Source organism: Streptomyces sp. NBC_01431 (assembly GCF_036231355.1).
Classification (GTDB): Bacteria; Actinomycetota; Actinomycetes; order Streptomycetales; family Streptomycetaceae; genus Streptomyces.
The window spans coordinates 1548188-1603184 of the sequence record NZ_CP109496.1; the positions used below are offsets into that span (position 1 = coordinate 1548188).

The window sequence follows — 54997 nt, forward strand, 5'->3', positions numbered from 1 at the left end:
GACGGCGTGGGAGGCGATCCGGGCCAGGTGCAGCAGCCACACCGCGCTCACCGCGTCCAACGACTCGTCCCGGAAAGGGAGTTGAGCGACGTCGGCGCGTACGATCGTGGGCCCGACCCGGGAGGCCGCGATGCGCGCCATGCCGGACGAGGCGTCGGCCCCGTGGACGCGCAGGCCGGACCGGTTCAGACGCTGGGTGACCAGGCCGGTGCCACAGCCGATGTCGAGCAGGGTGCGGGCGGTCTCGGGGACGAGCCCGAGAACGGCCGCGGCGGCGGCGTCGGCTCGGGGCACGCCGCCGCGCGTGGCATCGTAGTGGGCCGCTTCCACGTCGTAGTCCGGCATGCGGCTCACCATACGAGCAAGGTCATCCGGCGCCGTGGCCGGGGGCGATCTCCTCTACGCGGTGGGCGAGTTGGAAGTCCCGCTCGGTGAGTGCGCCGCCCGCGGAATGGGTGTTCACGGACAGGGCGATCGTGTTGTAGCCGAGGGTGAGGTCGGAATGGTGGCCGAGCTCCTCCTGGATCTGGGCGACGTGGACGACCATGGCGGTCGCGGCGAAGTGGTCGGCCAGGCGGTAGGTGCGCGAGATCCGGTCGTGGTCGTCCGACAGCGACCAGCCGGGAAGCTCGCGCAGCCGGTCCTCGACGTCCTTCTGCGACAGCGGCTCAAGGGACATGTCCGAAGACTCCTTACGGGGCGGTGACATGACGGAGTGGAGTGGTGACCGGAAGACTCCACATGCGTAGCGTCTCCCCTATGCGTGTACTTGTCACGGGAGGCGCGGGCTTCATCGGCTCGCACATTGTCACAGCGCTGGCCGCACACGGCCACGAGCCGCTCGTCCTGGACCGGGCGGTCCGGGCCGGGGACGACGTCCGCGATCCGGAATCCGTCGCGCGGGCGCTGCGCGGGGTGGACGCGGTGTGCCACCAGGCCGCGATGGTGGGCCTCGGCACCGGGTTCGGCGACGCGCCCTCGTATGTGAGCTGCAACGACTTCGGCACGGCGGTGCTCCTCACGGCAATGGCCGACGCCGGGGTCCGGGAGCTGGTCCTCGCGGGGTCGATGGTGGTCTACGGGGAGGGCCGCTACGAGTGCGCCGAGCACGGTGTCGTACGCCCCGGCCCCCGGCCGGCCGAGTGGCTCGACGCGGGGCGCTTCGAACCCCAATGCCCGTACTGTGAGGCGGAGTTGAGCCCGGGTCTGGTCGCGGAGGACGCGCCCGTCGATCCGCGCAACGTGTACGCCACCACCAAGCTGGCGCAGGAGCACCTGGCCGCGGCCTGGGCGCGGGCGACCGGGGGGCGGGCGGTGTCGCTGCGCTACCACAACGTGTACGGGCCGGGGATGCCCCGCGACACGCCCTATGCGGGGGTGGCCTCCTTCTTCCGTTCGGCGCTGGCCCGGGGCGAGGCGCCACGGGTCTTCGAGGACGGCCGCCAGCGTCGCGACTTCGTGCACGTACGCGATGTGGCGGAGGCGAACGTGGTGGCCCTCGAAGCGCTGACGGGCCGCCCGCCCGGCGCACTCACCGCGTACAACACGGGCAGCGGGACCCCGCACACCGTGGGCGAGATGGCCTCGGCCCTGGCCCGCGCGCACGGCGGCCCGGCCCCGGTGGTGACGGGCGAGTACCGGCTCGGCGACGTACGGCACATCACCGCGGACTCGGCGCGGCTGCGGCGCGAGCTGGGGTGGAAGCCGGTGGTCGGATTCGAGGAGGGGATGGCGGAGTTCGCAGCGGCGGAAGCGTAAGGGGTGGGGAGCCCACCGAGGGCGGGGCCGGGGGGCGCGCCCCGGGCCCCGTCGGCGTCGGCGTCGGCGTCGGCTGCTGATGGCCCGGTGCTGCCGGGACGTCAGCTCGGGGCCGGAGCCGGGGCGCACGCCCGACCCCGGGCCCGTCGGGTACTGATGAGCCGGTGCCGCCAAGACGCCAGCTCAAAGACGAAGCCGGGCACACCCCGGCCCCGGCCCCGTCGCCGTCCGCTACTGATGGGCCGGTGCTGCCGGGAGGGTCAGTTCGAAGCGGCAGCCGCCTGCCACATTGCGTACCTCTGCGCGCCCGGCGTGCGCTTCCACGATGCCGCGGACGATCGCGAGGCCGAGGCCCGCGCCACCGGGCGGGGTGCGGGCCGCGGTGCCGCGCCAGCCGGTGTCGAAGACCCGGGGCAGGTCGTCCTCGGAGATGCCGCCGCAGCCGTCGGTGACGGAGAGGGTGACCGCGCTCCCCCGGTCCTCTGCCGCGACCGCGACGGTGCCGTCGGCCGGGGTGTGGCGGATGGCGTTGACCAGGAGGTTCGCGAGGACGCGGGTCATCTCCTTGCCGTCGACCTCGACCGGCACGACGTCGACGCGCTCTCCGACGAGGCGCACCCCGTGCTCGCGGGCCAGCGGGTCCGCGCCGGCCAGTGCGTCGCCGATCAGGTCGTGGACGGACATCCGGGCCGGGTTGAGCGAGAGCGCTCCGGCGTGGATGCGGGAGAGTTCGAAGAGGTCGCCGACCATCGAGTTGAGGCGTTCGACCTCGGTTCTGATCTGCCGGAAGTAGCGGTCCGGGTCCTTGGCCATACCGTCTTCGAGGGCCTCGGCCATGGCGCGGAGACCGGCGAGCGGCGTCCGCAGGTCGTGCGAGATCCAGGCGACGAGTTCGCGCCGCGAGGTTTCCAGGGCCCGCTCCCGTTCGCGTGACTCCGTCAGCTTCGCACTGGTCACCGCCAACTCCCGGCTGAGGGCGGCCAGTTCGGCGGTCGCCGGTCCGGCGGGGGCGTCGAACCGGCCGCCGTCGCCGAACGAGCGGGTGGCGAGCGCGAGGCGGCGGCTGCTCGCGACGACCCGACGCCCGAGGAGCAGCGCGGTGGCCAGGGACGCGACCGCGGCCATGGCGACGACCACGGTCACCACCGTCAGGTCGTGGGAGTTCAGAAGCATCGCCCAGGCGACGGCGAGCGTGCCGGCGAGCATCGCGAGGACGGCGACAGCGGCGACCACCGCCACGGACGCGGTGAGCGAGCGATGGCGCAGCAGCCGCAGGGCCAGCGCCCCGCCGAGCCCGGCGGCGGCCGCGCCGAGGAAGGCGTACAGGGCGATGAGCAGGACGTCACTCATGGCCGACCCCCTGGCGTACGGCAGCGTCCGCCCCGGCGCGGTCGGGCTCGGCCCGGCGCATACCGGGCGGAGCCACCCCGAGATCGTGCCGCGCGGCTGCGTGCGGGTCGACCATGTGGTCCGCAGACGTGTGCGGCTCGCCCCCGCGGGGCTCAACCATGTGGTCCGCAGGTACGTGCGGCTCAACCATGTGGTCCCCAGGTACGTGCGGCTCGACCATATGCGGCTCGACCATGTGGTCCACAGGTACGTGCGGCCCACCCGCGGGCGGCTCGACCATGTGCTCCGCCGACTCGTCCCCGCCCGCCGCGACTCCACTCTCACCGGGCTCCGCCTCGAAGCGGTACCCCACCCCCCACACCGTGCGGATCAGGGCGGGTTTTGCCGGGTCGGATTCGATCTTGCCGCGCAGGCGGCGGACGTGGACGGTCACTGTGGACAGGTCACCGAACTCCCAGCCCCACACCTCGTGCATCAGCCGCTCCCGGGAGATCGCCTCGCCGGGGCGGGCGAGGAGGTAGGCCAGGAGGTCGAACTCCCGCAGGGTCAGGGCCAGTTCGCGTCCGTTCTTGGACGCCGTGCGGGCGGCCGGGTCGAGCGCGATGCCGGAGCGGGACACGCGCGGGCCGGGACGGACGGTGGCGGTGCGGGCCCTGCGCAGTACGGATTCGACGCGGAGCACCAGCTCGCGCGGGCTGAAGGGCTTCGTCACGTAGTCGTCGGCGCCTATCTCCAGGCCGAGGATGCGGTCGTCCTCGTCGCCCCGCGCGGTCAGCATGATCACCGGCACCGGGGCGTCAGCGCGCAGCCTGCGGCAGACCTCCAGACCGTCCATGCCGGGCAGCATCAGGTCGAGCACCACCAGGTCGGGCCGGTGCTGGGCCGCCGCCTGGAGGGCGGCTGAGCCGTCGCAGGCGAGGACGACGGTGTGGCCGGCGCGTTCCAGGTACCCGGTGACGACCTCGGCGACGGTCGGGTCGTCGTCGACGACCAGGATGCGGCTCTCGGTGCTGTGCATGCCGCCCAGCCTCGCACCACTCGGCTGCGCCCGTCTGCGCCGGGCGGGCCCCAGGCGGGCGACGTCCGCGTTTCGTAAGAACCGGAAATCCGCTTTGCCCGGTTTGGATTCGTACGGTAAGGGCGTGACTGAATCCCCTTCCGCACAGTGTGCGGCGACCGTGGACGTCGTGTTGCCCTGCCTGGACGAGGCCGAGGCGCTGCCCTGGGTGCTCTCCCGGATCCCGGACGGCTGGCGGGCCGTCGTGGTCGACAACGGCTCGACGGACGGTTCGCCCGAGGTGGCGCGCGCGCTCGGCGCGCGGGTCGTGCACGAGCCGCGCCGGGGTTTCGGCGCGGCCTGCCACGCCGGGCTGCTCGCCGCCGAGGCCGAGTACGTCTGCTTCTGCGACTGCGACGCCTCCCTCGATCCCGCCGAGCTCGTCCCCTATGTGAGAGAGGTCGCGTCCGGCGACGCCGACCTGGTGCTCGGTCGGCGGCGGCCGCAGGGGCGCGGCGCCTGGCCACTGCACGCGCGGGCCGGGAACCTGGCGCTCGCACGGATGCTGCGACGGCGCACCGGGCTGCGGCTGCACGACCTCGGGCCGCTGCGGGCCGCGCGTCGCGAGGCGCTGCTCGGGCTCGGCCTCACCGACCGGCGCAGCGGCTATCCGCTCCAGATGGTGGTGCGCGCGGCGGACGCCGGGTGGCGGGTGAGCGAGCGCGAGGTGCCGTACCGGCCGCGCGCGGGGAAGTCGAAGGTCACGGGCACCTGGCGGGGTACGTGGCAGGCGGTGCACGACATGCGCCAAGTCCTTGCCGAGCCGCCTGTGATCGCCCGCGCGTCGGCAGGTGCCCGATGAGGGAGCCTGGTTGCCCGGCCGGGTCGGACACGACGCTGCTCGTCCTCGCGAAGGCGCCGGTACCGGGCCGGGTCAAGACGCGGCTCACTCCGCCGTACACCCCGCAGGAGGCGGCTCGGATCGCCGAGGCGTCGCTCGCCGACACGCTCGACGCGGTGCTCGCCGCTCCCGTACGCCGAAGGGTCCTGGTGCTCGACGGCGAGCCGGGGCCGTGGCTGCCGGAGGGCATCGAGGTGGTGCCGCAGTGTGCGGGCGGGCTTGACGAGCGGATCGCGGCGGCGTTCGCGGCGTGCACCGGACCCGCGCTGCTCATCGGCATGGACACCCCGCAGGTGAGCCCTGCCCTGCTCGCGCCGGCGCTGGCGGAGTCGGGGCCGCGCGACGCGTGGTTCGGGCCGGCCGAGGACGGCGGGTTCTGGGCCCTGGGCCTCACCGAGCCCGACCCTTCGTTGCTGCGCGGGGTTCCGATGTCGGTGTCCGAGACCGGGCGCGTGCAGCGGCAGCGGTTGGTGGAGGCGGGGCTCGTGGTGCGTGAGCTGGCGCTGCTGCGGGACGTGGACACCGCGCGGGACGCCCACCTGGTGGCGGCCGAGGCGCCGCACGGCCGCTTCGCCCGGTCGGTGCGGGGCGACGCGCCGTTCGCCGGTGAGGCGTTCTTCGCCGGGACGCTCCCAACGGCAGGTCGCCCTCCCGGGGCCGACGCGCCATCCGTGGCGAGGGCACTCCCAACGGCAAGCCGACCTCCCGGAGCCGACGCCCCACCCAACGCGAGGGTGCTCTCAACAGCGCCTCAATCCCGCACAGTTCGGACGCGCCCATGATGAGAGCGCTCACCGCCACCGCGCCCGTGGCCTGGCATGCCGACCCCTACACGGACGCGCTGCGCTCAGGACGCGGGCCGCTGTTTCTGCGCAGGCCCGACGGCTGGCTGCTTCCGCTTGAGGTCGAACGCTGGTGCGCGGAGCCGGACTTGGCGGACCGAACCGTGCTGCGTCGCTGCCGGGGCACGGTCCTGGACATCGGGTGCGGGCCGGGTCGGCTGGTCGCCGCGCTCGCCGCCGAGGGCGTCGCCGCACTCGGGGTCGATGTGAGCCCGGAGGCGGTCCGGCGCACCCGCGCCCTGGGTGGCAGCGCGCTGTGCCGTTCGGTCTTCGACCAGCTGCCCGGCGAGGGGCGGTGGGACACCGCTCTGCTCCTCGACGGCAATGTGGGCATCGGTGGCGACCCGGCCGCACTGCTGGGCCGGGCCGCCCAACTCCTGGCCCCCGGCGGGCTGTTGCTCGCCGAGGCGGCACCGTACGAGATCGACGAGCGCCTTCTGGTGCGGATCGCCGACGCGCGGGGTGCCATGGGTAGGGACTTCCCCTGGGCGCGGCTCGGCACGAACGCGCTGCTGGCCTGCGCCCGCCCCTTGGGGCTGCGTCCGGCCGGGCGGTGGACCGCTGCGGGCCGCCCCTTCGTGGCGCTGCGGCGCGGGTGAGCTCCCATGTGCCGGGGGAGGGCGGGACGGGGAACCTCCCCCGCCCCGCCCTCCCCCTGTTCGACCCTGCTCGGGTCAGCGGATCAGCTCACGTTGACCGCGGTGTCGTCGATGACGAACGACGTGGCCAGGCTGCTGTCCTCCACACCGTTGAACTTGATGGTCACCGTCTGCCCCGCGAACGAGGAGAGGTCGAAGGACTTCTGGGCGAAGCCGGTGTTCTTGTTGAGGTTGGAGTAGCTCGCCAGGTTGGTCGAACCGGCCGTCACCGTCAGCTTGTCGTAGGCGGTGGAGCCGGTCGTCTCCTGGGTGTCGATGTGCAGGTAGTAGGTGAGGGTGGCGTGGCAGCCGGCCGGGATGGTCACCGACTGGGAGAGCGTGTCGGTGTGGCTGGTGCCGTAGCCGTCGAGCCAGGCCTTCCAGGAGCCGGAGTGCGCAGCCTCACCACTGGAGTTGTCGATGACGCCCGCGGTCGCCGACCAGGGTGCGGCACTGCCGGTCTCGAAGCCGGGGTTGCCGAGCAGCTGGGTCGCGGTGCAGCCGCCGCCCGCGGTGGTGACGTTCCAGGTGAAGGACGTCGAGCCACTGGCGTTGGTGGAGTCCTTGGCGGTGACCGTGACGTTGGAGGATCCGGCGGTGGTCGGGGTGCCGGAGATCAGACCGGTCGAGGCGTTGATGGACAGTCCGGCCGGAAGCCCGGTGGCGCTGTAGGTCAGCGACTGGCTGCTGTCGGAGTCGGTGGCCTTCATCTGGAGCGAGGCCGCGGTGTTGACCTGCGTCGACTGGTTGCCGGGGTTGGCCACCGAGACGGTGTTACCGGTGCTGGTGCCGCCGGTGAAGGCCGCGGTGCCGTTCGGGGTGCCGAGGCCGGTCGGTCCGTCGTAGCCCGCGCCCGCCGTGCACAGGTAGGCGGGGCTGCAACTGCCGTTGGCGCCGGAGGTGACGTCGTTCAGCGAACCGGGGTGGGCGTAGGGGTAGGACGCCGGGGCGGTACCCGCGGCCGGGGTGCCGGCCAGGGCGTACACGCTCGCGATGATCGGCGAGGAGGCGCTGGTGCCGCCGTACACGTTCCAGCCGGAGGCCTGGTAACTGTCGTACACGGCAAGGCCGGTGGCGGGGTCGGCGACCGCGGAGACGTCGGCGACGGCGCGCTTGGCGCAGCCGGTGTCCTTCTGCCAGGACGGCTTGGGGTCGTAGGCCGAGCAGCCCGAGCCCGCGCCCTGGCCGCCGGAGCTGGTGCCCCAGACCGACTCGGACCAGCCGCGTGAGTTGCTGGCGCGGCTGAGCGACGTACCGCCGACCGCGGTGACGTACTGGGAGGCGGCCGGGTATTCGACGCCGTAGCCGCTGTCACCGGAGGAGACGGTGATGGCGACGCCCGGGTGGTTGAAGTAGGAGGAGTCCGACGTCGGGTCGGTGGAGTCCTCGCTGCCGCCGTAGCTGTTGGAGACGTACTTGGCGCCCATGGTGACGGCGCGGTTCACGGCGGTGCCGAGGTCGTCCATGGTCGCGGACGTCGCCTCGACGAGCAGGATGTGGCACTGCGGGCAGACGGCGCTGACCATGTCGACGTCGAGGGAGATCTCACCGGCCCAGCCCGAGTCGGCGGTCGGGTAGCTGGTGCCGCCGTTCTGGTCGACCTTCTTGAAGCAGCCGTTGGCGGTGGTGCAGGCGGGCAGTCCGTACTGCGAGCGGTAGGTGGCCAGGTCCGACTCGGCGTTGGGGTCGTCCTGGGCGTCGACGATCGCCACGGTCGCGCCGGATCCCGCGCTCGCCGACAGGGCATAGGCGCTCTGCAGGTCGGTGGGGCCGTAGCCGGAGGGGGCGGCGGCCGGGGATATGCCGAGGTGGTGCTGGACATCCGTGCGGGCCAGGGCCAGGCAGGACATCATGCCGGCCTTGGCGGGCTGGGCGCACAGCCGCTGGGTGTGGGCGGGCTGGCTGCCGGAGTCGGTGGCGGCTGCGACGGACGGGGCCACGGCGATGAGTCCGCCGGTGACGAGGGCCGCGGCGGACAGGGCGGCGGTGGTGGCGCGTCCGGTCAGCCTGGGGAGGCCGAAGGGTCTCTTCAAGTTCAAGGAACTGCCCTCCATGGGGGGTTGGTTCGCCGGATCGGAGCATGCGGAACTGCCGGGTTCTGTGGGTGTCGGTGGGACGGATCCGGCGCGTGCGGCAGTACGTGTGATGCGATCAGCGGTGCGTGCGGTCCGATCGCCGGTGGGTGCGATGCGTTGCGATCGGCGGTGCGTTGCGGTGCGATCAGCGGTGCGTTGCGGTGCGATCAGCGGTGCGGGTGCGCCGCGAACGGCGGTGCGTGTGCGGTGGCGCTTGATCAGCACGTGCGGCTCTGCATGATCTGTGCATGACAGGCACATCGCGAGAATGCCACCCGGTTCAGTGGTGGCAAGTTTGAAGGTAGCGACGGCTGTCGGGGCCGACAACAGCCCTTTGGCAAGCCGCAGGCAAAGCCTTTCCCTCGAAAGGGGATGGATCACCTGGCGAATGGACCGGGAAGTCAAAAGGATCTAGGAGGTACTCGGGGCCGGGTGTACGTGTATACCGTGGCGGCACCGAGCCGAGGAGGATGTGCATGGAGGCTGACGAGGGGTCGGTCAACGACCTGGTGGAGCTGGGCCTTTCGCGCTACGAGGCGCGGGTCTACGTCGCCCTGGTCAGACGCGACTCGTACACCGCGGCGCAGGTGGCCCGGGAGGCCGAGGTGCCCCGGCAGCGCATCTACGACGTCCTCGACGGGCTGGTCCGCGCCCAGTTGGCGGTGGCCCACCGGGGCCGCGTCGCCACGTTCACCGCGGTCGCCCCGGAGCTCGCACTGACGCGTCTGATGCACCGTCAGCGAGAGTCGCTGGAACGGATGGAGAAGCTTTCGGCGGGGTTGACCTCACTGCTGTTGCCACTGTGGGCGGACGGCCGGGCCCATACCGATCCGCTCGACTACATCGAGGTGCTGCGCGACCAGCGGCAGATCGCCGAGCGCTTCGCGGACATCCAGGAGCAGGCCGGCTCCGAACTCCTCACCTTCTGCATGCCCCCGTTCGTGGCGCCCGCCGCGAACACCTCGGGCATCAAGGCGACCCGGCGGCTGCGCCGCGCCAAGGGCACGGTGCGCGCCGTGTACACGCACGACGCGCTGGACGACGAGGAGGTTCTGGAGAACGTGCGGCGTTTCGCCGAGGCCGGGGAGGAGGCCCGCTTCACGGAGCGCCTCCCGCTCAAACTGGTCATCGCAGACGCCTCGTTGGTGCTGTGCGACATGCCGGATCCGGTGGCCGGAACCGGCTCCACCACCGCCCTGTACATCGAGCATCCGGCGCTCGCCGCCTGTCTCCGGCTGGCGTTCCAGAGCGTGTGGGAGGCGGCGGCGCCGATGCGAGTGGCTTCGCGGAGCGCGGGCTGAGGGGAACTGCCCCCTCAGCGCCGGCCATCGCGCGGTCCGCGCGCCGCCCGCCGCTCCTTGGTCCAGCGCGCCACCCCGAGCAGCACCGCGACAGCCGCCACCACCGCGAGCGAGACCAGCAGGCCGCTTACGTAATCCAGCGGCAGGACAGTGGAGTTGGCGGTCGGAAGCGGCCGGAGCAGGACCGGCAGGGCGACCAGGATGAGGCAGCCCGCGGTCATCAGGGCGCCGCGGACCAGACCGCGGATCCGCGGGTCGCGGTTCGCCGGGTCGTAGTTCGTCAGACCGGGGATCCCTGGCTCTCGGTTCGCCGGGTCGTGGTTCGTCGGGTCGAGGACCCGGCCGCGGCGCTTCAGACCGCGGATCCGCAGCTCGTCGTTCGCCGGGTCGTCGCGGTTCGCCGGGTCGAGGGCCGGGCCGCGGCGCCTCGGAACGCCGAGCAGCAGTCCCGCCCCGAGGACGAGCGGGGCGATCAGCGCGTCGTGCAGGGCGACCGCCCCGGCCAGCCAGACCAGGACGTCCCAGTGCGTCGTCTGCTCCCACACGAGCAGACCGCCCAGCGCCATCAGGCCAACTCCCGCCGCTCCCAGCACCGTGCGCATCACAGCACCTCCAGCCGGGTGACCCACTTGGTCTGGAGCACGCCGGGACGGTTCGGCGCGATGATCCGTGCCGGGTAGCCGTGGTCCGGGTCGAGCGTCTGCCCGTTGAGTTTCAGGGCGAGCAGGGTGAGCGGGTCATGGGCGTACTCCCGGCCCATCTCCATCACCCGGTACGAGCCGTACTTCTCAAGGGAGACCACGCGGATCCGCGCGTCGGGCGGCGCCCCGGCCCGGCGCAGCAGGTCGGTCACGCGCACGCCCGTCCAGTGGGCGGACTTGCTCCAGCCCTCGACGCAGGCGATGGGCAGGACGGACTCGTACTGGGTGAGCGCGGCCAGTTCGGCGAGGGTCAGGGTGTAGGGGCGCGGGCCGGCCACCGTCAACCGGTAGGCCGCGCTGTCGACTTGCGCGACCCCGGCCGCCGCCGCGGTGCGGTTGACGGGGAGGCCCATCGGGCCGTGGTCGGGGTGGCGCGGCGCGAGTACGTCGAAGGCTTTCAGGGGGGTGAAGGACTGGCCGACGGTGGTCAGGGTGACCGCGCCGGTCGCGGCCGCCACCCCGGTCAGGAAGGAGCGCCGGTCGGGGCCGTCGACGGCGGGGAGGGCGACAGTGCCGGGCGATTTCCGAGTCCAATGGCCCTTTATCTGTGGGTACTTGACGACAATGTGGAGCAGCAGCGCGCCTGCGAGGAGCCAGGCCACCGCGAAATGCACCGGCACGAAGGAGAACGGCCAGGGATACCACTGCACCGTGTTCAGGAGCCCGGTGAGCAGTTCGAAGACCGCGCCCGCGACCAGGACCGCCACCGAGAGCCGTTCCAGCGCGTGGCGCACCGAACGCAGCGGCGGCCACTCGAAGAGCTTCGGGTACACCGCCCACAGCTTGGCGAGCAGGAGCGGGACGGCCGCGATGCCCGCGGCCACGTGCAGACCCTGGGTGAACCGATACCCCCAGACGGGCCTGCTGGGCAAGACGTCTGCCAGCCATCCTGGCGGCTGCTGAAGGTAGTGGCTGATCAGCCCGGTGCCGAAGCAGAGAGCGATCGCGACCCCCAGCCAGCGGCCGATCGAGGTCGCCGTGCGCGCGTCGTGCAGTCGGCCCCTGAAGACGGGCGGGCGCACTGCGGGAAGTCGTGGCGTCATGGCTCCATCCCACCCCGGCCGACCGCGTTTCCGGGGGGCTGGACACCTTACGGTTCTCGAACGCCGCCGCCCTGCGGGGAAAAGCGCTGTCGCGATTATTACCGTGACAGCGGCGCCGGACTGTGGTTAGGATCTTCGGGCAGCATCGCGTGTCGGTCACCGGCCGGGTGAGACATGGAGGTGTCTGTGAGATGCCTGTTGGAGGCATTCCACCGTGTCAGTACAGTTGAATCACACGATCATCCACTCCCGCGACAAGCGGGTCTCCGCCGAATTCCTGGCAGAGGTTCTGGGCCTTGCGGTCGGCAAGGAATGGGGACCGTTCATCCCCGTCTCGACCAGCAACGGAGTCACTCTCGATTTCGCGACGGCTCCCGCGGACACCCCGATTACGGCGCAGCATTACGCATTCCTCGTGTCCGAAGAGGAATTCGATGCGGCATTCGGGCGGATCAAGGCGATGAACCTTCCCTACTGGGCAGATCCGTTCCAGCAGCGCCCCAACGAAATCAATAACAACGATGGTGGTCGCGGGGTCTATTTCCCGGACCCGTCCGGACACGGGATGGAAATCCTGACCGTTCCGTACGGCGGCTGGCAGTAGCAGCCCGCGCCGCAAGAGGGGGGTCCGGCGGATCATGGCCGGGCCCCCCGTCCGCCGCCCCCGCACGTCCGGCCGGACCTTACGGTTCGCGGACGGCGGGGGCGGCCTGCCGTACGGAGCGGCTTCGAGCTGCGAGGCTCGCGGGGTGACCCACGGACGTACCGTACGAACCATCGCCCTGCTCGCCGCGCTCATCGCGGTGCTCGTCTGCACCGTCCGCCGCGACGGCCATGCCGCCGATCCCGGCGGGCTCTCCTGGTGGTACGCGGCGGCCTGGCTCCTGTTCGCTGCGGCCGCCTGGTCGGTGCGCGGGGTGCCGGTCCGTCACTGTGCCGCGCTGATCGTCGCGGGCGGGGTCGCCGTCGCCGCGACCGGTCTCCTCGCTCCCCCGCGCACCAGCAGCGACGCCTACCGCTATGCGTGGGACGGCCGGGTGCAGGCGGCCGGGATCTCCCCCTACGACCATGCCCCGGCCGACCGCGAGGTGGCCGGGCTGCGGGACGACTGGTTGTTCCCGACGGACCCGGCACAGTGCTCGCTGCCCGAACGGTCCCCGGTCGACGGCGGCTGCACCCTGCTCAACAGGCCGTCCGTACACACCATTTACCCACCCGTGGCGGAGGCGTACTACCTGCTGGTGGACGAGGTCTCGCCGCGTTCCGCCCGCCTGGTACCACTCCAGATCGGCGGCGCGCTGTTCGCCGTCGCCACCACGCTCGGGTTGCTGCGCGTGCTGCGGCGCCGTCGCGGGCCGGACGGGCCGCCGGGTCCGGTGCCGGCCGCCGCGTACTGGGCGTGGTGCCCGGCCGTGCCGCTGGAAGCGGTCAACAACGCCCATGTCGACGTGCTGGCCGTGCTGTTGACGGTCGCCGGACTCGGCGTACTGACGGGCCGGGGCGGGCGGGCGACCGGACGGCTGCGTGCCGCGGCGGGAGGGGCGCTGCTCGGTGCGGGTGTCGCCGTGAAGCTGCTGCCCGCCGTGGTGCTGCCCGCGGTGCTGCGACGGCGGCCGGTGGCCGTGCTGCTTTCGGCATGCGGCGCGGTCGCGCTGTCCTACGTCCCGTACGTGCTGGCCTCGCACTCCTCGGTGTTCGGCTACCTCGGCGGCTACACCCAGGAGGAGGGGTACGACGATCCGTCGACGCGGGGCCGGTTCGCGCTGCTGCGCCTGGCCCTGCCCGACAGCTGGTCCCTGCCGGTCACGGCGGCCGTGCTGCTCGTGGTGACCGGCTGGGTGCAGCGCCGCGGCGATGCCGAACGCCCTTGGTCCGGCGGGTTGTTGCTGCTCGGCTGCTCCTTCCTGCTCCTGACGCCGGGCTACTCCTGGTACGCGCTGCTCCTGGTCGCGCTGGCGGCGCTCGACGGGCGTTGGGAGTGGCTCACCGTCGCCGCGGCGGCCGCGGCGGCCTATGTGACGGCGCCGACCGTGCCGGACTTTCCGGTACCGACGACGGCGTACGCGGTCGCCGCCTGCGCGGTCCTCGCGGGCTGGGTGGTCCGGCACCGCGCCGGTCGGACGGCTGAGCAGCCGGAGGCGTTGTCACAGGGGCGGGTTAGTGTCTGACGTATGACAACTGCCGCACTCGAAACCGGAGTAGGGCCGATGCTGCGCGGGTGGCGCGAGCAGCGCCGCATCAGCCAGTTGGAACTCGCGCTGCGCGCCGACTCCTCGGCCCGGCACATCAGCTTCATCGAGACCGGCAGGTCCCGCCCGAGCGAGGACATGGTCCTGCGTCTGGCCGAGCACCTGGACGTACCGGTGCGCGAGCGCAACGCCCTGCTCCTGGCGGCGGGTTACGCCCCGCACTATGCGCAGACCCCGCTCGACGACCCGTCGATGAGTTCGCTGCGCGAGGGCATGGAGCGGCTTCTTCAGGCGTACGAGCCGTATCCGGCGCTGATGGTCGACGCGACGTACACGGTGCTCGCCGCCAACCGCGGCATCGAGATGCTGCTGGAAGGCGTGGCGGGACATCTGCTCACGCCGCCGGTGAACGCGATGCGGCTGACGCTCCACCCGGAGGGCCTCGCCCCTCGCATCCGCAATCTGCCGGAGTGGCGCGGCCACCTCCTCGACCAGATGGAGCGGCAGATCGCGCTGATGCGCAGCGACGCGCTGCGCGAACTGTACGAGGAGGTGGCGGCCCACCCCGTGCCGGCCGGCCGCACGGAGCCCGATCCGGGAAGCCGTCCCGTGTTCCCCTTCGCGCTGCCGCTGCGCATCGAACACGGGGGCACGGTGCTGTCCTTCATATCGACCATCGCCACGTTCAACACGCCGATGGACGTCACCGTCTCCGAGCTGGCCATCGAGACGTTCCTGCCGGCCGACCCGGAGACGGCGAAGTACCTTCAGTCGCTCATGCCGTAGGCGGTACGCGGTCCAGGAACCCGGCGACGGAGCGGATCCGGCCGTCCTCGGCGAGGGTGATCACGTCGAACCCGGCGACCGGCGCCGATCCGTCGGCGAGCGACACCAGCTCCCAGCCGAAGCGGGCGATGTCGTGGTTGCCGTCGACGGGGCCGAGCGCGCGGAACTCGAAGCCGGGGAACTGGGTGTGCGCCGCACCGATCACGGCGGCGATCCCTTCGTGCCCGGCGACCTGGGCGAGCGGGTCGGTGTAGGAACCGTCCTCGGTCCACGCGACGGCGACGGCCTTGGCGACCTCCTCGGCGCTACCCGCGTTCCAGGCCTCGAAGTAGCGGGCGACGGCGGTCTCGTAGCGGTTCTCGGACATGGGAATCAGCCTCCGTTGGGTACGTCGTTACTGGTCATCACTGGTCAAAGGCTCGGAACCCGACCGGAGTGCGCCGCCCGGGTCCCGATGTCCTCAACTCTGCCGGGCGGCGGCGGACGGGTCGATTACTGGAGAGGTAATGCGAGGGGGCCGCGCCGGTGATCGGGGTCGCATCCCGAAGAGTCGAGCTGAAGGTGCCGCGCCGGTGATCCGGGTTGCATCGCGAGGAGGCGGGCGGCGGGCGCGGGGCGCCGGGTCTCCGTACACGCCCGTTCGCCCGTTCGGCCCCGGATGCGGTCAGGTGGCGGGCCAGTGGTGACAGGATCTGCCGCATCGCTGGGTCGGCATCCCTGGAGTCCCATGTCCGGCAGGTCACGTTCCCGTATGTGCCGCGCTCTCGCGGCGCTCGCCTTCGTCCTCTCGCTCGGGTGCGCCGTGCCGCGGTCCCTGCCCGGCGACGCGTATCCCGGCCCCTACTGGGTGAACCCGAAGACGTCGGCCGCGGACCAGGTTGCGCAGTGGCGTCAGGCCGGCCGCTCGGCGGACGCGGCGCTGATGGAGCGGATCTCGCTGCGGCCGCAGGCGGAGTGGCCGCTCCCCGAGAGGGTCGAGCAGGAGGTGCGGGACCTCACCGGCGCGGCCGCCCTCGCCGGACGGGTGCCGGTGCTCGTCGCGTACAACATTCCCCATCGCGACTGCGACGGCCTCTCGCAGGGCGGCGCCGATGACGCGGACGAATACCGGCTCTGGGTCGATGCCTTCGCGCGCGGCATCGGGCAGCGCCCCGCCGTCGTGATCGTCGAGCCGGACGCGATCGCACACCTTCTGGGCGGCTGCGACGCGGCCCCCTCCGAGGAGCGCCTGGATCTCCTCGCCTACGCCGTCGGGCAGTTGAAGCGCGGGCCCGCGACGAAGGTGTACCTCGACGCGGGACACTCCGGGTGGATCAACGACATGGACCAGTTGTCGCAAGCGCTGCGGGAGGTGGGCGTGGGGCAGGCCGACGGGTTCTCGCTCAATGTGTCCGCGTTCCAGACGAACGCGGCCAGCGCCGAGTACGGCCACCGGCTCTCGGCGGAGCTCGGCGGCAAGCACTTCGTCGTCGACACCAGCCGCAACGGCAACGGCCCCTACTCCGGCGCCGATTCCTGGTGCAATCCCCCCGGCCGGGCGCTCGGCACCCCGCCGACGGCGAGCACCGGGGACCCGCTGATCGACGCCTATCTGTGGATCAAGCGTCCCGGCCATTCGGACGGGACCTGCCGCGGCGGCCCGGCGGCGGGCAACTGGTGGCCCGAGTACGCCCTGGAACTGGCCCGCGCGGCGAAGGAGTGAGGGCGCTCCCCTAGCCGGGCGGGCGCTCGCCGCGCCCTTACGCCTGCTGCTTGCGGCCCGCCATCCACGCGTACACGAGGACGCCCGCGAAGAGGAACAGCACGCCCTGGTAGACCGCCTCGTAGCCCGAGCCCGCGACGAGCCACATCGAGAAGCCGAAGGCCCCCGTCGCCAGGACCGCGTCGCGGACCAGGCGGGAGCGGTGTACGCGCTCGGACTGGCCGGATGCCAGGAAGTAGATCTGGGCGGCGGTCGACAGGAGGTAGGGCACGGTGGCGGTGAACGTCGTCACCAGGACCAGGGTCTCGAAGACGCCCTTGGATCCGGCGATGTAGTTGTAGACCGTGAGGAACGAGGCGAGGACCGCCGTGACCAGCACGCCGACCGTCGGCACGCCGCGCTTCTTCTGCGCGAACACCTTCGGGAAGAGGCCGTCCTTGGCGGCGGCGTACGGGGTCTGGGCGCTGAGCAGGGTCCAGCCGTTGAGCGCGCCGACCATGGAGACGAGGGCGGCCAGCGCGACCGCGGTGCCGCCCCAGGAGCCGCCGAACATGGAGTTCACGGCGTCGGTGAAGGGGGCGGTGGAGGCGGTGAGCTTGTCGTGCGGGACCGTACCGAAGACGGAGAGCGTGCCCAGGAGGTAGATCACGGCGGCGCCCAGGGTGCCGAGGATCGTGGCGCGGCCGACGTTGCGGCGCGGGTCGCGGACCTCGCCGGCGCTGACGGCGGCCGATTCGACGCCGAGGTAGCTGAAGAGGAGGATCGCGGCCGAGGCGGATATCGCGCCGAACCCGGACTGGCCACCGGCCTGGAAGGGCCCGAGGTTGGCGGGGTCGAAGAAGAACAGTCCGCCGACGGCGACCAGGAGCAGCGGGGCGAACTTCAGTACCGTGGAGACGAGTTGGACCGCCCCCACGTACCGGGTGCCCGCGAGGTTGGCGAGCGCCGGGAGCCACTGGAGCAGCAGGGCCGCGGTGATGGTGGCGGTCTTGGAGTGCTGCACGGGTATGAGCACGTCGAGGTAGCCGACGGCGGCCACGGCGAGGGCCGCGTTCGAGACCCAGGTGGTGATCCAGTACGACCAGGCGGCGAGGAACCCGGCGAAGTCGCCGAAGGCCTCGCGGGCGTAGACGTAGGGGCCGCCGGTCTGCGGGTGGCGCTCGGCGAGCCGCCCGAAGACCAGCGCGAGCGCGATGGCGCCGATGGTCAGTACACCGAAGGCGACCAGGCTGATCGTCCCGAACGGTGCGACGGAGGCGGGCAGCAGGAAGATTCCGCCGCCGATGATGTTGCCCATGACCAGAGCGGTCGCGATCGGCAGGCCGAATTGCCGTGCGTGCTTGCTCTGGGTTTCTTGCGTGGTCATGGTGGGGTTGCGCGCCTCTCGTACGGGACAAACCTGACCATGGTCGGGTACCGGGGGCACCCCGCCAAATCAGCTGGTTTTGTCCTGCCGGGCGCCCCCCACAACCGGAAAAGGTCCTTCCGCTTGGGCTGTTGGCGGTGAATTCTCCGCGCCGACCAGGCAGGTGCGGCCCACCGGGTACTGCGCCCCTGCCCTTCGTTCGGCCAGCGGCGCAGTACGCGGTGCACCTGCTCGGCGCCCACCAGCTCCGCGCCGTCCGGGGCGGGGTCGGACAGGTCCAGCAGGGAGAGCAAGTTTCCCCTGCCCCCCTGCCATAAGGGCGCAAACGGTCACCGGCGGTGCGACGCGGCGCGGGCGGTCAGCAGCCGTCGTATCCGGCGGTGGGCATCGACAGGCGCCGGTGGATGTACGCCTTCTGCGTGGCGTCGTAGGCGGGCTCGTCCAGGCCCGCCGTCTCCAGGCGCACGCCGCGCCGCTCGCACTCGGCCAAGAACTCCGGCACGGACGTCAACGCCCGTGCCAGGACACGCTCGTTGGGCGCCACGAACACGTCGACGAGACCCGCCTCGACATCCGCCCAGAGGCCGACGTGGTCCGGACGCAGCCCGTAGAAGAGCAGCTGCCGGGTAACGACGTAGCCGCGGCCGGCGGCCCAGCGCGCGCACATCTCGTGCTGGCTGCGGGTGTCCACCAGGAAGGGATCCAGGTCGAGTTCTTCCAGCGGGGTCAGGCTGGCGATCGCCGCCACCCGTACGTCGTCCATGGCCGTCCCCCTGTGTGAGCCGTCGTGGGGGCGACCCTACTCCGACTTCACGGAGGGGCGGAGTAGCCGCAGGAGTGGCAGATCTTCCAGCCGTCCTGGCTCACCGCCAGGACTCCCCCGCAGCGTGGGCACTGCTCCGAGTGCGTCGTCACGGCGCACCTCCCCTCTGGTGCCGCAATGCCTACCCCTCGCTCCCCGGCTTTGCGCGCGCGGTGCGGCGGCGGCCGTCTTCGGTGCGCGCTCCACGGGCTCGGGGCCCGCGATCCAGGCTCGTCAGCGACGACGTCAAGCGATGGAGGAGGGCCACGTGCCGGTGGAGGTCATCTGGCGGGGTCATGCCACCTGCACGATCGAGGACGGCGGCGTACGGCTGCTGACCGATCCGCTCTTCGCCCGCCGTCTCGCGCATCTGCGCCGGGGCCGGGGTGCGCTGCCGCCGCCCCGGGCCGCGGTGGCCGACGCCGTGCTCGTCCCGCATCTGCACGCCGACCATCTGCACGTGCCCTCGCTCGCACGGCTCGCGCCCGGCACGCCGCTGGTCGTTCCGGCGGGGACGGCGCGTTCGGTGCCGCGGCTGCGACGGCTGGGCCTGCGGATCACCGAGGTCCGAGCCGGTGACACGGTCGAGGTCGCGGGCCTGCGGGTACGTGCCGTACCCGCGCGCCACGACGGACGCAGGCCGCCGGTGGGGCCGCACCGCTCCCCCGCGCTCGGTCACGTGATCGAGGGCGAGGCCCGCACGTACTTCGCCGGGGACACCGGGCTTTTCGAGGGCATGGCGCGCGCCGTCGGCCCGGTGGACGTGGCGCTGCTTCCGGTCGGCGGCTGGGGCCCCGACCTGGGGCACGACCACCTGGACGCGGCACGGGCGGCCGAGGCACTGGCCCGCCTTGGAGCGCTCTCGGCGGTGCCGGTGCACTACGGCACGTACTGGCCGATCGGCATGGACGGGGTGCGGCCGCACGAGTTCCACGCCCCGGCGAGGACTTCGTACGGCATGCCGCGCGGCGCGCGCCGAAGGCGGCGGTGCACCGGCTCGGGCACGGCGAGAGCGTGCGTCTGGGGCCGCGCGTCGATCGCGGAACAAGCTCTCGGGCTGGCGGACCGGGTGCCGCCGGAGACGACCAGCAGGCCACTCCGACAGGTCTTCCCCCGGATGGCCCGCTCTTTTCATCGGGGCGCCTTGGTTCGGCTCATCGAGGCGCCTTGGTTCGGCGGCGGCTCGCGGGTCGGGGGCGGCTCGCGGGTCGGAGGCGGCTCGCGGGTCGGAGGCGGTGAGGGCGGTGCCTTCGCCTCGCGGTGCGGCTCGCGCGCCGGGCGCGGGCGGCGGCGCGTCGGTCCCAGGCGGTGCGGGCGGTCACGGGCGGCGCAGGCGGTGCGGGCAGCGCGGCTTGCGCGTCGGTCACAGCCGGCGCGGGCGGTCACGGGTCGCGCAGTTCCGCCAGGGCCGCCGCGAGTCTGCTCAACGCCTCGCGTACGTGCGGCAGTTGCAGCGGGTCCGTCGCGTCGAGGGACGCGAGACGCCGGGTTCGAGTTGCGCCGAGCAGCGGGCCGGTGGCGAGGCGGACGCGCAGCGCGCCGAGTTCGTCGCCGAAGCGGTGGCCGCCGGGGGTGGGGGTGGCCAGGCGAGCCGTGAGGTAGTCCTCCAGGTCCATGGAGTCGGTGACCCCGCGCTCGGCGAGCCGGGTGCGGAACGGGCCGAGGTCGGCATAGAGATGGCACCCGGTCTGCGGGGGCCGGGCCAGAGCTCCGGCGTCGAGGACCGCGTGGTGGGCGGCGGCCGCGACGCGGGCGTGCAGCTGGGCCGCCCGCCTGGTCCGTTCGGCGACGGGTGGGGGTTCGGTCAGGGCGAGCGCTGCGGCCGCGGCGACCGGCGCCGCGACGACGGCGCCAAGGGCGGTGAGGATGTCCAGGGTGCGGGCGAGGCGGGGGCTTGGGGGCGCAGCGCCGGGAAAGCGGGCGATGGCGGCGGGCCAGCCGGGCGGGGTGAACGCGCCGCCGAGATCGGCAAGGACGGTCACGTCGTCGGGGCACATCTCGGCGGGGCTGAGCACCATCGTCTCGTGCGGGCGGTGGACGGTGTCCCGCCACGTCTCGTCGCTGATGATGTGCAGCCCTTCACCGACGGCGGCCTCGCAGGCCTCCCGCAGGATCTCGGGCGGCGCGACGGTCGCGGTCGGGTCGTCGGCGACGGAGAGCAGCAGGAGCCGGGGCCTGCCGCCTTCGGCGCGGACCCGGCGAATGGTTTCGAGCAGGGCGTACGGGTCGGGTACGCCACCGCATTCGGCCGGGGTCGGCACGTGGTAGGCGGGCCGGCCGAGCAGCCGGGCCTGCGGGGTCCACCAGGCCGGGCACGGGCGCGGCATCAGCACGTCGCCGCCGTACGCGCCGAGCAGAGCGGTCAGGAGGGGCTGGGCACCGGGGGCGGCGACGACGTGGTGCGGTGCGGTGGGCAGTCCGCGCCGCAGCCAGTAGCCGGCGGCGGCCTCGCGCAGTCCGGGTCCGCCGCCGGGCGGCTCGGGTTCGATGCGGTCCGCGCCGGCCGTGAGCCGCTCGGTGAGTTCCGTGAGCACGGGCAGTCCGGGGCCGGGCGCGGGCGGCCCGTAGCGGACCGGGCCGTGGCCTTCGGCGACCGTCCCCTGCATCCTGCTCCCTCCTTGGGCCCTGTCGGTATCAGCCATGCCTTCCAGAGCCTTTATACGGAGGTTTGGACCGGTCCGCCGCTTGTGCGACCGTGCGCGGCGGGACCCTCCGACCGGTGCGCGGGCGCCGCGGGCGGGGTCAGTCGGCGGATGCGGCCAGCGCGGACAGTTCGGATTCCAGGCCGCGGCCCTTGGCACGGACGACGGCTTCCGCCACGTCGGCGAGTTTGCGGTTGGTGCGCTGGGAGATGGTGCGCAGGACGGCGAAGGCGGCGGCGGACTCGCAGGCCAGGACGTGCATCACGATGCCGCTGGCCTGGTCGATGACCGGGCGCGAGCGCAGTGCCGTCTCCAGGTGCTCGACCTCGGCCAGCGCCGCGCGGTAGCGGCGGTCGCGGGCCAGTGCGGTGGTGGTCTCGCCGGCCAGGGCGCTCACCGGCCCGCACACACTGGGCTGAAGGGAGTGGGGGCGGTACCCGTAGAGGCTGACCGTGACCTCGATCCCGGAGCGGCGGAAGGGGAGGGTGACGCAGGATCGTACGCCCGCCGCGAGGGCGAGTGCGCGGTATCCGGGCCAGCGGTCCTCCGTCAACAGGTCGTCGGTGTCCACGGGTTCACCGGCGTCGAGCGCGCTCGGGATCGGTCCGTCGTTGCGGGCGAGCTGGACGGAGGCGAGCGGCGCGAGGTCGGGGTGGGTGGCGCTCACGCGCCGTTCGGGCCCGTTGCCACTGATGGTGGCGACCGCTCCGCAGCAGGCCGGTGCGCAGCGCATGGACTGTTCGGCGAGCAACGAGAGCCGTCGCGCGGTGGACGTCGTCCCGGATTCCTGGTGTTCCGGCTCGGGCAGCATCGGAAAACCTCCTCATGCTGCGGGTTCCCGGACGATGACGCCCGAAACGGCACGCTCCCGCGCACCGGCCCAAAGGGGTTAGCTTGCTGCCATGACGCAGACGGCGGACGACTTCGGCGAGGAACTGGCGGACTTCGTCAGACGCGTGGGCGAGCTGCGCACTGCGCGAAGCCGCCCGGCCGGTGAGCAGTTGACAGTGCTGGACGCGGCCTTGTTCGAACTCCAGCACGTGGTGGACCAGTTGTGGCCCCGCTACGAGCAGATCCTGGCCGGGTCGGGGGCCGCCCCGCCCGTCGAGCGCCAGGAACGGCAGCTCCTGAAGGCCCTGTTCCAGCGGATGCCCCTGCCGGTCGTGCTGATCGACCGGGAGACCGTCGTACGGCGGCTGAACTCCGCGGCGACCGGGCTCACCGGCGCGCGTGCCGGGTACGCCACAGGTCGGCCGCTCGCGGCGCTGCTCACTCCGGGCGACCGCGCGGCGTTCCGTTCGCAGGCTGCCGCGGTCGCCCGGGGCGAGGGCGACCGGGGGCTCACCGTCCATCTCCAGCAACGGCCCGCGGAACCACTGCTGGCCACGCTGACCGCGCTGCGGCCGCCGGACGAGCCGCATCCCGCGGTCCTCGTGGTGTTCCAGGCGGGCCGCGCCCGGGGCTCGGCGGCCGCTCCCTCGCCGCCCGAGGTCCCGGACCTCGTCGAGTCGACCCGGCACGCCGAGCTGATGGATCTGGTCGACCTCATGACGACCGCCTTGCTCCAACTGCCCGCCGTGGACGCGGAGTCAGTGCTCGTCGGGGCGGCCGGGGTGCTGTGCGGCCGGTTCGCCGGCTGGGTCGTGGCCGATCTGGTGGACGGCGGCCTCCGGCGCGCGGTCGCGCTCGGCCCCCCGGATCCGGCGACGGCCGGGCTGCTGCACGAGGTGGCCGGCCAGGACCCGGCGCGCTGCCCCCTGGTGGTGGAGGCGGCGCGCGCCGGGAACGGGGCGCTCCAGGTGCAGCCCGAGGACATCGACGGCTTCGGCCACGACGCGTCGGGCACCGCGATGCTGGTCCGCGCGGAGGTGTCCTCGCTGATGTGCGTGCCGTTGGGTGCGCCGGGGCGGGTGGCCGGGGTGCTGACCCTGTTCCGCACGGGCCCGGCCCGGCCGTTCTCGATGGCGGAGGGCCAGACCATGGATGTGATGGCCCGTCATATCGCGCTGGCTATGCGGCGTCCGAGGCCGGCGGGAGCGGAAGGTCCCGCACGGACCGCAGCGGTTGACCCTGACGCTGAGGCATGCGCGTCCGCCTCGCCCGCGCAGCGGTCGTCCGAGACGCCGCCCGGGGACCCTCGGCCCGCGCCGGGTTCGCGTCCGCCCCGGCCGCGGCCGCCGGACGGGCCGGGGCGTCCGCGTCCCGGTCAAGGAGCGCCTGGTCCCGCAGACGGGTGCAGCAGCGCGTGATCAGCCGGGACACGTGCATCTGCGAGATGCCAAGGTCCTCGGCGATCCGGCTCTGGGTCATGTCCCGGAAGAACCGCATGTAGAGGATCTTCCGCTCACGCTCGGGAAGGCAGCGCAGGCCGGGCTTGACGGACTCGCGGTCGACCACGATGTCGAGGGCCGCGTCGGTTGCGCCCAGGGAGTCGCTCAGGGTGTATCCGTCGTCGCCGCCCGGCAGTTCGGCGTCCAGGGACAGCGCACTGAAACTGTCGATGGCCTCAAGACCTGCCCGCACTTCGTCCTCGGTCATTCCGGTGTGCTCGGCGAGTTCCGCAACGGTCGGCTGACCGCTGCCCGCGGTGGCCGCGAGTTCCTGCCGCGCGGCCCGGACACGACCCCTCAAGTCCTGTACGCGACGCGGCACATGGAGCGTCCACATGTGGTCGCGGAAGTGCCGCTTGATCTCGCCCGTGATGGTGGGCACGGCAAAGCTCTCGAACGCGGCACCGCGCTCCGGGTCGTAGCGGTCGACAGCCTTGACCAAGCCGAGCGCGGCGACCTGGCGAAGATCCTCCAAAGCCTCGCCCCGGTTGCGGAACCGACCGGCGAGCCGCTCGGACATGGGCAGCCAGGCATTGACGAGTTCCTGGCGCAGAGCATCTCGTTCGGGCCCCTCGGGGAGGGTCGCCAGCCGTGCGAAGGCGGCTGCGGTCTTGGGTGCGTCGTCGTGCGGATGCTTGTGCTTCGCCGTGGTGTTGGTACGCATATGCGGTCCAGCTCCCTGAAACGGTGCGGCGGATGGTTGTCACCGCGGAAGCACCGACCGGGCAGCGGAGCACGCCCGGAGCGGACAGCCGCTCCCACGGACGTGCCTCCGGTCCGAAGCACGAGATGCGCCTGCCCGGGGCCCCCGGGGGCAAACGTGCCGATCGAGGAATCTGGCTGGAAAGTGTGTTTCCCCGCCTCGGGTTCCGGTACCCGGTGGCTCGGGGAACGGCCCTGGCGGGGGCGGCTCGCCCGGTTCTCTGTCCGTACGGGCCCTCAAGTACGGGGCGTACGGCCGTGGCTCGTTTCGTGGGGGGAGTGCTGACTGCGGATCCCCGCCGCGCGCATCACCGTCGAAGGCGTCGGCGGTCTCCGCGCCGGGCGCCGCCGTGGGCGGACTACGCGCGCCAAGTGCCCGGTTGGGCGGGGTGGCGGCGGGTACCCGCCGCGCATGACCCACTCTGCTTGGTACAACCGGCTCGGCGCCCGCGACCGGGCGCTCTTCGACTTCGCGGCCGCCAGACACTGGCCGGCCGCCGAGGCGGTGCTGCCGCGGCTGAGCCGGGCCGCGAATCACGGCACGCTCTGGTTCGGGGCGGCGACCGCGATGGCCGCGACCCGCTCACCGCGCGCCCGCCGGGCCGCCGTGCGCGGCGTCGCCTCACTGGCGCTGGCGTCCCTGACGGTGAACACGGTGGCCAAACGGACGGTGCGCCGGACCCGCCCGCTTCTCGACGCGGTGCCGCTGGTGCGCCAGTTGGAGCGCCGGCCGATAACCACTTCCTTCCCCTCGGGCCATGCCGCGTCGGCCGCGGCCTTCGTGGCCGGGGTCGCCCTGGAGTCCCGGGCCTGGGGCGCGGCGCTCGCCCCGGTCGGCTTCTCGGTGGCGGCCTCCCGTGTGTACACGGGAGTGCACTACCCGGGAGATGTCGTGGCGGGCGCGGCGCTGGGCGTGGGCGCCGCTCTGGCCGTACGCGGCCTCGTGCCGACCCGGACCCAACTCCCGCCGCCGGGCCGCCCGCACGCCGAGGCACCCGCACTGCCACACGGCCGGGACCTGGTGGTCGTGGCCAACCGGTCGTCCGGCACCGCCCTGGCCAAGGCCGCGCTCGTGCGCGACGCCCTGCCGCTGGCCGAGGTGATCGAGTGCGATCCGGACGATGTGCGGCCCACGCTGGAGAAGGCGGCCCGCCGTGGACAGGCGCTCGGGGTGTGCGGCGGCGACGGCACCGTCAACCAGGCCGCGGTGGTCGCCGCGCGCCTCGGTGTGCCGCTCGCCGTGTTTCCCGGCGGCACCCTGAACCACTTCGCCCTGGACCTCGGCATCGAGGAGGTCCAGGACACCTGCCGTGCGCTGGCGTCGGGCGACGCTGTGAAGGTGGACCTCGGCCGGTTCACGCCCGGCCCGGACGGCGCGGACGCGGGCTACTTCCTCAACACGTTCAGCCTGGGTGTCTATCCGGAGCTGGTGCGCGAACGAGAGCGGTGGTCGCCGCGGATCGGCGGCTGGGCCGCGGGCATCGTGGGCTCGCTCGAAGTGCTGCGCGGGGAACGGCCGTTGCGGGGGGACCCGAAGGGCGACAGGCCCGATCTGTGGCTCCTGTTCGCGGGCAACTGCGTCTACCAGCGCCTCGGCCCGGCCCCGGCCCGCCGCTTCGACTTGGCGGACGGCCTCCTGGACGTGCGCACGGTGCGCGGCGGACGGCTGCCCGGCCTCCGGCTGCTGGCCGCGGCCCTGGCTGGCCCGCTGAGCCGCTCCCCCGTCCATGCCTCGCGCCGGATGCGCCGACTGAGGGTCGCAGGTCTCGCGCCGGGCACCTCGCTGGCGTACGACGGTGAAGTGGCTTTGGCGCCCGAGGAGTTGACCCTCGACAAGCTTCCGGAAGCCCTTGTCGTCTACCGTCCGCCGGTCCGGCCCTGAGCCGTGTTCCGGGCCGGCGGAATTGCCCCGTGGCCCGGACCGCGTCAATTCATTGCTTAGCACGCCCATTCGGGGGCACTCGGATTCCAGGAGGTACACATCATGGTCCCGATTCTGCTGGTTCTGCTTCTCGCTCTTCTTCTGTTCGGCCTCGGCTTCGCGGTCAAGGTTCTCTGGTGGATCGCGATTCTGGTGCTCATTGTGTGGCTGCTCGGATTCCTGGTGCGGTCCACCACGGCGTCCGGCCGGTCGCGCTGGTACCGGTGGTAGCCACCGGCTAGTGTCTCGTGATCCCGTTTGTGTCACTTGGAGTTGTTTGCGACGAGCTTCTTGATGCTGGTCTGGACGAGTCGGACCTTCGTGAGGATCTCGTCGGTGGTTGCGGTCCAAGTGAAGGGTTTGGCCTCGGAGTTCCAGGAGTCGATGTAGTCGCGGATCTGCTTGATCAGGACGTTCACGCTGGAGAATGTGCCGCGGCGGATCGACTGGCGGGTCAGGATTCCGAACCAGGTCTCGATCTGGTTGATCCAGGAAGAGCCGACGGGGGTGAAGTGGAAGTGGACGTGCTGATTGTTGGTCAGCCATGCCTTCACCTCCGGCGTGGTGTGCGTGGAGAGGTTGTCCAGGACGACATGAATCTCCTTGTCCGCATGCGGTTTCACCACCTTCTTGAGGAAGGCCAGGAAGTTCACGGCGTTCCGGCTCGGCCTGCACTCGCCGGTCACTTCGCCCGTGGCGACGTTGAGTGCGGCGAACAGGTTCGTGGTGCCGTGCCGGACATAGTCGTGGGTGCGCTTCTCGGTGGCTGCGAAGGTCACCGGCAGCACCGGCTGGGTCCGGTCCAGCGCCTGGATCTGCGTCTTCTCATCCACCGAGAGCACCACCGCGCCACCGGGCGGAGCCAGGTAGAGGCCGACGACATCAGCGACCTTGTCCGCGAACGCGGGATCCTTCGAAATCTTGAAGGTGCCCTTGCGATGCGGTTTGAGGTTCTCCTCGCGCCAGACCTTTGCGATGTAGTGCCAGGACACGGTGACGTTCTCGGTCCGCTTCAGATACTTCGCCAACTCCCGCGTCGACCAATGCGAAAGACCGGTGCCGACCGGCGGCGTCATGCGCGTCAATGCGATCACCCGCGCCCGGACCCGCGTCGGCACCTGCTCGCGCGCCCCGCCCGGACAGTCGCCCTCCAGGCCGGCGAGCCCGCGCTCGGCGTAACGGGTCCTCCAGCGATCCACGGTCGGCAATGACACCCCGAGCAGTTCGGCAATGTCCTTGCGCCGGCGCCCCTCACCGGACCACAGCACGATCCGGGCCCGGGTGGCCACATCGGCGGGCACGTCCCGACTGTTCGCCAACTCCCGCAACTCGGCGGCCTGTTCCACGGAAAGCTCCATGCCAGGAGCAACGAGCCACACAAGATCAAGTAATGCCGACGGAATCACGAGACACTAGTCGCTCTCTGAATTCCCTCGCGGCAGCAGGGGGCCGAGCGGGCCGAGGTCGATGTTGAGATCTTCCGGGCGCAGCCCGAACTTCGACCTCAGCTCGCTCATCCTGCTGTCCAGGAGCATCAGCGTGAGCCCGATCCGCTCTTCCTGGTCCTCGCTGAGCTCGCCGGTCTCGACGCGGCGCAGCGCCTGGCGTTCCATGAGCTGCCGCAGCAGTTCCACCACCGTCAGGACGAGCCGGGCGAGATCGCGTTCGACCGTGTCGGGGTCGAGTTCCACCCGGCGGCGCGGCGCGGCGGTTCCGTTGGCGCGCGGACGACTCGTCGTCATGTCAGCTCCTCGAAGGCTTCGGGCTTCCCGGATCGCTCGCGGACCGCGAACGCCTCGAACTCCCCGCCGTCCTCGAACTCTTCAAAGGGGGAAGGGACTTGGGAGCTGACCGAGCTCACGAGCGCGTTCAGGTCGATGCGTACGAGGTCCACGTCCGCGATCCGCAGCGTGAGGTCGCCGGTGATGACCACGCCGCCGGCGAGCAGCCGGTCGAGCAGGTCGACCAGGGCGATCTCGCGCTGCGCGAGGGCTCCGGTGCTGTCGTTCACGCCGTCTCCTCCTGGCCGCCGTCCGGCCCGGCAAAGGAGTACGGCGCCCAGGGCCCGGTCAGTTCCACCCGTACGCCCTCGACCCGCGGAATGCCGTCCCGCACCGCCGCGACGAACTCCTCACTCCGTCCACGCGGCACCAGGTAGGCCGCGTTGAGCACGTTCTCGCCGGGTTCGCCGGACAGCCGCGCGCTCTGCGGCCGGTGCAGCCGTCCGGCCTCGGCGCGCTCGCAGAGCTCCGCGTGCAGGGCGCGCGAGAGCAGCCCGGCCCGCCGCCAGACGTCGTCGCGGGACTGCCGCTGGCCGAGCCTGCGGCGCAGGTAGTCCCGGCCGGTGACGGCCTGCGGCTGGGGAGCCGGGTCGGGCGGCCCGGCCTGCGCGTACACCTTGACGCCCCACTCGATGCGACCGTCGAGGCGCTCGATGGCCGCCGTGAAGCGGGCGTGCCCGGAGTCGAGCAGCCGCCGCACGCCGTCCTTGTCCCGGCAGACGGTGGCGAGCCGGAGCGGCACGGGGCAGGTGATCGTGGCGAGCGCCGCGACGACCGTCTCGTGGGTGCGCGCGCTCGCGGCGAGCCAGTCCATGTCCTCCAGGTGGGCACGGAGCGGGATGGCGTTGAAGTCCTCGGCCGGGACACGGCTCACCGCGGCACACAGGCCGCGGTGCTCGATCAGTTCGGGCGGCTCCCCGTCGAAGCCCCGCACCCCTTCGGGGAGTCCTCGGTCCAGGGGTCGCGTCACGGCGTACACGTACAGCAGCTCGTCCCGCGGGTCATGCTCGTCAGTCATCGAAATGCGCCTTCTTTTCTTCCGTCCCGCTCGCCGTGGCTCCGGCGCCCCGCGCCGATTCCAGTTCGGCGATCCTTTCTTTCAACTCCGCGTTTTCCCTGGCGATTTCGCGGCGCCGGGCGCCACTGGAGAGCGCCGGGTCGTCCTCCCACCAGTCGATGCCCATTTCCTTCGCCTTGTCGATGGAGGCGACGATGAGCCGCAATTTGATGGTGAGGAGTTCGATGTCGAGGAGGTTGATGCGAATGTCCCCGGCTATGACGATTCCCTTGTCCAGGACGCGTTCGAGAATGTCGGCGAGGTTGGCGCCGGACCCCTCGGAGGGGTAGGCGTCGGGGAATCGTGCCGGGGTGCTCATCAACGGCTCCGGGGGTCGGATGCGGTACGGGTCTGGTGTTCCAGCCGGTCCAGGAGCAGGTCCTCGCGGCGGTCGAACTCCGCTTCGTCTATCTGACTGTCCGTCAGTTGCTGGTCCAGGGCGGCGAGTTCACGGCGTACGGTCGCGGGGTCGTAGTACTGGCGCTCGGCCTCCGCGGTCACCTGGGCGAGCACCCAGAAGGTGCCGCGCACGGGCGCCGCGGGAAGCAGCAGGAGTTCTTTCAGAAGACCCATGCTGATCACTCCGTGAAGCTGTAGGGAGGCAGCGGGCCGTGCACCTGGACGACCAGGTGCGGCGCGCGGGCGCGCAGGGCGTCCACGGCGGCGATGAAATCGGCCGTGTCCTCGCGCGGCACGAGGAAGGACAGGTTGGCCAGCCAGCCGGTGGACTGCGGCCCGGGGCACCGGGTCTCGGCCGCGCCGTCCAGTGCGCGTTGCACCAGGGCCGCGTCCGCCGCCTCGCGCCGCCGCACGGCGGCGGCGATGCGCTCGCCGAGCCTCAGCTTCTGCTCGTAGGTGCCCCCGCCGGCCTTCCGGTTCGCCTCGCTCATGGCGCGCAACTCGGGGTACTCGGACAGGACTTGGTGCAGGACGGCCTGTTCGTCGTGGGTGGCCTTCACGTTGTACTCGACCTTGCCGTCGAGCGCTTCGAGCCGCGCCAGGTAGCGCTGCTCGTGTTCGGCCAGGACGGCGCGTACGGCGTCGTCGTCGGGCGAGACGCCGCCGAACCGCATGGGCAGCACGGCGCCCCCCGCGCCCGCCTCGGCGAGCACGCTCTGGTGGGCTAGCAGGTCGCGGCGCTTGGGCCTGAGTTCCTGGGGCGCGTCGCTCACCAGGGCCACCAGGTCGCCCTGTTCGACCGTGCGGACGGGGCACGGCGGGTCACCGATACCGGCCATGCGTCCCGGCAGCCGGTCGTGGGTGCGGCGGGCGATTGCGTAGACGTACGTGGTCATCGCTGCTCCTCCTTCCGGCGCGGGGAGGCGCGCCGGGTGCGCGGCTCGGACTGGGGCACCCGGCGCGCCTCACGGGCCTGCCTGTTTCCCGCAGGTCTCGCGGAAGGCGTCGCCGGGCGGTCGTCACGGTTTGCGGTCGGCCCGGCCCCGCTCGTACCTGTGCAGCCGCCGGTAGCCGGTGAGTTCGCCCCGCGGGTCGAGTTCGACCTCGTACGAGGCGAGCAGGCTCATCGTGTCGGGGACCCGGGCGAGTTCGAGGACCTCCACCCGCAACAGCCAGCCCTGGTCGGTCCGTTCGAAGGACGACACGGATTCGGCGGTCATGCCGGTGAGTTCGGACAGCTGGGCGCGGGCGGCGCGCAGCACGTCCACGGCGCCCGGGAGGCGGTCGTCGTCGGCCTTCGCCGCCGCCCTGGGTGGCGTCTTCGATGGGTTCTCGGATGTGTTCGCCATGTCTCCTCGCGTGGTAGGCCTTACGGGTTGCCACAGCGGGACGGATCAAACCAGGGCGGGGCGGACGAGCGGTTACAGCGTGAAGGATCCGCCGGGCTTGAGCAGGTGCAGCTTCTCGCCGAGCCCGGCCGCGGCGAATGCCTCGACGAGGGTGTCCGGGCCCTGGCTGAAGTGCGCCCAGTGCTCGAAGTGCAGCGGCACGACGTGCCGCGCGCCCAGGATCGCAGCGGCCTCCGCGGCTTCCGCGCTGGTCAGCGTGAGCTCGGCGTCGAGCACCGGAGTGCGGGCGGCGCCCGCGAAGAGAACGGCCACGTCCACCGGTCCGAAGCGGTCCGCGATGGCGCGCACATGACCGAGGGAGGCGTTGTCGCCGCTGACGTACACCGTGGGCAGGCCGTCCCCGTGCAGGACGAATCCCGTGACCTCGCCGACGACGGGTTCGCAGCCGTCGGGGCCGTGCAGCGCGGGCACGCCGGTGATCCTCAGCTGTCCGCTGCGGTACGTCTCCCAGTTCGGCAGCACCGTGACGAGATCCCCGAGTCTGCTGTGCGCGGCTGCCGTGGACAGCACGACTCGGGCCCGGTCGAGGTAGTCGCGGCCGGACCGGTCGAGGTTGTCGGGGTGCTGGTCGTGCGAGAGCAGCACCAGGTCGGGGGCTTCGATGTCGTCGGCCGCGATGCCGGGACCGGCGTTCTTGACCAGCGTGCGCTGCCCGATCGGATATTCGCCGGGGGCGTCGAAGGTGGGGTCGGTGACCAGCCGCAGGCCGCCGATCTCGATGACGGCGGTGGGGCCGCCCACGTACTGGATGGCGAGAACGCTCATGATTTCCTCCCGAGTTGATCACTGCTTGGTGGGAGGGCAACGATCTCCTCGGCCGGCTTGTTCCCCTAGCGATCCGTGCGCGGGGAGCCGTCCAGCGGGTTGGACGGGGGCATCGGCGGGATGACCGGGGCGCCGGGCGGCACGCCGGGTTCCAGCGGCGGGGCGGCCGGGGCGCCGGAGCCGTGCCGGGCGCCCTGTTTCAGCAGCACGGCGGCCCCGAGCAACAGGACCGCCACGATCAGTGCGGCGGCCCAGTAGGGCAGCACTATCGCGAGGGCGAGCAGCAGGAACGCGGCGAGCGCGGCTCCTGCGTAGAGCCCCGCCGCGCCGGCTCCCGCGTACATCCGCGCGGCTCGGCGCTGCTTCTTGGTCTGTTCGCGCAGCTCGTCCCTGATCGCGTCCCGGACGACCTGGGAGAGCTGCTCCGGCAGGTTCGGCAGGTTCGTTTCCATGCGGGCCCGAGTACCCGAACTCCCCGGCGGCAGTCCTGTCGCGGGCCTCAAGCTTGTCCATATTGCAAGACGTGCATCTCATTATCCGGCCGGTCGTTCTAAAGTGTCCTCATCACCAGGGCAGTTCACCGAAAGGGAGTCCGGTCATGTCGCGACAGACGCCTCGGGCAGCGGCGGGCGAGAGCGCCGTCTACACCCACGGCCACCACGAGTCCGTACTGCGCTCGCACACCTGGCGCACCGCCGCGAACTCGGCCGCGTACCTCATCGGTGAACTGCGGCCGCACATGCGGGTCCTGGACATCGGCTGCGGCCCCGGCACCATCTCGGCGGATCTGGCGGCGCTGGTGCCGAGCGGCCATGTGACGGCGGTCGACCACGCGCCGGGCATCGTCGAGCGGGCCCGCGCACACGCCACCGAACGCGGCCTGGAGAACATGTCGTTCGCCGTCGCCGACGTCCACGCGCTGGACTTCCCGGACGACAGCTTCTGCGTCGTGCACGCGCATCAGGTGCTCCAGCACGTCGGCGACCCCGTTCAGGCGCTGCGCGAGATGCGCCGGGTCACCCGGCCGGGCGGGATCGTCGCGGTCCGCGACAGCGACTACGGCGCGTTCACCTGGTTCCCCGAGGTGCCCGCGCTGGACGGCTGGCTGGAGCTGTACCACCGGGTGGCCCGCGCCAACGGCGGCGAACCGGACGCCGGGCGGCGCCTGAAGTCCTGGGCGCTGGCGGCCGGTTACACCGACATCACCGCCACCGCGAGCGCCTGGTGCTTCGCCACCGAGGAGGAGCGGGCCTGGTGGAGCGGGCTGTGGGCGGACCGCACGGTCGCCTCCGCGTACGCGGGCCTGGCGGTGGACGGCGGTCACGCCTCGGCGGCCGACCTGGCCGCGATCTCCGATGCGTGGCGCGCCTGGGGCGCGCGGGACGACGCCTGGTTCATGGTGCCGCACGGCGAGATCCTCTGCCGCGTCTGACGAACGCCGGGTGAGGCGCCGCGCCCGCCGGAGCCCGCGTCCGGTTCGGCTGCCGCGGCCGATCTCCGCCAACTAGGCTTCGGGGCATGGACATCCTGGGAACCACGCTGCGCATCTGCGTCGACGACCTGGACAGCGCGATCGTCTTCTACGAGCGCATCACCGGCACGCGCGCGCTCCGCTTCGAGCGGGGCGGCGTCTCCGTCGCCGCCGTCGGCGCCTTCCTGCTGATGAGCGGGCCCGAGGCGGAGATCGAAGTGCTGCGGAAGGTGGCGGCCACGGTGGCGGTCGAGGACGTGGACGACGCCCACACCACCCTCACCGGGGCCGGGGCCCACGTCATCGCGGGCCCGGTCCCGACCCCGGTGGGCCGCAACCTGATCGCCGTCCACCCGGACGGCTCGGTCTTCGAGTACGTGGACCGCAAACAGGTCCAGTGATCGCAAGAGGTCCAGCTGTCGGAACGGGTCCCGGGAGCGGAACAGGTACAACTGCCGCAACGGGTCCGGTGGCCGGCGCCGGATGCGGCCCGGCTCAGTCCCGGTCGGGCCGCATCCGGTAGTCGTAGCGATCAGGTAGTGGCTCGTCCGTGAGATGGGCCCACACCTCGTTCAGGGTCTCTTCCCCTTCGCGCAGGTCGGCGACTTCGAAGCCCCCGTCGAACAGGGCGCGGGCGGCCGCGGGTTCGTCCTCGGCGAGCAGGAGCTGCGCCTCGATGAGCCGGAACCGGCCGCGGTCGCGGACCGCGGGGCGCAGCCGGTCCCATACCGCGCGGGCAGCCGCGGCGCGGTGCTCGGAGAGCAGTGCCCCGATGGCCTCGCGGCCCAGCGCGGCGGATGCGGCCGTCCACTGGGCGCCGTCCCTGCGCTCCTCGCAGAAGTCGTCGAAGGCCTCCGCGTAGTGGTCGGCGGCTCGGCCGGCGTTGCCGGCCAGCTGGTCGGCGACCGCGAGGCAGCGGAGCAACGGCCAGCGGGACGGGGCGAGTTGAAGGCCCCGCTCCCAGCTGCGTACGGCCTGTGCGCGGTCCCCCGCGTGCCATTGTGCGATGCCCAGGTGGTATTCGGTGAGCGGGTCCGCGGGGGCCGTCTCCAACATGTCGCGCCAGTGCGGGGCGACCAGGGTGGGGCCGGGCGGCGTCACCCTGCGCGGCTCCGGAAGGACCCCGGTGCGCAGCAACTCAAGCCAGGGCTGCTGTTCCTGAGTGAGTGTCAGCTCAGGAAACGGAGTGCCGGGCAGTTTCATTCCCGTACGCAGGACTTCGAGGGCGCCCCAGCCCGACCCGCCGGCGAGGCTCTCGCCGGGTTCGGCATCGGCGTACGGACGCCATGCGGCGTACGCCCGCTCCACCGTCTCGCGTGGCAGGGCCTGCTCAAGGCGGTCCGCCACCTCGGCGCGGGCGGCCCTCCAGTCGTCGCCGTGCACCGCTCGCCCGTCCGCCTCCAGCGGTCCGTACGCCTCCAGCCAGGCGAACTCGCCGCCCGGGTCGAGCGGGACGTGCTCCAGTTGCGTACGGGCGAGGCCCGCCTGCATCTCCGCGTACCCGGCGGTGCCCGGTTCGGTCAGCCACCGCTGCCAGCGCCGGCCGCCGCGCCCCGCCCCCCACAGGAAGAGCTTGCGGCCGCGCAGGGTGTCGGTGGAGGTCTGGACGAGCCCCTGGCCGCTTTCGTCGAGCGAGGCGATCCAGCGGCGGGCGCCGTCGGGGACTTCGTAGAAGTAGTCGGCCGGGTGCTCGCCGCGCAGCGGGTACGTGCGGTCCGCGCCGTCCCACCCGGGGACGGGCACGCGCCGCAGGGTGTGGTCGTACCCGAAGTGCCAGGCCTCCTCGGCCGGGGCGACGACCCGGGTGCGCTCGCCCTCCTCGACCGCGATGTTGGACCACCAGTAGACGGGCGCCGTCTTCTCGTGCGGGTTGCGGATGCGGATGCCCACGTACAGGAAGTCGGAGTCGTCGGGGAGCCACAGGTCCACCTGGAAGGGGAGGTCGCGCAGCCGCTCCCATTCCCACAGGCGGACCATCTCGCCGCCGTCCGGGGCCGGGACGAGAGCCGCGTGCAGGGGGGCGCAGGACAGGGTGGTGTGACCGGTGGCGCCGATGTTCCACTCGATGCCGCCGGAGAACCAGGCTCCGTTGAGCGCGAAGTCGGCGGGCTGGAACACCGGATTGGTGTAGAGCAGTTCACGGCCGCTCGGCTTGTGGAACAGGGAGTGGACGCGGCCGCCGAGACCCGGCAGCACGGTGGCGCGCAGCCGGTCGTTCTCGATCACGATCGTGTCGAGCTCGACCGGGCCGCGCTCGCGCCCGTAACCGTCCAGCACGCGCACCGGCAGCAGGGTCTCCAGCGGCTCGTACCCGATCTGGCGGGCCATGTCCCGGGGCAGCCCCTCGCGCGCCCTGTCGTCGAGGACATGCGTCTCGGCGCGCGGGCGCAGCGCGGGCAGGGGGTTGGGCTCCCCCAACGGCGCGCCGGGCAGGGTCAGTACGGCACGTCGCACAGTGGTGGCCAAGGCAACCTCACTCCCTCGCGCGGGACCCGGCAGCCCTTTCGGCCGCCCCCCGATGACCATGGAACACCGCGCCACTGACAACGACCAGAGGACCTCCCGGTCAGGATTGCGCAAAGGCCCGTGGAACACCGGCGCTCCATGGGCCGTGCGCGGCCGGTGGAATATCGCTCGACACCCTTGCGCCGGGTCCGCGACGATCTCCGTGCAAGGGACGTGCGGGACGGAAGGACGCAACGGGACATGAGTGAGCGGCACACCTACCGGGTCATCGTGCGCGGCGTGTGGGACGGCCTGGGTGCGGCGTCGCGTGCGCGGCTGCTCGCCGAGGTCGACGACCACGGTCTGACCTCAATGACCTTCACCGAGGAGGGCTCGCTCACCTACGACCGGGCGCTGAAGCACTTCTCGTGGCGGTTCACCGTCGTCTCGGAGGCCGCCGACGGCGAGGAGATGGCCGCGGCGATCGCCGAGGACCGGGCGGAGTCCGCGCTGACGGCGCTCGGTCACGGCTTCCGTGATCTGCGCTGCACCGTGACGGACCTGGACACGATGAAGGTCAACCACAAGGGTGGCCGCCGCTAGCCCGCGGCGGTCCGGCGCTCGGTCATCTCGCGGGTGATGGCCCATCGCTCGTGGTCGCGCCAGGCCCCGTCCACGAAGAGGAAGTCCGGCGAGTAGCCCTCCAGGCGGAATCCGGCCCGGCGCACCAGCTTGGTCGAGGCCTGGTTGGCGGGCTGGATGTTCGCTTCGAGGCGGTGCAGGCCGAGCGGGCCGAAGGCGTGCCGCAGGACGAGGCCGAGGCCCTCGCTCATCAGGCCGCGCCCGGCGGCGGGAGCGAAGGCCCCGTATCCGATCGCTCCGCTCAGGAAGGCGCCCTGGACCACGTTGTTGATGTTGATGAATCCGGCGATGCGGCCGCCGTCCCGCTCACACACCAGGAAGCCGTACCGGTCCGGATCGGTGATGAGCCGGTCCGCGTACGTGGCGTAGGACTCCGCGTCGACGGGCGGGTGGAGCCAGGGGGCGTGCAGCGGGCGGCTCGCCGCGGCGAGAGCGGTGAACTCCTCGGAGTCCTGGCGGGTGAAGGCCCGCAGGCCCACGCGGGGGCCCACGGCGAGAAAGCCTGCCTGAGTGCGCATCGGGTCAGCCTACTGGCCGTCCCCCGGGAGCAGTTGGGTCCTCGGGGCGGTGCGCCCCGTCGCCCGACGCCCCGCTCCGGGATGACCGGGTGGGGTGGCGCCGTCGTCGTTCCGCCCCGGTGCTCGGGTCCGCCCCCGCAGCGGTCCGGGGCCGTCGCGCCGGGGGCCCGCTTGTCAGACAAGTGGGTACGGGCCATGCTGGCCCTTCGGTACCTGGAGGGTGGCTTCATGACAGTGAGCGGACAGCAGCGCAGGCCGGTCGTCGCGCTGTACGAGCGGATCGCGGACGCGATCCACGACGGCACCTATCCCCCGGGCTCCACCCTGCCCTCCGAGCCGAAGCTCGCCGGCGAGCTCGGCGTGAGCCGCCCCGCGCTGCGCGAGGCGCTGCTCCTGCTCCAGGAGGACGGGCTCCTTTCGGTACGGCGCGGGGTGGGACGGACCGTCAACGACCGGCCGCCCCAGCGCGGCTTCGAACAGCTCCAGCCGCTCGACGGCCTGCTCGGCCCGGTCCGGGTGCGGGCGCTGCTGCGCAGCCGGGAGGAGCCCACCGACTTCACCACCCAGCATCTGCTCGCGCCCGCCGGATGCGAGCTGCGGTTCTGGGAGTCCGTCCTGGTGGGAGAGGCTCTGGCGGTCGCCCTGAGCCACGAGTGGGCGGCGCCGGAGGGCGTCCTTGAGCGGCTGCACCCGAGCTTCGGCGAGGCTCTGTCCGCCGAGCCCGCGACCTCGATGCTCACCGTCCTCGCGGAGGCCTCCCGGGGCGTCCCACTCACCGCGCACAGCGCGATCAGCGCGACGCTGCTCGGCCGGCGCAGGGGCGAACAGCTGGACCGCCCGGCGGACACCCCGGCCGTGCTGATCACCCAGGTCGTACGCATCGACGGCACCCCGGTCATGGCCGCCAAGCACATGCTGCCGACGGGCGCCCCCGCGCTGGCGGTCCTCCAGTCCTGCTGAGCGGTCGTGGTGAAGGCCGCCGCCGGCGTACGCGCCCCGAAAAGGGGCGCGGACAACGCGCGACCTGCCCGCAGTGGACGCCCTCCACATCCCGTGGAGCGCGGAGCACCCCGCAGGACTGCGCCACGACACGCTGTACACTCCCGCCTCATGCACTTGTCAGACAACTCTGCCGCCGCCTCTTCGGTCTCTCCCGCGGACTGGATCCGCCGCGCCCCGAAGGCCGTCCTCCACGACCACCTCGACGGCGGGCTGCGCCCGGCCACCATCGTCGAGCTGGCCCGCGCCTGCGGATACGCGGGCCTGCCCACCGAGGATCCGGCCGAGCTGGCGCTCTGGTTCCGCGACGCCGCGGACTCCGGCTCCCTGGAGCGCTACCTGGAGACCTTCGCCCACACCTGCGCGGTGATGCAGACCCGCGAGGCGCTGCACCGCATCGCGGCCGAGTGCGCCGAGGACCTGGCGGCCGACGGGGTGGTCTACGCGGAGGTGCGCTACGCCCCCGAGCAGCACCTGGAGCGCGGCCTGACCCTGGACGAGGTCGTGGACGCCGTCAACGAGGGCTTCCGCGAGGGCGAGCGCCGCACCGACGGACGGATCACCGTCCGCGCGCTGCTCACCGGCATGCGGCACACCCGGCGCTCCCTGGAGATAGCCGAGCTCACCGTCGCCCACCGCGACCGGGGTGTGGCGGGCTTCGACATCGCGGGCGGCGAGATCGGCAACCCGCCGGCCGAGCACCTGCCCGCCTTCCAGCACCTGAAGCGGGCCAACTGCCACTTCACCATCCACGCGGGTGAGGCCGTGGGCGCCGAGTCGGTGCACGAGGCGGTCCAGGTGTGCGGCGCCGAGCGCATCGGGCACGGCGTGCGGATCACCGACGACATCGACGCGAACGGCACGCTCGGCCACCTGGCCGCGTACGTCCGGGACAACAAGATCGCGCTGGAGGTCTGCCCCACCTCCAACCTCCAGACCGGCGCGGCCGTTTCGTACGAGAAGCACCCGATCGACGAGCTGCGCAGGCTCGGCTTCACGGTCACCCTCAACACCGACAACCGCCTGGTGTCCGGCACGACGATGAGCGAGGAGTTCCAGCACATGGCGGACGCCTTCGGCTACGGCCCGGAGGTCTTCGAGGAGTTCACCGTCGCCGCGGTCGAGGCGGCGTTCCTGCCACTGCCGGAACGCCGTCGCATCATTGACGAGATCGTGCGCCCCGGTTACGCGGCCGTCAGTTCAACCTCCCACTGACGACGGGCAGTTGGAGCGTTCCCGTGTCGCCGGGGGCGCTCACGACCGTCACCGGCTTGACGCCCTTGTTGCCGAGGTAGGCATCGTCGCTGGCGGCGATCGCGAACTCGATGCGATGCCCGGCCTCGTAGCGGTGCGCGATACCGGGCAGGGCGACGGTGAACGGCCGGGTGACGTCCGGCACCCGCACCGGCGCGACCAGCCGGCGGACCAGCGTCTTGGTGCCGTCGGGCGCCACATCGTACAGCTTGGCGAAGAGGACCAGCTTGTCGGCGGCGTTGCCGGAGTTCTGCACCTTCTCGGTCTGCGGCGAGACGACCTTGAGGGTGGCCTTCGCCGAGCCCACCACGTCGACGGGGGCCTTGAACGGGTCGGTGTCCCAGCCGAGGTAGGTGCCCCGGGTGTCGTACGGCTGGGGGTCGGGCAGGCCGATCGTGCCGGCCAGCGAACTCTCCGAATGGCTGGTGGGGACCAGCCAGTTGGTGTATTCACGGCTGCCGCGCACCACCTTGGCGCGGTTGTCGACGAGCTTGCCGTCGCCGGAGAGGTAGACCTTCTGCGAGAGCGGGGGCACCGCCGCGGCCTCGCCGTAGCCGCTCCGCCAGTCGCGGTAGTAGGCGAAGGCCGGGCCGGTGTCGGTGTGCTTCTGCTTGCGGAGGTAGCGGTCGAACCAGGCGAGGATGCGCTGTCCGGTGTAGCTGGTCTCCAAGTTGCTCTGCGTGAGGTTGAGTTCGCCGGGCGCCTGGCCACCGCTGTGTCCCCAGGACTGCCAGATCATCTTGGTGGGGGTGCCCTGCTCCTTGAGCGTGTGGTAGGTCGCCGTGGCCTCGTTGAGGTTGAACAGGCTATCGGTCTGCCCCTGGATGAGCAGGGTGGGAGCCTCGACGCGGTCGAGGTAGCCGGCCGGGGAGACGCTGCGGGCGTAGCGCCGCATCGCGGCGGTGGCGGCGGCCGGGTAGCTGCCCGAGTTGAGCAGCCCGATCGTCTTGCAGGCGTCCGGCACGAAGTGCACGCAGCCCAGCGAGCCCCAGCGGGACGGGTCGAGGTTGGGCAGCGTGATGGGCTGGCTCTCGCCGATGAGGTAGAACCCGTTGGTCCACTGCCACTTGAAGGCGCCGGGCACCGTGCGGTCGCCCGCGTTGTTGGGGTCGAGCGCGTACGTCAGGTCGTTCCAGGTGATGAGCGGGACGAGGGCGTCGACGCGGTGGTCGACGGCGGCGGTGGCCATCTGGACGGCGCCGCCGTAGGAGCCGCCGATCATGCCGACGCGCGGGTCGCCCGGCCCGTCCTTGGTGACGAAGCCGATGCGCGTTCCGTCGTCGGCGGCGCGCGTTCCGGCCAGGAAGTCGATGAGGCGGGACGCCGCGCGGCCGTCGATGCCGGGGTCGTCAAGGGAGATCAGGCATCCCGACGCGCCGAAGCCGAGGCCCGAGTAGGCGAGGGCGACGTAGCCGCGGTCGGCGAACGCCCTGGCCGTGGCGTCGGTCGTGCCGTCCGACTTGCTGCCGCCGAAGCCGTTGGTGGTCAGCACGGCAGGGGCGGGGTGTGCCGTGTCGACGCGGGCCGGGCGGTAGAGGTCGGCGTCGATGGCGCAGGTCCGGCCGCCGGCCTGAACGGTGAACTTCAGTGCGGTGACGGTGGCTTGGCTCCCTGCGGCGCCCGGCGACGCGGCGGCGGGGGCGGCCGCGAGCAGGGGCACGGCGAGCGCCGCGCCGAGGGTGGCCGCCAGCGGCTTGCGGGTTCTGGGCACGGTACGACGACGGGTCACGGCGTCCTCCACAGCGAGGCGGCCCTACCAGCCGGTAGGGCCGGGCGACCTCATGCTGTGACACGTGAAACTCCGCGTCAACGCCTGCGACACAACCTCTTTGACGTGTCGTCGGTCGCCGGCGGGCGCGGCGGCGGCCGCGCGCCCGCCGCTCCCCCGCCCGCCCCCACCGCGATTCGGCACATCCGCTCGGCAGCGCGTGATGTCACGCCAGCGCGGGCGTTTCCAGCGTGAGCGTGCCGCCGTCCGCGTCCAGCACCGCGGGCACGCCCAGCGGCATGGTCAGCGCGGCGCCACAGTGCCCGAACCCGAGCCGCTCCACCACCGGAACACCGAGCCGGCTCAGGCGTTCGTACAGCACCGGGCGCACCTTCTCCTCGTACGGGCCGCACTCCTGCCAGGAGCCGAGCGCGACGCCGGTGACGCCCTCCAGCCAGCCGGAGCGCAGGAGTTGGGTCAGGGTGCGGTCCAGGCGGTAGTCCTCCTCGCCGACGTCTTCGAGGAGCAGCAGCCCGCCCGCCGCCGAGGGCCGGGCGTGCGGGGTGGCGAGGTCCGTGGCCAGCAGGGAGAGGCAGCCACCGAGGGTGGTGCCGCGGGCCCGGCCGGGCACCAGGGGCCGGGCGCCGGGCAGGCCGAGGGTCATCGCGGCCTCCGGCTCGAACAGCGTCGTGCGCAGGGACTCCTGGGTGGCGGCGTCCTGGAGGAAGGTGGCGGCGGAGGCCATCGGGCCGTACAGGGTGGCAAGACCCGTGCGCACCGCGAACGCCTCGTGCAGGGCGGTCACGTCGCTGTAGCCGATGAGCACCTTCGGGCCGGCCGCCCGCAGCGCGTCCCAGTCGAGGAGGTCGACCATGCGCTGGGCGCCGTAGCCGCCGCGGGCGCACATCACCGCGTCGACAGCGGAGTCGCACCAGGCCTCCTGGAAGTCGCGCGCCCGCTTCTCGTCCTCTCCGGCGAGGTATCCGAACTGCGGGTGTCTTTCGGTGACTTGGGGGGTGGTGACCGTTTCGAGGCCCCAGCCGCGCAGCACGTCGAGCCCGGCCAGCAGCCGCTCTTCGACGACGGGGCCGCTGGGGGCGACGACGGCGATCCTGGCGCCGGGGGCGAGGCGGGCCGGGCGGGTGAGGGGCAGGGCGGTCACTTGGTGAGCTCCAGAGGGGGGATGTCGTTCCGGTCGAGGGCGAACACCTGGGCGTACAGGGAGAGTTCGGCTTCCAGCGCGCGGATCAAGGTCTCCTCGCGGCGGAATCCGTGGCCCTCGCCCTCGAAGGTGAGGTAGGCGTGCGGGAGGCCGCGGCCCGCCATCTTCTCCAGGAGGCGTTCGCACTGTGCGGGCGGGCAGATCACGTCGTCCAGGCCCTGTAGGAGCAGGAAGGGCGCGGTGATGCGGTCCGCGTGCAGGGCGGGCGAGCGTTCCCGGTAGCGTCCCGGCAGTTCGGCGAACGGCCCGATCAGGCTCTCCAGGTACTGCGACTCGAAGTCGTGGGTGCCTCCGCCGGCCCAGTCGGTGAGGTCCAGGACGGGGTAGGCGATGGTGGCGCAGGCGTACACGTCGGTGGTGGCGAGGGAGGCCGCCGCGGTCCAGCCGCCCGCGCTGCCGCCGCGGATCGCGAGGCGGTGTGCGTCGGCGGTGCCTTCCTCGGCGAGCGCCCGCGCCACGGCTGCGCAGTCCTCCACGTCGACCACGCCCCACTGTTCGCGCAGCCGGTTGCGGTAGGCGCGCCCATATCCCGTGGACCCGCCGTAGTTGACCTCGGCGACGCCGATGCCGCGGGAGGTGAAGTAGGCGATCGTCAGGTCGAGTACGAGAGAGAAGTGGCCGGTGGGGCCGCCGTGCGCCCAGATGACGTAGGGCGGCAGCTCGTCGGCGGGAGCCGCCCGGTCGGGGTTGTGCGGCGGGTACAGGTGGGCGTGGATCTCCCGGCCGCCCGGCCCGGTGAAGGTGCGGATCAGGGGCTCCGGGTAGTACGCGGGAGCCACCGCGTCCCGGTGGCCGCAGCCGATCACGCGGGCGCGGCCGGTGGCGGTGTCCAGTTCCACGACCTCGTGCGCCGAGCGCGGACTCGCGGCGACGCCGATGACGCGGCTGCCGTGGGCGGCCAGCGTCGGCGTCCATTCGGTCCAGGGCCCGGCGGCGTCCACGACTTCGCCGCTCTCCGGATCGAGTATGCCGAGCGCGGTCGCGCCCCGGCCGTGGACGACGGCGATCAGTCCGCTCTCCAGCGGCTGGAACCAGCGCCGCCCGGCCTGCCACAGCGGCCCCGCGAACTCCTCCTCGCGCGGGCACAGCGCGCGTACTTCACCGTCGACCGGGTCGGCGCGGTACAGGTTCCACCAGCCGTCGCGGTCGGAGGCGAAGAGCAGCCGCCCGTCGGCGGCCCAGTCGGCCTGGGCGATGGACTCCTGCGGCCCGCCGGCGAAGACGCGGGCCCGGCGCAGGTCACCGTCCTCGCCGACGTCCGCGAGCATCAGTTCGGTGCCGTCCCACGGCATACGAGGGTGGTCCCAGCCGATCCAGGCGGCCCGGCGGCCGTCCGGCGAGAGCCGGGGCCCGGTGACGAACCGGTGCCGCCCGTCACTCAACTCCCTTACGGACGCGCGGACTTCGGCGGCCGATCCGTCCAGTGGCACGGCCACGATCATCCGGCGCAGATCGGTGGGCGCCTCGCCGGTGAACTCCTCCAGGACGCACCACACCTCGCCCCGGTCGAGGTCGATGCGGGGATCGACCCAGCGCCGTCCGCCGCCCACCGCGCCCAGTGGCGTGAGCGGCCACGGCTCCCCGGTGCCGTCCGGCTCGTACGCGTACAGCCGCTGGTCGGGAAAGTGCGCGAAGACGACGAGCGGCCCCCGGGCGCCGCGGTCGGCGCCGTCCCAGGGCCGACCGCCGTACTCCATGACGCGGCTGCGCACGTCCCAGGGTGCGGGCAGCACTGGCCGGGCCCTTCCGTCGGGGCCGCGGCGCACCAGGACGCGCCTGCCGCCCTCGGCGGGGCGCGGTTCGATCCACCACAGGTCGTCGCCGACCACACCGACGTACTCGGCGTGTCCGTCGTTCGCGGCCGCGAGCGCCGCGTCGATCGGCGACGGCCAGCTTCCGTAGGGCCCGGTGGGCACCATCTCTCCAACTCCCCCTATGCGGTCCGCAGATAGTGGTCGAGAACCCGCACACCGAAGTGCAGCGCGGCCACGGGTACCCGTTCGTCGACGCCGTGGAACAGCGCCTGGTAGTCGAGTCCGGCGGGCATCCGCAGCGGTGCGAAGCCGTAGCCGGTGATGCCCAGGCGCGAGAACTGCTTGGCGTCCGTGCCGCCCGACATGGAGTACGGCACCACGTGCCCCTCCGGCGCGAACCGCTCCACGGCTGCCCTCAGCTTCCGGTACGTCGGCGAGTCCACCGGTGCCTGGAGGGCGACCTCGCCGTGGTGGAAGTCCCAGTCGACGTCGGGCCCGGTCAGCATGTCCATGGTGGTGCGGAACTCGGCCTCGCCGCCGGGCACGATCCGCCCGTCGACGTAGGCGGTCGCGCTGCCCGGAATGACGTTGACCTTGTAACCGGCCTCCAGCATCGTCGGGTTGGCGCTGCTGCGGATCACCGGCTCGATGAGGGCGGCGGCGGGGCCCAGCTTGCCGAGGAGTTCGTCGGCGTCGAACCCCTCGGCGTCCGGGTCGGCGTCGATGCCGTGCAGGGCGGCCAGTTCGACCAGGCTCGCCCGAACGGTCGGGGTGATCCGCACGGGCCACTCGTGCTCGCCGATGCGGACGATCGCGGCGGCGAGCCGGCTGACCGCGTTGGCCCGGTTGATCTTGGAGCCATGGCCGGCCCGGCCACGCGCGGTGAGCTTGAGCCAGGCGGTGCCGCGCTCGCCCGCCCCGATGGGGTAGATCTCCATGCCCTGACCGGCGTGGAAGGTGACGGCGCCCGATTCGCTGATGCCCTCGGTGCACCCCTCGAACAGCTCCGAGTGCCGGTCGGCCAGGAAGCCCGCGCCGTCGACCGCGCTGGCTTCCTCGTCGGCGGTGTACGCGATGACGATGTCCCGCCGGGGCCGCACCCCGTGCCGGGCCCAGGCGCGGACGACCGCGAGGACCATCGCGTCCATGTTCTTCATGTCGATGGCGCCCCGGCCCCAGACCACGCCGTCCTGGACCTCTCCCGAGAAGGGGTGCACGCTCCAGTCGGCGGCCTCGGCGGGCACCACGTCGAGGTGGCCGTGGACGAGGAGGGCGTCGGCGGACGGGTCGGTGCCCTCGATCCTGGCGACCACGTTGGTACGGCCCTTGGTGCGCTCCAGCATCCGGGGCTCCAGGCCCGCGGCGGCGAGCCGCTCGGCGACGTACTCGGCGGCGGGGCGCTCGCGGCAGTCGCCGCCGCCCCGGTTGCTCGTGTCGATCCGGATCAGCTCGGAGGTGAAGGCGACCACCTCGTCGAGGGCCGTCCGGTCCGCCGTTTCCACCTCAGCCATACTGCTCCTCCACCGCGGACGAGACGATCGTGGTGACCGCCTTGAATGTGCGAATGCCCTCGTACATCGTGGAACTGGTGTAAGCGACGCGCCGTTCACCCGAATGCGCCACGCCCGGCACCACGGTGGCCGCGGCGGACAGGTGCTCGGCGTCGAACTCCAGCTCCACGGTGAAGGGCCCGCCGTCCACGGGTGCGGCCCGGCGGGCCAGCGACGCTGCCTGCCTCGCCGCGGCTTGGATGTCCTTGGCCGTACGCGCCGGGGTGCGGCACACCGCCGCGTACCGCGAGACGTAGTCCTTGACCGCCACCTTGTGGGCGTTCGGCGCGTAGCCCCCGGCGTCGGTGCAGGTGAGGTCGTCGCCGGTCACCAGGACCACCGGCACCCCGTACTCGGCGGCGACATGGGCGTTGAGCAGGCCCTCGCTGGCGCGAACGCCGTTCAGCCAGACGCCGGTGATGGAGTTGGCGAGGTAGGTGTGCGCGAGCACGCCTTCGGTGCCGGCGCCGGTGTGGTAGCCGACGAAGGCGATGCCGTCGACGTCGCCGTGCTGGATCCCCTCCACCATGGACAGCGACTTGTGTTTTCCGGTGAGCATCTGGGCCCGCTCGTCGAGGCGTTCGAGGAGCAGGTTGCGCATCGACCAGTGCGCCTCGTTGATGAGCACCTCGTCGGCGCCGCCCTCGAAGAAACCGAGTACGGCCGCGTTCACGTCGGAGGTGAACATCGCCCGGCAGCGCTCCCACTGCGGTGTGCCCGGCAGCACATCGGCCGGCCAGGTGACTCCGGTGGCGCCTTCCATGTCCGCACTGATGAGGATCTTCATGAGGAACAGTCCCGTCGCAGGTCAAAGGCCCGTCGGTCGGCGCGTGACAGCAGTTGCCGATGTCACACGGGAGTGACCGAGATCTTCATGCTGCGTCACGTTACGCATCGACGCGGAAACGTGCCACCAAGAGGTGGGAGTTCGGCCGCATCGGCGCCCTGGACCCCGTGTGCGCGGCGGGACCGGCTCCGGGTGGCCGCCCCGGCTCACACCGTGGGGCGCCGCGCGGTGACGGTGAAGTAGTCGAGGGTGCCTTCGTCGAAGGCCCGCAGGAAGTTGCGGGGCCAGGTGCCGGGCTCCCACATGGGGGCCAGCCAGCGGTCCCAGCCGGGCCACACCGACGCCCCGATCGAGGCGACCTGGATCCCGGTCAGTCCAGACCGTTCGAGACTGGTGGTCAGCGCGGGGACGGTGTGCGCCACGTCCAGGCCGGTGGCGAAGGTGTCGAGCAGTTCCGCCAGCCGCGCCGCCCGGGACGGGTCGGCGTCGGGGACGAAGAAACTGGCGATGACGGCGCGGCCGCCGGGCCGCAGCACGCGCGCGCTCTCCCGGGCGAACGCGTCGAGGTCGCGGAAGTGCTGGGCGGCTTCGACGCTGTACAGACAGTCGAACTCGCCATCGCCGAAGGGCATGTCCTCGGCCGCGCCGTGTGCGAAGCGCAGCTGTTCCGGGCGGCGGGACAGGAGATCGGAGTTGGCCTGCTCGGCCCGCTTGAGCTGCTCCGGATGGATGTCCACGCCGGTGACGTGCGCGAAGCCGCACTCCGCGAGTGCCACCGCGGCTCCGGCCCCCAGACCGGAGCCGACCTCCACGGCCCGCAGCCCCTCAGCGGGTGCCAGTGTGCCGAGCACATGGCGGTACATGGCCCGCTGGCTGCTGATCCGGTCGTGCTCGGTCAGCGGCCGGTCCAGGTCGATGCCCTGCCAGTGGCCGAAATTGATGAACCCCCCGCCGAACAGGGGCATCGAACCGAGATCGGCCGGGCCGTACGCCTCCTGGACCACGGGCGGGATCGGGTGCTGCGGCGCCCCGGAACACTGCGTCATCTGGCCACCTCCGTGCTGAAGTGCGCTCCGCCGCGCCGTTCCACGCGCACCGCACAACGCTCAACTCGCTTGCCGGGTGCGGCCGTCGGGGCCGTCCCCCTCCCATTCATAGCCGTTCTCGCGGCGTGCGGTCGGCGCATCGCCCGACTCGCCGTGAACCCGCGCTCCGATGCCCGTTCCGGCCGGGCCGGGCGCGTTTGTATCCGGCGCGTATCAGGGAGCGCTTGGTTGCCCATCGGTCCCGGCCGCGCGCCGTATGACGCGGGGGTCGCGCCCGGTCTCTCCCGTATCGTTCCCCCTCGGGTCGCCGGCCCGCCCGAGTCGTGAGTGCGGCCGGGACCACTGACCTTTGGACCGTCCGAACAGGAGTCATCCGCCCGTGTCCCCGTCCACCCCGGCCGCGCCCTCCCCACGCCCCGTTCGCGTGCTGCTGGTGGAGGACGACGACCTGATGCGCCGCTCCTTCACCGTCGCTCTGGAGCGCTACGGCTACCACATGGTGGCCGCGGCCGACGGACTCGAAGGCCTTGAGCTCTTCCGCGAGGAGAGCTTCGACCTGCTGGTCCTGGACGTGATGCTGCCCGGTCTGGACGGGATCGGCCTGTGCCGCCGGGTCCGGGAGACCAGTTTGGTGCCGGTCCTGATGATGTCCGCGCGCGGCGACGGGCTCGATGTCGTCGCGGGTCTGGAGGCCGGGGCGGACGACTACGTGGTCAAGCCGGTCGACACCTACGTCCTGGTGGCGCGCATCCGCTCGCTGCTGCGGCGGGCGACCTACGCGCCCGTTCCGGGACCCGAACGGGCCGCGGGCGAGGGGCCGCCACCGCCCGAGGACGCGGTACTGGTCTTCGGGGACCTGGCCATCGACACGGCGGGCCTTGAGGTGTCCGTCGCCGGGCGCCCGGTGGCGCTGACCCCGACCGAACTGAAGCTGCTGCTCGAATTCGCCGCCCACCCGGGCGTCGTCCTGGAACGGCACACCCTGCTGCGCAACGTCTGGGAGTACGGCTGGGACGGCGACAGCCGGGTCGTGGACCTGTGTGTGCAGCGGCTGCGCGGCAAGCTGGGCCGGGACCGGATCGAGACGGTCCGCGGCTTCGGCTACAAGCTCAGGCGCTGAATCCGGTGCGCCCCGGCAACCTGCTGCGTCCGGCCCGCGCGTCCCTCCGCTGGAAGATCGCGGGGCTCGCCGCGGCCACGGCCTGCCTGGTCGCGGCGGCGGTCGGCGTGCTCGTCCACGTGTGGACCGCGCGCGATGTCCGCGACCAGGCCAGGGCTCAGGCCCTCAACAGCCTGTACGCGGCCGTGGACGTCTACCGGCGCACCGGTGCGCTGACGGACGGCGCCGAACTCGACCCGGCCGAACTGCCCGCCGAACTGCGCCATCCCGCCGACGGCGACCGGCACGCGGCGTACGACGGGCGTGTCGAGGGGAACCTGGGGCCGAGCGTCTGGGCGGCCCAGCGGATCGGCGGGCCGGGCAGCCGGGTGCTGGCCGTCCAGATCAACATGGGTCCGGGTCTCTCCACCCTGCGACGGCTCGACGTGAGCATGGCGGTGGCCTCGCTGCTCGCGCTCGCGGCGGCCGTTCCGCTGGCCGTTTACGGGGCCGGGCTGCTCGGACGCAGGCTGCGGCGGGTCTCCGAGACCGCCGCCCGGATCTCCGCCGGCGACCTCGACGCGCGGACCGGGCCGACCAAGGGCAGTGACGAGGTGGCCGACATCGCCGCCACCGTCGACCTCATGGCCGACAGTCTCAGCCGACGGCTGCGCACCGAGCGCCGGTTCACCGCGGACGTGGCGCACGAGCTGCGCACCCCCGTCGGCGGCCTGCTGGCCGCGGCCGATCTGCTGCCGCCCGGCGAGACGGAGGACCTGCTCCGGGGCCGGGTTCGCGATCTGCGCGGCCTGGTCGAAGACCTCCTGGAGATCTCCCGGCTCGACGCCGGCGCCGAACAGCCGGTCCGCGCCCGGGTGCCGCTGGGTGCCGTCGTGTCCGAGGCCGTGACGCGCACCGGTCTCGACACCGAGGTAACCGTCGCCGACGCGGCGGGCGAAGAGGCGGCGCAGACCGTGGAGACCGACCCGCGCCGCCTCGAACGGATCGTCAGCAACCTCGTCGTCAACGCCCACCGGCACGGGAGCACTCCGGTGCGGGTCACCGTCGAGGGCCCTACGGTCGTCGTACGCGACCACGGCTCCGGCTTCCCCGCCGATCTGCTGCTCGACGGCCCGCGCCGGTTCCACACAGGCGCGGCTGAGCGGGGCTCGGGCCACGGGCTCGGCCTGACCATCGCGCTGGGGCAGGCCCGGGTCCTCGGCGCCGAACTGCGCCTGGCCAACGCCCCGGACGGCGGCGCCGTCGCCACCCTGCGCCTGCCGGCCTGACCGCGCGGCCCCGTACACAAGCCCCGTAACACGCCCACTACAAGCGGCTCCCGCGGAACTGGTACATGGTGGAGCGGAGGCCGATACACGGCGGTCCAGGTCTCGATACGTTGCCCGGACACCCTTCGGAGTGCACCTTTCCGCACCCGAAGAGGAGTCCCCCGTGACCGCCGACCCCCTTGCCCCGCACACGCTGCTCACGTCGAGCGGGTTCGCGGCCGCGACCACCGAACTGTCGAAGGTCTACGGCAGCGGCGACGCCCGTGTCGTCGCCCTGGACCGGGTCAGCATCGCCTTCCGGGAGGGCGAGTTCACCGCGATCATGGGTCCCTCCGGCTGCGGCAAATCGACCCTGATGCACTGCGCCGCCGGGCTCGACTCGTTCACGTCCGGCTCCGTCCGCATCGGCACCACCGAGCTGAGCACGCTCAACGACCGGCAGCTCACCCAGCTGCGCCGGGACCGGATCGGCTTCATCTTCCAGGCGTTCAACCTGCTGCCGACGCTGACCGCGCTGGAGAACATCACGCTGCCGCTGACCATCTCCGGGCGCCGGCCCGACCAGCAGTGGCTGGAGCGCGTGGTGTCCATGGTCGGTCTGTCCCAGCGTCTGGGGCACCGGCCGGGGCAGCTCTCCGGCGGGCAGCAGCAGCGCGTCGCGGTGGCCCGCGCCCTGGTCTCTCGGCCCGCGATCGTCTTCGGCGACGAGCCCACCGGCAACCTCGACTCCCGCGCCGGGGCCGAAGTCCTCGGCTTCCTGCGGGACTCGGTGCGCGAGCTCGGCCAGACGGTGGTCGTGGTGACCCACGACCCGGTCGCCGCCGCCCATGCCGACCGCGTGGTGTTCCTCGCCGACGGGTGCCTGGTCGACGAGATGGTGCGCCCCACCGCTGACCGGGTCCTGGACCGCATGAAGGAATTCGGCGCCGGCCCGCGCACCAGCTGACACGTCCCTCGCCCCTCCCACACCCCGAAAGCCGCTCATGCTGAGAACAGCCCTGCGCAATCTCCTGGCGCACAAAGCCCGTCTGGCCATGACCGTCCTCGCGGTCTGTCTGGGGGTCGCGTTCGTCTGCGGCACCCTCGTCTTCGCCGATTCCTCCGCCGCGGCCTACCGCGCCGCCGCGTCGAAGAGCTTCGCGGACATCGCGGTCACCGTGACCCCGAAGGACCCCCCGCCGGGGACAGCCGCCAACCAGCGCTCGGGCGGGCTCGACGACGCGCTCGCCCGCAAGCTCGCCACGGTCCCCGGGGTCGCCGCCGTACGCCCGTCGGTGGACGGCTCGGCCGTCCTGAACGCGGCGGACGGCGCTCCGCTGCGGGCCGGCAAGGCCTGGGCGAATCCGGCCGCCGCCTACGTGCCGGGCGCCGACGGCAAGGACAGCCGCTATCCGCTGGTCAAGGGCCGCGCCCCGGCGAGCGGCGACGAGACCGCGGTGGACACGGGCACCGCGGCCGCCGGCCGGTTCGTTCTCGGCGACACGATCACGCTGGCCACCGACGGCCCGGTCATGACCAAGCGGCTGGTCGGCATCGTCAGTACCAAGGACAGCCGGGTGACCGCCGGCGGCACCCTCGCCCTGTTCGACAAGGCGACCGCCCAGCACCTGTTCTCAACACCGGGCCACTACACCGGGATCGACCTGTCCGCCGCGCCCGGCGTCGACGCGTTCGAACTCTCCCGCCGGGTCGGCGACCTGCTCCCGGCCGACCGGGCCGAGGCCATCACCGGCAGCGCCCAGGCCGGCCAGCAGGCCATCCTCGTGGACACCCTGACGCGCGGGTACACGAAGCTCCCGATGGTCTTCGCCGGAGTCTCGCTGTTCATCGGCTCATTCCTCGTCGTCAACACGTTCACCATGGTGGTGACGCGGCGCACCCGGGAGATCGCGCTGCTGCGGGCGATCGGCGCCGACCGCCGCCAAGTCGTGCGCTCCGTCCTCGTGGAGGCCTTCCTGCTCGGCCTGGTCGCGTCAGCGGCCGGTTTCCTGCTCGGCCTCGGCATCGCCGCGGCGCTGCCCGACGTACTGAGCACCGGTGCGGACACCCTGCCGCGCGGGCCTCTGGTGGTCGGCCCGCGCGCCGTCGTGGCAGCGCTCGTCGTGGGCGTCGGCGTCACCGTGCTCGCCGCCTGGCTGCCGTCCCGCCGGGCGGCGAAGGTCGCGCCCATCGAGGCGCTGCACTCGGCCGAACAGCCTCCCTCCGCCGCCCGGTCCTGGGTCCGCGCCGCGGTGGGGACGGCCCTGCTCGTCCTCGGCGCCGGCCTGTTGATCTCGCTCTCGGGGGCGAAGGACGCCTCGGAGGCGAATCTGCGGAGCGCGATGCTCGGCTGCGCCGTCCTCGTCGTCGCCGTGATCGTCCTCGCGCCCCTGCTCGCCGCTCCCTTGATCCGGGCGGCCGGACGTCTGACCACGCGCTTCGGGGTCACCGGCCTTCTCGCGCGCGAGAACGCGCTGCGCGACCCGCGGCGCACCGCGGCCACCGCCGTCACCCTGATGATCACTACCGCCCTCGTCGCCGGGCTCGCCGTCATCGGCGACTCCACCGGCCAGGCCCTCGACCGCCAGGCCGCGGCCGGCCTCGGCGCCGACTACGTGATCAGCACCCCCACCTCCACGACCGGCATCGACCCGGCGGCCGCGCGGCGCGTGGCCGCTACCGCCGGGGTGCGCGGCGCGGTCGAAGTCGCGGACTCCACCCTGTTCACCGGCGGCCATGTCCGGCAGATCTCCGGAGTGGACCCGCATTCCGTGGACGGCGCCCTGAAGCTCGACTTCGTCAGCGGTTCCCTGGCGGACCTCGGGCCGGGCCGGATCGCGGTCTCAAGCACCACCGCGCGGGAGCAGGGCGTCAGCACGGGCGGCACGATCAACGCGGGCCTCGGCCGCGGCCAGGACCCCAAGCCGTACACCATCGTGGGCGTCTACCAGGACAACCCGATCGCCCACGACGCGCTGGGCACCCGCGGCGAGGTGCAGCAGAACAGCTACAAGCCCGGTTCCGTACAACGCATCCTCGTGCGGACCGACGGCGGCGCCGTCTCGAAGAGCACCGAGGACCGGCTGCGCACCGCCGTGGGGAACAACCCACTGCTGAAGGTGCAGGACCGCAAGGAGCTCGTCCGTGAGGCCGCCGGCGCCATGGGCAACCTGCTCACGCTGATGTACGGGCTGCTCGCCATCGGCGTCCTGATCTCCTCGCTCGGCATCGTGAACACCCTGGCCATGTCGGTCGCGGAACGCACCCGCGAGATCGGCGTCCTGCGCGCCATCGGCATGGACCGGGCGGGCGTGCGCCGGATGATCCGCCTGGAAGCGGTGACGGTCGCCGCGTTCGGCACCCTCCTCGGCCTGGCGGTGGGACTGTTCGGCGCCTGGGCGGTCGGAGCGCTGGCCAACGGGGCGATGTCCCAGTACTCCCTGGCGCTGCCCTGGGGGACGCTGCTCCTGGTGTGTCTGCTGTCCCTCACCATCGGCGCGCTCGCGGCGGCCCTCCCGGCCCGGCGGGCCGCCGCCCTGGGCCCGCTGGAGGCCGTCGCGCGGACGTGAGGCGGGCCCCCGCCGGGCAGAGCCGCGTCCGCGTCTCAGCCGCGGCTCTGCCCGTCCGCCGCCGCGAAGCCGGTGCCGCCGGACCGGCCCGATGGTGAGTGGGGCACACTCGGCCCGTATGCGGGATCAGCCGCGTACGGTACGCGCGGACGGGAACGCGGGGACCCTCAAGTGTGCGCCCCTCAAATCCCGTGCCGCACATGTCAGTTGAGAAGATCCGGACCGGATCGCCGCACGCATCACATCCCGAGGACCGGACCACCATGCCCCGCAGCCACGCCCATAGCCTCCCCTACGCCGCGCAGCAAACAGCCGCGCCCCAACTCCTCGACGTACACAGGTCCCTGGCGGGTGCCGGGCCGGCGCCGGTCGTGCTGCTGTGGCACGGCACCGGCCCCGACGAGCGGTTCGTCCTCGCGCCACTTGCACACGAGGTGGCCTCGCACGGAGTGACCGTGTTCGTTCCCGACTGGCGCCCCGACGCCCCCGACGGCGGCCGCGCGCACCTCACCGCCTCACTGCGTTACGTACAGGAGAACGCGGGTGCCTTCGGCGGCGACCCGCGTCGCGTCGTCGTCGCGGGCTGGTCGGCCGGGGCGGGTGCGGCGATCGGCACGGCGCTGCGGCCGGACCTCGTGGGCACCCCGCCACCCCGGGCGGTCGTCGGCATCGCGGGACTGTACGGGCGCCCGGCCCGCAGCACGGGTTCCGTCCCGCTGGAGGACCTGGCCGCGGGACCGGCGACCGGGGTGCCGGTCATCCTGGTGCACGGCGCGCGGGACACGGTGGTGGACCGCTGCCACTCCCGCGACTTCCTGGCCGCTCTCGGCGAGCACCAGTGGCCGGCGAGCCTGCACGAGACTGAGGGCGATCACGCGGGCGTCATCATGACCGAGTACGACCCGGTGGCGGGCCACTGCGCGCCCACCACCAGCGCGGAGGCCCTGCGGGCCGGCCGGGAGACGGCCCGCCTGATCGCGGGCGCGGCCCTCGGCTGACGAGGCGGTGCGGCGTCCGCTTCGCGTGGCCGGCAGCGGCCGGCGCGCCCATGCTTGAGGCGTGATGACCGTGCTGCTGGTAGCCACCGACGAGGAAGCCGCGGTACTGCGCGAGCGGATCCACCGCGATCCCCACTTCCGCGTCATCGCGCACACCCCGAGCCCCCGGCTGGCCCTGTCGCAGGCCCACGTCCTGCTGCCCGACATCGCCGTCCTCGACCCGAGCATGGACGGGGACAGCGATCCCGTCGCCCTGTTCACGGGGCTGCGCTCCCTGACTCCGCCCAGCGCCGTCGTCCTGCGGACGACCCCCGCGACCGCCCCGCTCCCCGAGCTGCGGGCGGTCCTGGAGGAAGGGGCCGTCCACACGGCGGACCGGGACGACCATGACGCCCTCATGCTCGCTCTGCGCACGATCGGCCGGCGACGGGCGAGCTGCGACCCGGACCGCCGACCCGACTACTACGAGGAGTAGCCGGATGAGTACAGTGCGCACCGAGCCCCGGCGTGCGGCGCCGGGCCCGGCGCGCGATACTTGACATGACTATGTGCCGGTATGCCGAAATTCCTGAAAGCGAGGGTTTTCGTGACACCGTCACCGAACGACGCAGAGACCGGGGCGGCCGCCCACGCCACGCGCGCTTCGAGCGCGGAGGCCTTCGGCGCGCCCTGCTGGGTGAGCCTGATGGCCCGGGACCTCGATTCGGCGCTCGACTTCTACGGCTCGGTGATGGGCTGGACGTTCCGGCCCGGGTCCCTGGGCGAGGAGTTCCGCATCGCCTTGGCGGACGGGGTCCCCGTCGCCGGAATCGGAGCGCTCGCCCCCGCGCTGCAAGTGGCCGTCGCCTGGACTCCGTACTTCGCGGTCGCGGACGCGGACGAGACGGCCGCCCGCATCCGTGAGCGCGGTGCCACCGTGGCGGTCGGGCCGGTGGCGTTGCACACCGGGCGCGGCGCGCTCGCCGCCGACCGCGACGGTGCCGTCTTCGGCATCTGGCAGGGCTCGCTCATCACCAACTGGGAGTCCTGGCTGAACACCTCCCCCGCCTGGACCCGGCTGCACACCCGCAACGCCTTCGAAGCCGCGATCTTCTACGGCGAGGTCCTGGACTGGGCCTGCGAGCGGCCGGGCTGCTGCGACGTCCAGTACGAGCACGAGGAAGTGGTCCTGCGCCACCGTGGCCACGTCGTCGCGCGCCTGACCTCCGGC

The 54997-nt window shown here is 72.5% G+C and carries 51 protein-coding genes and 5 pseudogenes (2 of these 56 cut by a window edge); 25 read left to right on the forward strand and 31 right to left on the reverse strand.

Going from position 1 to position 54997, the window contains the following annotated elements; translation table 11 throughout:
* Both OG522_RS07225 and OG522_RS07230 read right to left on the reverse strand, forming a co-directional pair.
* On the reverse strand, nucleotides 1-345 hold the beginning of the coding sequence (locus tag OG522_RS07225) for a class I SAM-dependent methyltransferase (RefSeq protein WP_329462112.1). 390 nt of this gene lie to the left of the window's left edge; only the first 345 of its 735 coding nucleotides appear in the window; its start codon is at nucleotides 343-345; the stop codon falls past the left edge of the window.
* Nucleotides 346-367: 22 nt separating this feature from the next.
* Nucleotides 368-679 carry a 4a-hydroxytetrahydrobiopterin dehydratase gene (locus tag OG522_RS07230; protein ID WP_329462113.1) on the reverse strand — a complete coding sequence of 104 codons (312 nt, stop codon included), beginning with the start codon at nucleotides 677-679 and terminating at the stop codon, nucleotides 368-370.
* Nucleotides 680-759: 80 nt separating this feature from the next.
* Here OG522_RS07230 and OG522_RS07235 point away from each other — a divergent pair, with 80 nt between their 5' ends.
* Complete coding sequence (locus OG522_RS07235; RefSeq protein WP_329462114.1) at nucleotides 760-1758, forward strand: NAD-dependent epimerase/dehydratase family protein; 999 nt, start codon at nucleotides 760-762, stop codon at nucleotides 1756-1758.
* 231 nt (nucleotides 1759-1989) lie between these two features.
* Here OG522_RS07235 and OG522_RS07240 read toward each other — a convergent pair whose 3' ends face one another.
* Entirely contained in the window at nucleotides 1990-3108 is a 1119-nt protein-coding gene (locus OG522_RS07240) for a sensor histidine kinase (protein WP_329462115.1), read from the reverse strand.
* 298 nt (nucleotides 3109-3406) lie between these two features.
* A pseudogene (locus tag OG522_RS07245) lies at nucleotides 3407-4105 on the reverse strand (response regulator transcription factor); the annotation flags it as partial.
* Nucleotides 4106-4250: 145 nt separating this feature from the next.
* On the opposite strand from OG522_RS07245, the gene OG522_RS07250 reads away from it, so the two are divergent.
* The 3 genes and pseudogenes from OG522_RS07250 to OG522_RS07260 all read left to right on the forward strand — a co-directional run bounded on the left by OG522_RS07250 (nucleotide 4251) and on the right by OG522_RS07260 (nucleotide 6447).
* Nucleotides 4251-4967: a glycosyltransferase family 2 protein gene (locus tag OG522_RS07250; RefSeq protein ID WP_329462116.1), complete on the forward strand. Its 717-nt coding sequence runs from the start codon at nucleotides 4251-4253 to the stop codon at nucleotides 4965-4967.
* Nucleotides 4964-5590 (forward strand): annotated as a pseudogene (locus tag OG522_RS07255) (TIGR04282 family arsenosugar biosynthesis glycosyltransferase); the annotation flags it as partial. The gene OG522_RS07250 and the pseudogene OG522_RS07255, both read left to right, overlap by 4 nt.
* A gap of 194 nt (nucleotides 5591-5784) precedes the next feature.
* Nucleotides 5785-6447 carry a class I SAM-dependent methyltransferase gene (locus tag OG522_RS07260; RefSeq protein WP_329462117.1) on the forward strand — a complete coding sequence of 221 codons (663 nt, stop codon included), beginning with the start codon at nucleotides 5785-5787 and terminating at the stop codon, nucleotides 6445-6447.
* 83 nt (nucleotides 6448-6530) lie between these two features.
* Here OG522_RS07260 and OG522_RS07265 read toward each other — a convergent pair whose 3' ends face one another.
* The gene (locus OG522_RS07265; protein WP_329462118.1) at nucleotides 6531-8525 is read right to left on the reverse strand and encodes a putative Ig domain-containing protein; all 1995 of its coding nucleotides are present in this window, start codon (nucleotides 8523-8525) and stop codon (nucleotides 6531-6533) included.
* A gap of 512 nt (nucleotides 8526-9037) precedes the next feature.
* Between OG522_RS07265 and OG522_RS07270 the strand changes: the two genes are divergently transcribed.
* Nucleotides 9038-9862 (forward strand): TrmB family transcriptional regulator, encoded by an 825-nt coding sequence (locus OG522_RS07270; protein ID WP_329462119.1) that lies wholly within the window; start codon nucleotides 9038-9040, stop codon nucleotides 9860-9862.
* 14 nt (nucleotides 9863-9876) lie between these two features.
* Here the strand turns inward: OG522_RS07270 and OG522_RS07275 are convergent, their stop codons facing one another.
* Together OG522_RS07275 and OG522_RS07280 are read right to left on the reverse strand one after the other, a co-directional pair.
* Nucleotides 9877-10464, reverse strand: a complete 588-nt coding sequence (locus tag OG522_RS07275) for a hypothetical protein (protein WP_329462120.1) — start codon at nucleotides 10462-10464, stop codon at nucleotides 9877-9879.
* Nucleotides 10464-11606: a molybdopterin-dependent oxidoreductase gene (locus OG522_RS07280; RefSeq protein WP_329462121.1), complete on the reverse strand. Its 1143-nt coding sequence runs from the start codon at nucleotides 11604-11606 to the stop codon at nucleotides 10464-10466. Before OG522_RS07280 ends, OG522_RS07275 begins: the two co-directional genes overlap by 1 nt.
* Before the next feature lie 214 nt (nucleotides 11607-11820).
* Between OG522_RS07280 and OG522_RS07285 the strand changes: the two genes are divergently transcribed.
* The 3 genes from OG522_RS07285 (at nucleotide 11821) to OG522_RS07295 (ending at nucleotide 14581) form a co-directional block, all read left to right on the forward strand.
* On the forward strand, nucleotides 11821-12210 hold the full coding sequence (locus tag OG522_RS07285; protein ID WP_329462122.1) for a VOC family protein: 390 nt from the start codon (nucleotides 11821-11823) through the stop codon (nucleotides 12208-12210).
* Between the two features lie 145 nt (nucleotides 12211-12355).
* The gene (locus tag OG522_RS07290; protein ID WP_329462123.1) at nucleotides 12356-13774 is read left to right on the forward strand and encodes a glycosyltransferase 87 family protein; all 1419 of its coding nucleotides are present in this window, start codon (nucleotides 12356-12358) and stop codon (nucleotides 13772-13774) included.
* A gap of 3 nt (nucleotides 13775-13777) precedes the next feature.
* Nucleotides 13778-14581, forward strand: coding sequence for a helix-turn-helix domain-containing protein (locus OG522_RS07295; RefSeq protein WP_329462124.1), 804 nt, complete (start codon nucleotides 13778-13780; stop codon nucleotides 14579-14581).
* Here the strand turns inward: OG522_RS07295 and OG522_RS07300 are convergent.
* Nucleotides 14571-14948, reverse strand: a complete 378-nt coding sequence (locus tag OG522_RS07300; RefSeq protein ID WP_329462125.1) for a nuclear transport factor 2 family protein — start codon at nucleotides 14946-14948, stop codon at nucleotides 14571-14573. The genes OG522_RS07295 and OG522_RS07300 overlap by 11 nt on opposite strands.
* 384 nt (nucleotides 14949-15332) lie before the next feature.
* Here OG522_RS07300 and OG522_RS07305 point away from each other — a divergent pair, with 384 nt between their 5' ends.
* Nucleotides 15333-16283, forward strand: a complete 951-nt coding sequence (locus tag OG522_RS07305; protein ID WP_329462126.1) for a glycoside hydrolase family 6 protein — start codon at nucleotides 15333-15335, stop codon at nucleotides 16281-16283.
* Nucleotides 16284-16320: 37 nt separating this feature from the next.
* On the opposite strand, the gene OG522_RS07310 is transcribed toward OG522_RS07305, so the two are convergent.
* Both OG522_RS07310 and OG522_RS07320 read right to left on the reverse strand, forming a co-directional pair.
* Nucleotides 16321-17649 (reverse strand): amino acid permease, encoded by a 1329-nt coding sequence (locus OG522_RS07310; protein WP_329462127.1) that lies wholly within the window; start codon nucleotides 17647-17649, stop codon nucleotides 16321-16323.
* Between the two features lie 358 nt (nucleotides 17650-18007).
* The gene (locus OG522_RS07320; protein WP_329462128.1) at nucleotides 18008-18412 is read right to left on the reverse strand and encodes a hypothetical protein; all 405 of its coding nucleotides are present in this window, start codon (nucleotides 18410-18412) and stop codon (nucleotides 18008-18010) included.
* A 307-nt stretch (nucleotides 18413-18719) separates the two neighbouring features.
* On the opposite strand from OG522_RS07320, the pseudogene OG522_RS07325 reads away from it, so the two are divergent.
* Nucleotides 18720-19477 (forward strand): annotated as a pseudogene (locus OG522_RS07325) (MBL fold metallo-hydrolase); the annotation flags it as partial.
* 356 nt (nucleotides 19478-19833) lie between these two features.
* Here the strand turns inward: OG522_RS07325 and OG522_RS07330 are convergent.
* Both OG522_RS07330 and OG522_RS07335 read right to left on the reverse strand, forming a co-directional pair.
* Nucleotides 19834-21057, reverse strand: a complete 1224-nt coding sequence (locus tag OG522_RS07330; protein WP_329462129.1) for an aminotransferase class I/II-fold pyridoxal phosphate-dependent enzyme — start codon at nucleotides 21055-21057, stop codon at nucleotides 19834-19836.
* Between the two features lie 136 nt (nucleotides 21058-21193).
* Entirely contained in the window at nucleotides 21194-21904 is a 711-nt protein-coding gene (locus OG522_RS07335) for an ANTAR domain-containing response regulator (RefSeq protein WP_329462130.1), read from the reverse strand.
* Between the two features lie 91 nt (nucleotides 21905-21995).
* On the opposite strand from OG522_RS07335, the gene OG522_RS07340 reads away from it, so the two are divergent.
* Nucleotides 21996-23342: a PAS domain-containing protein gene (locus OG522_RS07340; RefSeq protein ID WP_329462131.1), complete on the forward strand. Its 1347-nt coding sequence runs from the start codon at nucleotides 21996-21998 to the stop codon at nucleotides 23340-23342.
* On the opposite strand, the pseudogene OG522_RS07345 reads toward OG522_RS07340, so the two are convergent.
* A pseudogene (locus OG522_RS07345) lies at nucleotides 23299-24087 on the reverse strand (RNA polymerase sigma factor SigF); the annotation flags it as partial. The gene OG522_RS07340 and the pseudogene OG522_RS07345 sit on opposite strands and share 44 nt — an antisense overlap.
* Before the next feature lie 450 nt (nucleotides 24088-24537).
* Here OG522_RS07345 and OG522_RS07350 point away from each other — a divergent pair.
* Both OG522_RS07350 and OG522_RS07355 read left to right on the forward strand, forming a co-directional pair.
* The gene (locus OG522_RS07350; protein ID WP_329462132.1) at nucleotides 24538-26007 is read left to right on the forward strand and encodes a bifunctional phosphatase PAP2/diacylglycerol kinase family protein; all 1470 of its coding nucleotides are present in this window, start codon (nucleotides 24538-24540) and stop codon (nucleotides 26005-26007) included.
* A gap of 102 nt (nucleotides 26008-26109) precedes the next feature.
* On the forward strand, nucleotides 26110-26277 hold the full coding sequence (locus OG522_RS07355) for a hydrophobic protein (RefSeq protein WP_329462133.1): 168 nt from the start codon (nucleotides 26110-26112) through the stop codon (nucleotides 26275-26277).
* A gap of 32 nt (nucleotides 26278-26309) precedes the next feature.
* Here OG522_RS07355 and OG522_RS07360 read toward each other — a convergent pair whose 3' ends face one another.
* The 10 genes and pseudogenes from OG522_RS07360 to OG522_RS07405 all read right to left on the reverse strand — a co-directional run bounded on the left by OG522_RS07360 (nucleotide 26310) and on the right by OG522_RS07405 (nucleotide 31909).
* Complete coding sequence (locus OG522_RS07360; protein ID WP_329460845.1) at nucleotides 26310-27404, reverse strand: IS630 family transposase; 1095 nt, start codon at nucleotides 27402-27404, stop codon at nucleotides 26310-26312.
* A 54-nt stretch (nucleotides 27405-27458) separates the two neighbouring features.
* On the reverse strand, nucleotides 27459-27788 hold the full coding sequence (locus tag OG522_RS07365) for a gas vesicle protein K (RefSeq protein ID WP_329462134.1): 330 nt from the start codon (nucleotides 27786-27788) through the stop codon (nucleotides 27459-27461).
* Between the two features lie 77 nt (nucleotides 27789-27865).
* Nucleotides 27866-28057: pseudogene (locus OG522_RS07370) on the reverse strand (gas vesicle protein); the annotation flags it as partial.
* Complete coding sequence (locus OG522_RS07375; RefSeq protein WP_329462135.1) at nucleotides 28054-28845, reverse strand: GvpL/GvpF family gas vesicle protein; 792 nt, start codon at nucleotides 28843-28845, stop codon at nucleotides 28054-28056. The pseudogene OG522_RS07370 and the gene OG522_RS07375, both read right to left, overlap by 4 nt.
* Complete coding sequence (locus OG522_RS07380; RefSeq protein WP_329462136.1) at nucleotides 28838-29203, reverse strand: gas vesicle protein; 366 nt, start codon at nucleotides 29201-29203, stop codon at nucleotides 28838-28840. Before OG522_RS07380 ends, OG522_RS07375 begins: the two co-directional genes overlap by 8 nt.
* Nucleotides 29203-29457 (reverse strand): gas vesicle protein GvpG, encoded by a 255-nt coding sequence (locus OG522_RS07385; RefSeq protein ID WP_329462137.1) that lies wholly within the window; start codon nucleotides 29455-29457, stop codon nucleotides 29203-29205. Before OG522_RS07385 ends, OG522_RS07380 begins: the two co-directional genes overlap by 1 nt.
* A 5-nt stretch (nucleotides 29458-29462) precedes the next feature.
* Nucleotides 29463-30179, reverse strand: a complete 717-nt coding sequence (locus tag OG522_RS07390; RefSeq protein ID WP_329462138.1) for a GvpL/GvpF family gas vesicle protein — start codon at nucleotides 30177-30179, stop codon at nucleotides 29463-29465.
* Nucleotides 30180-30302: 123 nt separating this feature from the next.
* Entirely contained in the window at nucleotides 30303-30632 is a 330-nt protein-coding gene (locus OG522_RS07395) for a gas vesicle protein GvpO (protein ID WP_329462139.1), read from the reverse strand.
* A gap of 72 nt (nucleotides 30633-30704) precedes the next feature.
* Nucleotides 30705-31457 (reverse strand): MBL fold metallo-hydrolase, encoded by a 753-nt coding sequence (locus OG522_RS07400; RefSeq protein WP_329462140.1) that lies wholly within the window; start codon nucleotides 31455-31457, stop codon nucleotides 30705-30707.
* A gap of 65 nt (nucleotides 31458-31522) precedes the next feature.
* On the reverse strand, nucleotides 31523-31909 hold the full coding sequence (locus OG522_RS07405; protein WP_329462141.1) for a phage holin family protein: 387 nt from the start codon (nucleotides 31907-31909) through the stop codon (nucleotides 31523-31525).
* A 146-nt stretch (nucleotides 31910-32055) separates the two neighbouring features.
* On the opposite strand from OG522_RS07405, the gene OG522_RS07410 reads away from it, so the two are divergent.
* Nucleotides 32056-32889, forward strand: a complete 834-nt coding sequence (locus OG522_RS07410; protein WP_329462142.1) for a class I SAM-dependent methyltransferase — start codon at nucleotides 32056-32058, stop codon at nucleotides 32887-32889.
* 86 nt (nucleotides 32890-32975) lie between these two features.
* Entirely contained in the window at nucleotides 32976-33329 is a 354-nt protein-coding gene (locus tag OG522_RS07415; protein WP_329462143.1) for a VOC family protein, read from the forward strand.
* Between the two features lie 94 nt (nucleotides 33330-33423).
* Here the strand turns inward: OG522_RS07415 and OG522_RS07420 are convergent, their stop codons facing one another.
* Nucleotides 33424-35394 (reverse strand): DUF5107 domain-containing protein, encoded by a 1971-nt coding sequence (locus OG522_RS07420; protein WP_329462144.1) that lies wholly within the window; start codon nucleotides 35392-35394, stop codon nucleotides 33424-33426.
* Nucleotides 35395-35634: 240 nt separating this feature from the next.
* Between OG522_RS07420 and OG522_RS07425 the strand changes: the two genes are divergently transcribed.
* The gene (locus OG522_RS07425) at nucleotides 35635-35976 is read left to right on the forward strand and encodes a DUF6204 family protein (RefSeq protein WP_329462145.1); all 342 of its coding nucleotides are present in this window, start codon (nucleotides 35635-35637) and stop codon (nucleotides 35974-35976) included.
* Here the strand turns inward: OG522_RS07425 and OG522_RS07430 are convergent.
* Complete coding sequence (locus OG522_RS07430; protein WP_329462146.1) at nucleotides 35973-36533, reverse strand: GNAT family N-acetyltransferase; 561 nt, start codon at nucleotides 36531-36533, stop codon at nucleotides 35973-35975. The genes OG522_RS07425 and OG522_RS07430 overlap by 4 nt on opposite strands.
* A gap of 228 nt (nucleotides 36534-36761) precedes the next feature.
* Here OG522_RS07430 and OG522_RS07435 point away from each other — a divergent pair, with 228 nt between their 5' ends.
* Nucleotides 36762-37493: a GntR family transcriptional regulator gene (locus OG522_RS07435; RefSeq protein ID WP_329462147.1), complete on the forward strand. Its 732-nt coding sequence runs from the start codon at nucleotides 36762-36764 to the stop codon at nucleotides 37491-37493.
* Nucleotides 37494-37643: 150 nt separating this feature from the next.
* Nucleotides 37644-38747, forward strand: coding sequence for an adenosine deaminase (locus OG522_RS07440; RefSeq protein WP_329462148.1), 1104 nt, complete (start codon nucleotides 37644-37646; stop codon nucleotides 38745-38747).
* Here OG522_RS07440 and OG522_RS07445 read toward each other — a convergent pair.
* The 6 genes from OG522_RS07445 to OG522_RS07470 form a co-directional block, all read right to left on the reverse strand.
* Entirely contained in the window at nucleotides 38728-40515 is a 1788-nt protein-coding gene (locus tag OG522_RS07445; protein WP_329462149.1) for a CocE/NonD family hydrolase, read from the reverse strand. The two genes, OG522_RS07440 and OG522_RS07445, sit on opposite strands and share 20 nt — an antisense overlap.
* Nucleotides 40516-40720: 205 nt before the next feature.
* Nucleotides 40721-41656, reverse strand: coding sequence for a S66 peptidase family protein (locus OG522_RS07450; protein ID WP_329462150.1), 936 nt, complete (start codon nucleotides 41654-41656; stop codon nucleotides 40721-40723).
* Complete coding sequence (locus tag OG522_RS07455) at nucleotides 41653-43635, reverse strand: S9 family peptidase (protein WP_329462151.1); 1983 nt, start codon at nucleotides 43633-43635, stop codon at nucleotides 41653-41655. The genes OG522_RS07450 and OG522_RS07455 overlap by 4 nt, the downstream gene beginning before the upstream one ends.
* A 14-nt stretch (nucleotides 43636-43649) precedes the next feature.
* Complete coding sequence (locus OG522_RS07460; protein ID WP_329462152.1) at nucleotides 43650-44981, reverse strand: M20/M25/M40 family metallo-hydrolase; 1332 nt, start codon at nucleotides 44979-44981, stop codon at nucleotides 43650-43652.
* Entirely contained in the window at nucleotides 44974-45807 is an 834-nt protein-coding gene (locus OG522_RS07465; protein ID WP_329462153.1) for a M55 family metallopeptidase, read from the reverse strand. Before OG522_RS07465 ends, OG522_RS07460 begins: the two co-directional genes overlap by 8 nt.
* A gap of 206 nt (nucleotides 45808-46013) precedes the next feature.
* Nucleotides 46014-46853: a class I SAM-dependent methyltransferase gene (locus OG522_RS07470; RefSeq protein WP_329462154.1), complete on the reverse strand. Its 840-nt coding sequence runs from the start codon at nucleotides 46851-46853 to the stop codon at nucleotides 46014-46016.
* Between the two features lie 379 nt (nucleotides 46854-47232).
* Here OG522_RS07470 and cseB point away from each other — a divergent pair, with 379 nt between their 5' ends.
* From cseB to OG522_RS07505, 7 genes are all read left to right on the forward strand, one after another.
* Nucleotides 47233-47973: a two-component system response regulator CseB gene (cseB, locus tag OG522_RS07475; RefSeq protein ID WP_329462155.1), complete on the forward strand. Its 741-nt coding sequence runs from the start codon at nucleotides 47233-47235 to the stop codon at nucleotides 47971-47973.
* A 5-nt stretch (nucleotides 47974-47978) separates the two neighbouring features.
* The gene (locus OG522_RS07480; RefSeq protein ID WP_329462156.1) at nucleotides 47979-49241 is read left to right on the forward strand and encodes a HAMP domain-containing sensor histidine kinase; all 1263 of its coding nucleotides are present in this window, start codon (nucleotides 47979-47981) and stop codon (nucleotides 49239-49241) included.
* A gap of 193 nt (nucleotides 49242-49434) precedes the next feature.
* Complete coding sequence (locus OG522_RS07485) at nucleotides 49435-50187, forward strand: ABC transporter ATP-binding protein (protein ID WP_329467512.1); 753 nt, start codon at nucleotides 49435-49437, stop codon at nucleotides 50185-50187.
* Nucleotides 50188-50224: 37 nt separating this feature from the next.
* A complete protein-coding gene (locus tag OG522_RS07490) occupies nucleotides 50225-52789 on the forward strand; it encodes an FtsX-like permease family protein (protein WP_329462157.1) in 2565 nt (854 codons plus the stop codon).
* Nucleotides 52790-53052: 263 nt separating this feature from the next.
* A complete protein-coding gene (locus tag OG522_RS07495; RefSeq protein ID WP_329462158.1) occupies nucleotides 53053-53787 on the forward strand; it encodes an alpha/beta hydrolase in 735 nt (244 codons plus the stop codon).
* 61 nt (nucleotides 53788-53848) lie between these two features.
* Entirely contained in the window at nucleotides 53849-54262 is a 414-nt protein-coding gene (locus tag OG522_RS07500; RefSeq protein WP_329462159.1) for a hypothetical protein, read from the forward strand.
* 111 nt (nucleotides 54263-54373) lie between these two features.
* Nucleotides 54374-54997, forward strand: partial view of a VOC family protein gene (locus OG522_RS07505; protein WP_329462160.1) — the 5' portion only. The gene runs 201 nt beyond the window's last position; 624 of the gene's 825 nt are visible here — the first part of the coding sequence; it begins with the start codon at nucleotides 54374-54376; its stop codon lies beyond the right edge, outside the window.

What these genes read in the sequence shown, in the direction of transcription:
- OG522_RS07435 (WP_329462147.1), top strand. Translation starts at nt 36,762, where the DNA reads ATGACAGTGAGCGGACAGCAGCGCAGGCCGGTCGTCGCGCTGTACGAG.
- OG522_RS07270 (WP_329462119.1), top strand. Translation starts at nt 9,038, where the DNA reads ATGGAGGCTGACGAGGGGTCGGTCAACGACCTGGTGGAGCTGGGCCTT.
- OG522_RS07280 (WP_329462121.1), bottom strand. Translation starts at nt 11,606, where the DNA reads ATGACGCCACGACTTCCCGCAGTGCGCCCGCCCGTCTTCAGGGGCCGA.
- OG522_RS07495 (WP_329462158.1), top strand. Translation starts at nt 53,053, where the DNA reads ATGCCCCGCAGCCACGCCCATAGCCTCCCCTACGCCGCGCAGCAAACA.
- OG522_RS07355 (WP_329462133.1), top strand. Translation starts at nt 26,110, where the DNA reads ATGGTCCCGATTCTGCTGGTTCTGCTTCTCGCTCTTCTTCTGTTCGGC.
- OG522_RS07360 (WP_329460845.1), bottom strand. Translation starts at nt 27,404, where the DNA reads ATGGAGCTTTCCGTGGAACAGGCCGCCGAGTTGCGGGAGTTGGCGAAC.
- OG522_RS07465 (WP_329462153.1), bottom strand. Translation starts at nt 45,807, where the DNA reads ATGAAGATCCTCATCAGTGCGGACATGGAAGGCGCCACCGGAGTCACC.
- OG522_RS07385 (WP_329462137.1), bottom strand. Translation starts at nt 29,457, where the DNA reads ATGGGTCTTCTGAAAGAACTCCTGCTGCTTCCCGCGGCGCCCGTGCGC.
- OG522_RS07460 (WP_329462152.1), bottom strand. Translation starts at nt 44,981, where the DNA reads ATGGCTGAGGTGGAAACGGCGGACCGGACGGCCCTCGACGAGGTGGTC.
- OG522_RS07410 (WP_329462142.1), top strand. Translation starts at nt 32,056, where the DNA reads ATGTCGCGACAGACGCCTCGGGCAGCGGCGGGCGAGAGCGCCGTCTAC.
- OG522_RS07380 (WP_329462136.1), bottom strand. Translation starts at nt 29,203, where the DNA reads ATGAGCACCCCGGCACGATTCCCCGACGCCTACCCCTCCGAGGGGTCC.
- OG522_RS07275 (WP_329462120.1), bottom strand. Translation starts at nt 10,464, where the DNA reads ATGCGCACGGTGCTGGGAGCGGCGGGAGTTGGCCTGATGGCGCTGGGC.
- OG522_RS07240 (WP_329462115.1), bottom strand. Translation starts at nt 3,108, where the DNA reads ATGAGTGACGTCCTGCTCATCGCCCTGTACGCCTTCCTCGGCGCGGCC.
- OG522_RS07415 (WP_329462143.1), top strand. Translation starts at nt 32,976, where the DNA reads ATGGACATCCTGGGAACCACGCTGCGCATCTGCGTCGACGACCTGGAC.
- OG522_RS07425 (WP_329462145.1), top strand. Translation starts at nt 35,635, where the DNA reads ATGAGTGAGCGGCACACCTACCGGGTCATCGTGCGCGGCGTGTGGGAC.
- OG522_RS07390 (WP_329462138.1), bottom strand. Translation starts at nt 30,179, where the DNA reads ATGACCACGTACGTCTACGCAATCGCCCGCCGCACCCACGACCGGCTG.
- OG522_RS07470 (WP_329462154.1), bottom strand. Translation starts at nt 46,853, where the DNA reads ATGACGCAGTGTTCCGGGGCGCCGCAGCACCCGATCCCGCCCGTGGTC.
- OG522_RS07335 (WP_329462130.1), bottom strand. Translation starts at nt 21,904, where the DNA reads ATGCTGCCCGAGCCGGAACACCAGGAATCCGGGACGACGTCCACCGCG.
- OG522_RS07395 (WP_329462139.1), bottom strand. Translation starts at nt 30,632, where the DNA reads ATGGCGAACACATCCGAGAACCCATCGAAGACGCCACCCAGGGCGGCG.
- OG522_RS07300 (WP_329462125.1), bottom strand. Translation starts at nt 14,948, where the DNA reads ATGTCCGAGAACCGCTACGAGACCGCCGTCGCCCGCTACTTCGAGGCC.
- OG522_RS07295 (WP_329462124.1), top strand. Translation starts at nt 13,778, where the DNA reads ATGACAACTGCCGCACTCGAAACCGGAGTAGGGCCGATGCTGCGCGGG.
- OG522_RS07375 (WP_329462135.1), bottom strand. Translation starts at nt 28,845, where the DNA reads ATGACTGACGAGCATGACCCGCGGGACGAGCTGCTGTACGTGTACGCC.
- OG522_RS07305 (WP_329462126.1), top strand. Translation starts at nt 15,333, where the DNA reads ATGTGCCGCGCTCTCGCGGCGCTCGCCTTCGTCCTCTCGCTCGGGTGC.
- OG522_RS07330 (WP_329462129.1), bottom strand. Translation starts at nt 21,057, where the DNA reads ATGCAGGGGACGGTCGCCGAAGGCCACGGCCCGGTCCGCTACGGGCCG.
- OG522_RS07260 (WP_329462117.1), top strand. Translation starts at nt 5,785, where the DNA reads ATGATGAGAGCGCTCACCGCCACCGCGCCCGTGGCCTGGCATGCCGAC.
- OG522_RS07400 (WP_329462140.1), bottom strand. Translation starts at nt 31,457, where the DNA reads ATGAGCGTTCTCGCCATCCAGTACGTGGGCGGCCCCACCGCCGTCATC.
- OG522_RS07230 (WP_329462113.1), bottom strand. Translation starts at nt 679, where the DNA reads ATGTCCCTTGAGCCGCTGTCGCAGAAGGACGTCGAGGACCGGCTGCGC.
- OG522_RS07235 (WP_329462114.1), top strand. Translation starts at nt 760, where the DNA reads ATGCGTGTACTTGTCACGGGAGGCGCGGGCTTCATCGGCTCGCACATT.
- OG522_RS07405 (WP_329462141.1), bottom strand. Translation starts at nt 31,909, where the DNA reads ATGGAAACGAACCTGCCGAACCTGCCGGAGCAGCTCTCCCAGGTCGTC.
- OG522_RS07365 (WP_329462134.1), bottom strand. Translation starts at nt 27,788, where the DNA reads ATGACGACGAGTCGTCCGCGCGCCAACGGAACCGCCGCGCCGCGCCGC.
- OG522_RS07440 (WP_329462148.1), top strand. Translation starts at nt 37,644, where the DNA reads ATGCACTTGTCAGACAACTCTGCCGCCGCCTCTTCGGTCTCTCCCGCG.
- OG522_RS07350 (WP_329462132.1), top strand. Translation starts at nt 24,538, where the DNA reads ATGACCCACTCTGCTTGGTACAACCGGCTCGGCGCCCGCGACCGGGCG.
- OG522_RS07455 (WP_329462151.1), bottom strand. Translation starts at nt 43,635, where the DNA reads ATGGTGCCCACCGGGCCCTACGGAAGCTGGCCGTCGCCGATCGACGCG.
- OG522_RS07490 (WP_329462157.1), top strand. Translation starts at nt 50,225, where the DNA reads ATGCTGAGAACAGCCCTGCGCAATCTCCTGGCGCACAAAGCCCGTCTG.
- OG522_RS07310 (WP_329462127.1), bottom strand. Translation starts at nt 17,649, where the DNA reads ATGACCACGCAAGAAACCCAGAGCAAGCACGCACGGCAATTCGGCCTG.
- OG522_RS07320 (WP_329462128.1), bottom strand. Translation starts at nt 18,412, where the DNA reads ATGGACGACGTACGGGTGGCGGCGATCGCCAGCCTGACCCCGCTGGAA.
- OG522_RS07430 (WP_329462146.1), bottom strand. Translation starts at nt 36,533, where the DNA reads ATGCGCACTCAGGCAGGCTTTCTCGCCGTGGGCCCCCGCGTGGGCCTG.
- OG522_RS07340 (WP_329462131.1), top strand. Translation starts at nt 21,996, where the DNA reads ATGACGCAGACGGCGGACGACTTCGGCGAGGAACTGGCGGACTTCGTC.